General features: G+C 69.3%; 49 protein-coding genes and 1 pseudogene (2 of these 50 cut by a window edge). 25 read left to right on the plus strand and 25 right to left on the minus strand.

The window, feature by feature from the left end:
* On the minus strand, positions 1–417 hold the start of the coding sequence (locus ABN028_RS06500; RefSeq protein ID WP_349695965.1) for a spermidine synthase. It extends 516 nt beyond the left edge of the window; only the first 417 of its 933 coding nucleotides appear in the window; its start codon is at positions 415–417; the stop codon falls past the left edge of the window.
* A gap of 158 nt (positions 418–575) precedes the next feature.
* Here ABN028_RS06500 and ABN028_RS06505 point away from each other — a divergent pair, with 158 nt between their 5' ends.
* Positions 576–1,004 carry a hypothetical protein gene (locus ABN028_RS06505; protein WP_349329128.1) on the plus strand — a complete coding sequence of 143 codons (429 nt, stop codon included), beginning with the start codon at positions 576–578 and terminating at the stop codon, positions 1,002–1,004.
* Between the two features lie 57 nt (positions 1,005–1,061).
* On the opposite strand, the gene arfB is transcribed toward ABN028_RS06505, so the two are convergent.
* The 3 genes from arfB to ABN028_RS06520 form a co-directional block, all read right to left on the minus strand.
* Positions 1,062–1,433, minus strand: coding sequence for an alternative ribosome rescue aminoacyl-tRNA hydrolase ArfB (arfB, locus tag ABN028_RS06510; RefSeq protein WP_349696047.1), 372 nt, complete (start codon positions 1,431–1,433; stop codon positions 1,062–1,064).
* A gap of 298 nt (positions 1,434–1,731) precedes the next feature.
* The gene (locus ABN028_RS06515; protein ID WP_349695966.1) at positions 1,732–3,453 is read right to left on the minus strand and encodes an ABC transporter substrate-binding protein; all 1,722 of its coding nucleotides are present in this window, start codon (positions 3,451–3,453) and stop codon (positions 1,732–1,734) included.
* A 2-nt stretch (positions 3,454–3,455) separates the two neighbouring features.
* Positions 3,456–4,652 (minus strand): LacI family DNA-binding transcriptional regulator, encoded by a 1,197-nt coding sequence (locus tag ABN028_RS06520; RefSeq protein WP_349695967.1) that lies wholly within the window; start codon positions 4,650–4,652, stop codon positions 3,456–3,458.
* Between the two features lie 193 nt (positions 4,653–4,845).
* Here ABN028_RS06520 and ABN028_RS06525 point away from each other — a divergent pair, with 193 nt between their 5' ends.
* From ABN028_RS06525 to ABN028_RS06535, 3 genes are all read left to right on the plus strand, one after another.
* Complete coding sequence (locus ABN028_RS06525) at positions 4,846–5,646, plus strand: ChbG/HpnK family deacetylase (protein ID WP_349695968.1); 801 nt, start codon at positions 4,846–4,848, stop codon at positions 5,644–5,646.
* Between the two features lie 31 nt (positions 5,647–5,677).
* Positions 5,678–8,413 (plus strand): hypothetical protein, encoded by a 2,736-nt coding sequence (locus ABN028_RS06530; RefSeq protein ID WP_349695969.1) that lies wholly within the window; start codon positions 5,678–5,680, stop codon positions 8,411–8,413.
* Positions 8,414–8,657: 244 nt separating this feature from the next.
* Complete coding sequence (locus ABN028_RS06535; RefSeq protein ID WP_349695970.1) at positions 8,658–9,716, plus strand: LacI family DNA-binding transcriptional regulator; 1,059 nt, start codon at positions 8,658–8,660, stop codon at positions 9,714–9,716.
* A 30-nt stretch (positions 9,717–9,746) separates the two neighbouring features.
* On the opposite strand, the gene ABN028_RS06540 is transcribed toward ABN028_RS06535, so the two are convergent.
* Both ABN028_RS06540 and ABN028_RS06545 read right to left on the minus strand, forming a co-directional pair.
* A complete protein-coding gene (locus tag ABN028_RS06540) occupies positions 9,747–10,829 on the minus strand; it encodes a glycoside hydrolase family 172 protein (RefSeq protein ID WP_349695971.1) in 1,083 nt (360 codons plus the stop codon).
* 171 nt (positions 10,830–11,000) lie between these two features.
* Entirely contained in the window at positions 11,001–11,681 is a 681-nt protein-coding gene (locus ABN028_RS06545) for a GOLPH3/VPS74 family protein (RefSeq protein WP_349695972.1), read from the minus strand.
* A 239-nt stretch (positions 11,682–11,920) separates the two neighbouring features.
* On the opposite strand from ABN028_RS06545, the gene mgrA reads away from it, so the two are divergent.
* From mgrA to ABN028_RS06570, 5 genes are all read left to right on the plus strand, one after another.
* On the plus strand, positions 11,921–12,946 hold the full coding sequence (gene mgrA, locus ABN028_RS06550; protein ID WP_349329136.1) for an L-glyceraldehyde 3-phosphate reductase: 1,026 nt from the start codon (positions 11,921–11,923) through the stop codon (positions 12,944–12,946).
* Between the two features lie 172 nt (positions 12,947–13,118).
* On the plus strand, positions 13,119–14,111 hold the full coding sequence (locus ABN028_RS06555; RefSeq protein WP_349329137.1) for a methionine ABC transporter ATP-binding protein: 993 nt from the start codon (positions 13,119–13,121) through the stop codon (positions 14,109–14,111).
* Positions 14,108–14,803 (plus strand): methionine ABC transporter permease, encoded by a 696-nt coding sequence (locus tag ABN028_RS06560; RefSeq protein WP_349695973.1) that lies wholly within the window; start codon positions 14,108–14,110, stop codon positions 14,801–14,803. The genes ABN028_RS06555 and ABN028_RS06560 overlap by 4 nt, the downstream gene beginning before the upstream one ends.
* Positions 14,800–15,684, plus strand: a complete 885-nt coding sequence (locus ABN028_RS06565; RefSeq protein WP_349329139.1) for a MetQ/NlpA family ABC transporter substrate-binding protein — start codon at positions 14,800–14,802, stop codon at positions 15,682–15,684. The genes ABN028_RS06560 and ABN028_RS06565 overlap by 4 nt, the downstream gene beginning before the upstream one ends.
* A gap of 124 nt (positions 15,685–15,808) precedes the next feature.
* Entirely contained in the window at positions 15,809–15,964 is a 156-nt protein-coding gene (locus tag ABN028_RS06570; protein WP_349691911.1) for a hypothetical protein, read from the plus strand.
* Positions 15,965–16,008: 44 nt separating this feature from the next.
* On the opposite strand, the gene ABN028_RS06575 is transcribed toward ABN028_RS06570, so the two are convergent.
* The 3 genes from ABN028_RS06575 to ABN028_RS06585 form a co-directional block, all read right to left on the minus strand.
* Positions 16,009–17,196: a carbohydrate kinase family protein gene (locus ABN028_RS06575; protein ID WP_349329141.1), complete on the minus strand. Its 1,188-nt coding sequence runs from the start codon at positions 17,194–17,196 to the stop codon at positions 16,009–16,011.
* 177 nt (positions 17,197–17,373) lie between these two features.
* A complete protein-coding gene (locus ABN028_RS06580; protein ID WP_349329272.1) occupies positions 17,374–18,327 on the minus strand; it encodes a sigma-70 family RNA polymerase sigma factor in 954 nt (317 codons plus the stop codon).
* A 290-nt stretch (positions 18,328–18,617) separates the two neighbouring features.
* The gene (locus ABN028_RS06585) at positions 18,618–20,411 is read right to left on the minus strand and encodes an ATP-dependent DNA ligase (RefSeq protein ID WP_349695974.1); all 1,794 of its coding nucleotides are present in this window, start codon (positions 20,409–20,411) and stop codon (positions 18,618–18,620) included.
* 79 nt (positions 20,412–20,490) lie between these two features.
* Here ABN028_RS06585 and ABN028_RS06590 point away from each other — a divergent pair, with 79 nt between their 5' ends.
* The gene (locus ABN028_RS06590) at positions 20,491–21,651 is read left to right on the plus strand and encodes a quinone-dependent dihydroorotate dehydrogenase (RefSeq protein ID WP_349695975.1); all 1,161 of its coding nucleotides are present in this window, start codon (positions 20,491–20,493) and stop codon (positions 21,649–21,651) included.
* A 12-nt stretch (positions 21,652–21,663) separates the two neighbouring features.
* Here the strand turns inward: ABN028_RS06590 and ABN028_RS06595 are convergent, their stop codons facing one another.
* From ABN028_RS06595 to ABN028_RS06615, 5 genes are all read right to left on the minus strand, one after another.
* Positions 21,664–23,139 carry a S1C family serine protease gene (locus ABN028_RS06595; RefSeq protein ID WP_349695976.1) on the minus strand — a complete coding sequence of 492 codons (1,476 nt, stop codon included), beginning with the start codon at positions 23,137–23,139 and terminating at the stop codon, positions 21,664–21,666.
* 247 nt (positions 23,140–23,386) lie between these two features.
* Positions 23,387–24,847 carry an ATP-binding protein gene (locus ABN028_RS06600; protein WP_349695977.1) on the minus strand — a complete coding sequence of 487 codons (1,461 nt, stop codon included), beginning with the start codon at positions 24,845–24,847 and terminating at the stop codon, positions 23,387–23,389.
* A 46-nt stretch (positions 24,848–24,893) separates the two neighbouring features.
* Positions 24,894–25,574, minus strand: a complete 681-nt coding sequence (locus tag ABN028_RS06605; protein WP_349329146.1) for a response regulator transcription factor — start codon at positions 25,572–25,574, stop codon at positions 24,894–24,896.
* Between the two features lie 143 nt (positions 25,575–25,717).
* Positions 25,718–25,996, minus strand: a complete 279-nt coding sequence (locus ABN028_RS06610; protein WP_349695978.1) for an acylphosphatase — start codon at positions 25,994–25,996, stop codon at positions 25,718–25,720.
* A 32-nt stretch (positions 25,997–26,028) separates the two neighbouring features.
* Complete coding sequence (locus ABN028_RS06615; protein ID WP_349695979.1) at positions 26,029–26,517, minus strand: hypothetical protein; 489 nt, start codon at positions 26,515–26,517, stop codon at positions 26,029–26,031.
* Between the two features lie 147 nt (positions 26,518–26,664).
* On the opposite strand from ABN028_RS06615, the gene ABN028_RS06620 reads away from it, so the two are divergent.
* Complete coding sequence (locus ABN028_RS06620) at positions 26,665–27,216, plus strand: hypothetical protein (RefSeq protein WP_349695980.1); 552 nt, start codon at positions 26,665–26,667, stop codon at positions 27,214–27,216.
* Here ABN028_RS06620 and ABN028_RS06625 read toward each other — a convergent pair.
* Positions 27,189–28,640 carry a DNA polymerase IV gene (locus ABN028_RS06625; protein WP_349696048.1) on the minus strand — a complete coding sequence of 484 codons (1,452 nt, stop codon included), beginning with the start codon at positions 28,638–28,640 and terminating at the stop codon, positions 27,189–27,191. The genes ABN028_RS06620 and ABN028_RS06625 overlap by 28 nt on opposite strands.
* Positions 28,641–28,836: 196 nt before the next feature.
* Here ABN028_RS06625 and ABN028_RS06630 point away from each other — a divergent pair, with 196 nt between their 5' ends.
* The 3 genes from ABN028_RS06630 (at position 28,837) to ABN028_RS06640 (ending at position 32,203) form a co-directional block, all read left to right on the plus strand.
* Positions 28,837–30,060, plus strand: coding sequence for a DUF4192 domain-containing protein (locus ABN028_RS06630; RefSeq protein WP_349695981.1), 1,224 nt, complete (start codon positions 28,837–28,839; stop codon positions 30,058–30,060).
* 178 nt (positions 30,061–30,238) lie between these two features.
* A complete protein-coding gene (locus ABN028_RS06635) occupies positions 30,239–31,723 on the plus strand; it encodes a glutamate-cysteine ligase family protein (RefSeq protein ID WP_349329151.1) in 1,485 nt (494 codons plus the stop codon).
* 168 nt (positions 31,724–31,891) lie between these two features.
* Positions 31,892–32,203 carry a WhiB family transcriptional regulator gene (locus ABN028_RS06640; protein ID WP_349329152.1) on the plus strand — a complete coding sequence of 104 codons (312 nt, stop codon included), beginning with the start codon at positions 31,892–31,894 and terminating at the stop codon, positions 32,201–32,203.
* A gap of 57 nt (positions 32,204–32,260) precedes the next feature.
* Here the strand turns inward: ABN028_RS06640 and ABN028_RS06645 are convergent, their stop codons facing one another.
* A complete protein-coding gene (locus tag ABN028_RS06645; protein ID WP_349695982.1) occupies positions 32,261–32,779 on the minus strand; it encodes a hypothetical protein in 519 nt (172 codons plus the stop codon).
* A 134-nt stretch (positions 32,780–32,913) separates the two neighbouring features.
* Between ABN028_RS06645 and ABN028_RS06650 the strand changes: the two genes are divergently transcribed.
* From ABN028_RS06650 to ABN028_RS06665, 4 genes and pseudogenes are all read left to right on the plus strand, one after another.
* Positions 32,914–33,306: a universal stress protein gene (locus tag ABN028_RS06650; RefSeq protein WP_349329154.1), complete on the plus strand. Its 393-nt coding sequence runs from the start codon at positions 32,914–32,916 to the stop codon at positions 33,304–33,306.
* A 73-nt stretch (positions 33,307–33,379) separates the two neighbouring features.
* Positions 33,380–33,949: an HhH-GPD-type base excision DNA repair protein gene (locus ABN028_RS06655; protein WP_349695983.1), complete on the plus strand. Its 570-nt coding sequence runs from the start codon at positions 33,380–33,382 to the stop codon at positions 33,947–33,949.
* A 203-nt stretch (positions 33,950–34,152) separates the two neighbouring features.
* Entirely contained in the window at positions 34,153–35,820 is a 1,668-nt protein-coding gene (locus tag ABN028_RS06660) for an RNA polymerase sigma factor (RefSeq protein WP_349329156.1), read from the plus strand.
* A gap of 232 nt (positions 35,821–36,052) precedes the next feature.
* A pseudogene (locus ABN028_RS06665) lies at positions 36,053–37,282 on the plus strand (RNA polymerase sigma factor); the annotation flags it as partial.
* A 10-nt stretch (positions 37,283–37,292) separates the two neighbouring features.
* Here the strand turns inward: ABN028_RS06665 and ABN028_RS06670 are convergent.
* Together ABN028_RS06670 and ABN028_RS06675 are read right to left on the minus strand one after the other, a co-directional pair.
* On the minus strand, positions 37,293–38,906 hold the full coding sequence (locus ABN028_RS06670; protein ID WP_349695984.1) for a hypothetical protein: 1,614 nt from the start codon (positions 38,904–38,906) through the stop codon (positions 37,293–37,295).
* Positions 38,907–39,271: 365 nt separating this feature from the next.
* Complete coding sequence (locus ABN028_RS06675; RefSeq protein WP_349329158.1) at positions 39,272–39,484, minus strand: DUF7455 domain-containing protein; 213 nt, start codon at positions 39,482–39,484, stop codon at positions 39,272–39,274.
* 368 nt (positions 39,485–39,852) lie between these two features.
* Here ABN028_RS06675 and ABN028_RS06680 point away from each other — a divergent pair, with 368 nt between their 5' ends.
* Positions 39,853–41,946, plus strand: coding sequence for a DNA gyrase/topoisomerase IV subunit B (locus ABN028_RS06680; RefSeq protein ID WP_349695985.1), 2,094 nt, complete (start codon positions 39,853–39,855; stop codon positions 41,944–41,946).
* Positions 41,947–42,058: 112 nt separating this feature from the next.
* Positions 42,059–43,429 (plus strand): APC family permease, encoded by a 1,371-nt coding sequence (locus ABN028_RS06685; RefSeq protein ID WP_349695986.1) that lies wholly within the window; start codon positions 42,059–42,061, stop codon positions 43,427–43,429.
* Here ABN028_RS06685 and ABN028_RS06690 read toward each other — a convergent pair.
* The 4 genes from ABN028_RS06690 to ABN028_RS06705 form a co-directional block, all read right to left on the minus strand.
* On the minus strand, positions 43,368–45,116 hold the full coding sequence (locus ABN028_RS06690) for an MFS transporter (protein ID WP_349695987.1): 1,749 nt from the start codon (positions 45,114–45,116) through the stop codon (positions 43,368–43,370). The two genes, ABN028_RS06685 and ABN028_RS06690, sit on opposite strands and share 62 nt — an antisense overlap.
* A 45-nt stretch (positions 45,117–45,161) precedes the next feature.
* Entirely contained in the window at positions 45,162–45,863 is a 702-nt protein-coding gene (locus ABN028_RS06695; RefSeq protein WP_349329162.1) for an LppX_LprAFG lipoprotein, read from the minus strand.
* A 215-nt stretch (positions 45,864–46,078) separates the two neighbouring features.
* Positions 46,079–48,538: a DNA gyrase/topoisomerase IV subunit A gene (locus tag ABN028_RS06700; protein WP_349695988.1), complete on the minus strand. Its 2,460-nt coding sequence runs from the start codon at positions 48,536–48,538 to the stop codon at positions 46,079–46,081.
* Between the two features lie 104 nt (positions 48,539–48,642).
* Positions 48,643–48,909: a hypothetical protein gene (locus tag ABN028_RS06705; protein ID WP_349695989.1), complete on the minus strand. Its 267-nt coding sequence runs from the start codon at positions 48,907–48,909 to the stop codon at positions 48,643–48,645.
* Between the two features lie 123 nt (positions 48,910–49,032).
* Here ABN028_RS06705 and ABN028_RS06710 point away from each other — a divergent pair, with 123 nt between their 5' ends.
* The 4 genes from ABN028_RS06710 to ABN028_RS06725 all read left to right on the plus strand — a co-directional run bounded on the left by ABN028_RS06710 (position 49,033) and on the right by ABN028_RS06725 (position 52,784).
* Positions 49,033–49,578, plus strand: coding sequence for a hypothetical protein (locus ABN028_RS06710; protein ID WP_349695990.1), 546 nt, complete (start codon positions 49,033–49,035; stop codon positions 49,576–49,578).
* Positions 49,575–50,225: a GNAT family N-acetyltransferase gene (locus tag ABN028_RS06715; protein ID WP_349329166.1), complete on the plus strand. Its 651-nt coding sequence runs from the start codon at positions 49,575–49,577 to the stop codon at positions 50,223–50,225. The genes ABN028_RS06710 and ABN028_RS06715 overlap by 4 nt, the downstream gene beginning before the upstream one ends.
* 83 nt (positions 50,226–50,308) lie before the next feature.
* A complete protein-coding gene (locus tag ABN028_RS06720) occupies positions 50,309–50,908 on the plus strand; it encodes a hypothetical protein (protein WP_349695991.1) in 600 nt (199 codons plus the stop codon).
* Between the two features lie 259 nt (positions 50,909–51,167).
* Positions 51,168–52,784, plus strand: a complete 1,617-nt coding sequence (locus tag ABN028_RS06725) for an ABC transporter substrate-binding protein (protein WP_349695992.1) — start codon at positions 51,168–51,170, stop codon at positions 52,782–52,784.
* Positions 52,785–53,192: 408 nt separating this feature from the next.
* Here ABN028_RS06725 and ABN028_RS06730 read toward each other — a convergent pair whose 3' ends face one another.
* Positions 53,193–53,423 carry a hypothetical protein gene (locus ABN028_RS06730; protein WP_349329169.1) on the minus strand — a complete coding sequence of 77 codons (231 nt, stop codon included), beginning with the start codon at positions 53,421–53,423 and terminating at the stop codon, positions 53,193–53,195.
* A gap of 234 nt (positions 53,424–53,657) precedes the next feature.
* Between ABN028_RS06730 and ABN028_RS06735 the strand changes: the two genes are divergently transcribed.
* Entirely contained in the window at positions 53,658–56,336 is a 2,679-nt protein-coding gene (locus ABN028_RS06735; RefSeq protein WP_349695993.1) for a bifunctional acetate--CoA ligase family protein/GNAT family N-acetyltransferase, read from the plus strand.
* 157 nt (positions 56,337–56,493) lie between these two features.
* Here ABN028_RS06735 and ABN028_RS06740 read toward each other — a convergent pair whose 3' ends face one another.
* Together ABN028_RS06740 and ABN028_RS06745 are read right to left on the minus strand one after the other, a co-directional pair.
* Positions 56,494–57,489: a Gfo/Idh/MocA family protein gene (locus tag ABN028_RS06740; protein WP_349329171.1), complete on the minus strand. Its 996-nt coding sequence runs from the start codon at positions 57,487–57,489 to the stop codon at positions 56,494–56,496.
* A 105-nt stretch (positions 57,490–57,594) separates the two neighbouring features.
* A protein-coding gene (locus ABN028_RS06745) for a Gfo/Idh/MocA family protein (RefSeq protein WP_349695994.1) crosses the window boundary here: on the minus strand, positions 57,595–57,671 show its 3' portion. Its footprint extends 925 nt past the window's final position; only the last 77 of its 1,002 coding nucleotides appear in the window; the start codon falls outside the window, past its right edge; it ends in the stop codon at positions 57,595–57,597.

Raw genomic sequence — 57,671 nt, forward strand, 5'->3', positions numbered from 1 at the left:
ACCCTGGTCCCGACGGATCCCGAAGGCCCGGCGGACCAGCTCCACCAGGTCTCCGTCGACCTCGAACACCACCTGCCGTGAACCTGGTCGGGTTGCCGCGACGTACCGCGCGAGGGTGCAGCCGCCGCCTCCGAGATGGGCGACGCGCAGCGGTGCCGGCAGGGCCCGGTCGAGGACGTCGAGCACGTCGCCGATCCACCGGACGTACTCGAACTCCAGCCGGGTCGGATCGTCGAGATGGACATACGAACTGGGTACGCCGTTGACGACCACGAACCACCCGGCGGGGTCATCGCGGTCGACCGTGAGCTCCGCGCTGCCGGTGCTGATCGCGTGCGCGCCGGCGTACGCGGCCGGTCCAGCGTCAGCCCTGCGCGGCTGCCGCCGGGTGCGGGCAGGAGGACGGCGGTCGGGCACGGCGCCAGCGTGGCATGACCGACAGCAGCACTGGTCGGCAGGTGGGTGTGGATGACCAGGTGATCCGGACCCAGGTGATCCGGACCCAGGTCCCGGGCCTTGCCACCTCCGGGCGTGCGAGACTGCAGAGGACGGCATGATCACGGCGGAGGTGACCAGTGGCCGGCAAGGGACGGATCGCCAAGACCGCGGTGACGTACGCGATGAAGTACGGCCCGCTCGTCTACGAAGCCATCAAGCACGGCCGCGAGCCGGCACAGCGCGCGGTCCAGAAGGCGCTGGCACGGCAGGCTGATCGCAAGCGCGCGCTCACCCACGCGACAACCGTGGTCGACGGCTCGGTGCTTCGGGTGTTCCACGAGGCCGAACCGATCTGGGTGGTTTTTTCCAAGGACACGCCGGTGGCGAGCTACCCCGCCGTCGACGTGCCGCTGGCCGACGTCCTTCAACACGCCGACCTGAGTCTGCGGGTCACGCCGCCCCCGCCAGGATCGAGGCGGCTGCCCGAGTTGGACATGTCGAAGCTGCCGAAGGTCCCGGATCTCCCGGCGCTCGCTCGCAAGGCGCTCCGCCGCGGGCACCGCTGACCCCGCGCGACGGGCAAGAAAGCTCCTCGGGCGGTACGCCCGAAACGTCCCCGAGTCTCAGCTCGGAGGTTGGCGGAGTCGCTTGGTGTCGCCGCGCCGCTTCTTCTCCTCGAGGCGGCGCTGGTGCGCGCCCTTGGTACGCCTGGTCGGCCGGCGCGGCTTGGGCGGTGGTGCGGTCGCGTCCTCCACGAGTGCGGTCAGGCGGGCGAGGGCGGCACGGCGGTTGGCGAGCTGCGAGCGATGGTCAGACGCGGTGACGGTGAGGACGCCGTCCACGAGCCGTTCCGCCAGTCGCCGCAGGGCACGCTCGCGCAGGACCGGGCTCAGCGCCTCCGACCGGGCGAGGTCGTACGACACACTCACCCGGGAGTCCGTCGTGTTGACCGACTGGCCGCCCGGCCCGCCCGAGCGGGAGAAGCGCCATGACAGCTCGTGTGCGTAGCCGCTGAGGTCGAACCCGCTTCCCCGCCTGGGCGCGCGGGCGGACCCGCGGTCAGGGTGCTCGTCATCACGCACGGGGGACAGCTCCTCGGTGGTGGACGGCGGGCAGGCCCGGTCGTCCGTCGTCGACCAGGCCCACCTCCACCCTACGCACGGGCACGCGTACCACGCCCAGCCGCCGAGCCGCCTGCTCGGCCGCGAGCCGCCTGCTCGGCTGCGAGATCGCCTCGGTCAGCCGCGAGCCGCCTGGTCGGCTGCGAGATCGCCTCGGTGAGCCGCCGCGTGCTCAGCCGACGGCCGGACGGACCTTCTCGGCGTACCACGGCGCGTAGACCTGTGCGTGGAAGTCGGGCGCCTCCTGCTGCCACACCTTGTCCAGTGCGGCGTAGTACCTCCGGGCGGACTCGACGAACACCTCGTCGTCGATGCTCGACGTGAAGCCGTCGTTGGTCTTGTTCACCGTCTGCTCGAGCTTCGCGAGCTCGGCCCGGATGTCGCTGACCTTCCGTTCGAACGCCCACCGGTTGATTGCGTCGTCGGACGCCGTTCCCGATGGACCGGGGCTCTCCTCCGCCGGGAAGAACTGCTCCTGCGGCGGGGTCGGGTTCAGCTTGGTGCCGGCCGAGTAGGCGTCGACGATCTCCTTGCCCCACGCCTCCTCAGCGCTGCCGGGCAGGTCCTCCAAGCTCTCGGCGAACACCGGGATCATCGTGTTCGTCGGGATCATGGAACCTCCGACATAACCGCCGTAGACGTTGCGCAGGTCCTTCGTCTCCTCGTTGATCACCTTCATCTGCGTGGTGAGGCCCGGACCCATCATGTAGGTGTGCAGGTTGACCGCCTTGTCGAGCACGTCGTCCTCGGCGTCCGGCCGGAACGAGATCATCGCGTTGCCGTAGCGGGCCGTGCCGTCGTAGAAGCCGGTCTCCCCGAACGGCAGGGGGATCCAGCCAACGATCTCTTCGTACGGCTTGCCGGTCGGCGACACGAACTTCGCCGCCTCCGGGTCATTGGGGCTGTGGACCAAAGCCGCCGGGTTGCCCATCCACATCCCGACCTCGGCCCGGGTGAAGGCCGCGTTGGCCTGCCCGTCGTCGAACGTGATGTCCGTACGCACCGACTCGTCGTCGAAGACCATGCCCCGGAACAGCTCGACCGCCCGCACCCACGTGTCCGCGTGGGTCGTGAAGTCGGCGCGCCAGTTCCAGGTCGTGTCGGGGGCGGGTACGTCGGTGAGAAGCCCGTGCGCGTTGGCGGACAGGAACGCCCAGTAGTTCCAGTTGACGAGGGCGATGCCCTTGCGCTTGCCCGACGTGGTGGCCTTCGCGATCTCGCGGACCCGCTGCCACGTCCACGTCCGGTCGAACGGGATGTCGGAGATCCCGGCCTCGGAGAGGAAGTCCCGCCGGTAGTAGAGACCCTGACCGGCGCCGGAGTATTCGTACGGCAGGCCGTAGCGCTTGCCGTCGAGCTGCCAGAAATCCCATGCCGGCTTGACGACCGGGTTGAGCTTCCTGCCGAACAGGTACTTCTCCGCGAGTTCGGTGATGTCGGCCGCGAGCCCCTGGACGAAGGCGTTGCGGATGTTGCCCGATCCCCAGCTGCCCAGGACGTTGCCGATGAACAGGTCCGGCGCCGTGCCACCGCCGACCGACGCCACGAGGGCTTCGGTGTCCTGGATGTCGGCGTTGATGTGGGTGAGCTTGACGCCGGGATTCTGCTTGAACCAGCCCTGGAGCGCCTCGGCGTACCCCTTGGCGTTGGCGTCCTTCTTCCGCTTGTCAGCCGACGGCATGACGGGATAGGGGTCCGCGTTCGGCACCCCACCGATCTTGAGGGTGACGTCAGCCGAACCGCCGCCCGCTCCGGAGTCCTTCTGGCAGCCCGACAGCGTAAGGCCGCCGGTGGTCAGTACGGCGCCCGCGGCGAAGGCACGCAGCATGCTCCGCCGGGTGAGTGTGCCTCCCATCTCCTGCAGTGGCGAGTACGTCGACTGTGGATCGCCCATGGCTACGGCTCCCTTGACGGCGGTTCCGGACGTCCATCGGGCGGCCGGGGGTGGGTGTGGGGGTGGGGGTGGTTGCGGGAGTGGTGACGGGGAGGTGCGGTGGAGTCGCGGACGACCAGCGTGACCTCGAGCAGGGTCTCCCGGCCGGACATCGCCGGGCGCTGGATGCGTTGGACGAGGTGCCAGACGCCCTGGGCGCCCATGAGTCCCTTGTCCACGCGCACGGTGGTGAGTGGCGGGGCGGCCTGGCCGGCGAGTTCGATGTCGTCGTAGCCCACGACGGAGATGTCTTCCGGGACGGAGATGCCGCGTTCGCGCAGGGTGGCGAGCGCGCCGAGTGCGGTGGCGTCGTTGCAGCAGAAGACCGCGGTCGGCGGAGTCGGGAGGTCAAGCAGTTCGGCCATCTGCGCGCGACCGCCTGCCGGGCTCAGCGTGGTCGTGCGGATGAGTGCCGGATCGACGGCGTACCCGGCGTCGGCGATCGCCCGGCGATACCCGCGGAGCCGGTCGCTGATGGACGGGAACTCCGCAGGTCCGGCGATCATCGCCGGGACCGGGTCGGTGTGGCCGAGGTCGAGCAGGTGCCGGGCGGCGAGGTAGCCGCCGCGTTCGTCGTCGTTGCGTACGGCGTCGAGCGTCGCCGCCCGCGCGGCACGGACACCGCCGAGCGAGCGTGTGCCCCCGGGCGAGTGTGTACCTCCGAGGGAGACGCCGTTGTCGACGAGGACGCAGGGCACACCGGTCGCCGTGATCTGGTCGATCGTGTGGTCCGGCAGGTAACCGACGAGCAGCAGGCCGTGCGCCTCGCGGCGTTGGACGGACAGCGGAAGGGGATCGTGGCGGTCGATGCCCACGACGAGTTCGTACGACAGACTCAGCCCGAGCGTGGCGCACACACCCTGCGCACCCTCCAGGACCGACGAGTAGAACGGGTTGGTCCGCAGGGAGTGCTCCATCAACCGGATGACGAGGCCGATCGACCGCACACCTGGGACGGCAGTGTCGTCTGTGGGCCGGACCGTCGTCCGGCGAAGAGTTGGCCGGTAACCGAGTGCGGACGCGGCGCGTTCGACGGCGTGCCGGGACGTCGTGGAGACTGCCGCCTTGCCGGTGAACACCGCCGAGGCTGTCCCCAGCGAGACGCCCGCGTGTTCGGCGACCTGCCGCAACGTCGCTCGCCTCCCCGGTGGTCCGGCCACTGACATCCCCGACTCGACGCGTCGTTTCAGATCAACATTTCAGTAGGTGTTTCAGACGTTTCAGTGAACGTAGACGTCCTGATTCGGCTGGGTCAAGGCATGGAACTGGCCAATATCCGGTCGTACTCTTCTGGAGTTCAACTGAACGATCTGGTGAACGCCAGACCGGGATCCCCTCGACGACGGGAACGGTATGAGACTGCTCGTCCGCGCCGACGACGCCGGACTGTGTGACGCGGTGAATCGCGCGATCGCCGAGGTGGTCACCGGCGGCATCGCCGGCAACGTCTCGGTGATGGCACCCACGCCCGCGTTCGACCAGGCCGCGGCGATGCTCCTCGCGCTCGGCGCCGACCGCACCCACGTCACGGCGGGCCTGCACGTGACCCTGAGCAGCGAGTGGCAGTCACCGCGATGGGGACCCATCCTCCCGGCCACCGACGTACCCTCCCTGCTCGACGCCAGCGGATGCTTCTTCCCGTCACCGGCCGACCTCCGGGCGACCGGCCGGTTCGACCTCGACGAGGCGGAGGCCGAGGTGGCTGCCCAGCTCGGCAAGGCGCGGACCACCGGCCTCGAGATCCGCTACCTCGACGAGCACATGGGAGTGGGCAGGGTGCTGCCCGGCCTGGGGGAGCGGCTGCGAGACCTGGCCCGGAGGGAGGCGCTCGTGTACGCGCCGGACCTCGCCCGGCTGCCGCCGCTCACGTCCGCGTCGGCTGGCCCCGGCCCCGACACCGACCTCGCCGACCGGATCCGTGCGGCTGAGGACGGCACCTACCTGATGGTGACCCATCCCGGCATCGACACACCCGAGTTGCGCGCGATCCGCGGGGTCGGTTACCCGGACGTGGGTGCCGTCGCGGCGGAGCGGGACGGCGACCGGCGGGCTCTGCTGAGTGCGGACGTGCGCAAGGCCTGCCAGGACCGCGGCGTCACCCTGATCAGCTACACCGACCTCGACGCGGTCGAGGTCCCGGCCCCACCGAGTTGACCGGAGTCCCACGCCCCGAGGAGATTCTGCCGTGACGCGAACCCGATCCACGAGCGATCCAGAGGAGAACCCGGGCGGCCGGATGGGCCGGCGCACATTCGTCCACGGTGCGCTCGGCCTGGGCATCGCGGGAGCGGCCCTCCCGCTGCCCGTGCTCGGATCCGTGCGCCCGCCGCTCGCGGCCCCGCCCGAGGTGGATCCGCTGAGCTTCCTTGTCGGCACGGTCCGCAACAGGTTTACCGCGGACACGAGCCGGGTCTGGGCGGCGGACCTGTCGGAGTACCTCGACCGGGAGCAGCAGACGATCCGCAGCGCGACCCGCGAACTCACCTGGGACTACGGCACCGGCGTCCTGACGATCGCCACCGCGCGGAGCCAGGGTGCGGTCGGCTTCCTCGGAGCGGCGGGCCGGCTCGACCTGGGGGACGTCGTGCTGTCCTGCGGCAACGACTACGCCTCCGTCCTGGTGACCGCTCTCGACGACCGCCCACTGCGTACATCGGAGCTCGTCCTCGTCCAGGCCGTGACCGAGGAGGAGGCTTACGGCTGGAGGGTCGACGGCGACACGATCGCGGGGGTGGGCGACCACCCGGTCGGCGTACGCGAGATCGACGCGAGTGTGGAGTTCGCGCACCTGCCGGGGACGCATGCGTACGTCCTCGATGGCAACGGCTATGTCAACCGCGCCCTGCCGGTGGAGCGCAGCGGAGAAGGAGGCCGGCTGGCGTTGCCCGCGGACGCCCTCTACACCGTGATCGCGCGCACGCCGCGCGACGACGATGCTCCCGACGGCGAGGACATCTCGTACGTCTGGTGGGAGGGCGAGGCGCCGGCGGAGACCAACTTCCCCGCCCAGACGGAGTTCTCGCCGACCGAGGAGGAGAAGCACCTGCTGTCCGGCGGGGACTGGCTCAGCAACGCCGGCACACGCGGGGCCGACGACCCGGAGGCCTACGCCCGTTACGACGTCGACGTGCCAGACGACGCCGACTATCACCTGTGGGTACGGAAGTTCTGGCACCACGGGCCGTTCCGCTGGCGGTTCGACGACGACGGGTGGCGGGTCGTCGACGACTCGTTCGGGCTCGCCGACTCCACCTACATCCGGCGGTTCCTGGGTGCGGACTGGGTGCACGCCGGGAAGGTCCGGCTCGCCGCGGGCAGCAGGTCGTTCGAGCTACGCCTGCTTGCCGGGCCGGGTGAGGCGCTGACGTCGTCCTTCGATGCATTCCTGCTGACGCCGGGGTTGTTCGTCCCGCGGGGGAAGTTCAGGCCGGGGGAGTACGGCCGCGTGGCCAACCCGGGTTTCACGGCGTTCGAGCCGGGAGCCGACGCGTTCGCCACGTCCCCGATCGATCTGCGCCACCTGAACGAACGCACTGCAGGCGAGCGCGGCTTCGTGACCAGCCACGGCGGTCGTTTCATCCTGGGCAGTGGTAGGCCGGTCCGATTCTGGGCGGTCAACGTCGGACCGGAGATCATCCGGCAGGACCAGGGTTCGGTCGACTACCTCGCACGGTTCCTCGCCAAGCGGGGCGTCAACCTGGTGCGGATCCACGGCCCGATCTTCGACGAGGGATCGGGCGACCTCGCCGCCGTGGACATGGCCTACCTCGACCAGTTGCACTACTTCGCGGCCGCGATGAAGCGGGAGGGCATCTACACCCACCTCAGCTTCTACTTCCCGCTGTGGGTCCAGCTGGGGTCCGACGTCGGCTTCCCGGCGTACGACTCGATCGAGAGCAAGAACCCCTTCGCCCTGCTGATGTTCGACCCGGACTTCCAGGAGGTGCACCGGGCGTGGGCACGCACACTGTTCACGACCCGCAATCCCTACACCGGTCGGCCGCTCGGCGCCGACCCGGGCGTCGCGATCGTCGAGATCCAGAACGAGGACAGCTTCTTCTTCTGGACATTCAGCCGCGGCAACATCCCGGCGGAGCACCTGGCGATCCTCGACACGGCGTTCGGGTCCTGGCTCGCCGACCGCTACGGCTCGGCGGCGGACGCACTCGCCGTCTGGGGAGAGGGCAGCGAGGTCGACGGGGACACGCCGGGCGATGGCGTGATGGTGGTGCAGGAGGCATGGATGATGACCTCGGACGCGCATCCGGCCGACGGACCGATGAGGCGGCGGATGCGGGACCAGCGGGAGTTCATCGTCGCGCAGCAGCGTGGGTTCTACGCCGACACGGTGCGGTACTGGCGCGAGGACCTCGGAGTCCGCAGCCTCATCACGGCGAGCAACTGGATCACCGCACAGCCGTCGACGATGGACGCCCTGGAGCGCTACACCTACACCGCAACGGATGTGGTCGACCGCCATGACGCGTACTTCGGCGGCCGTCACGAGGGATTCGGGTCGAGCTACATGATCGACGTCGGGCAGACCTTCGACGACCGGTCCACGCTGACCGAGCCCGACGCGGCCATGGTGAAGTTCCACCGGATCGCGGGGTTCCCGCAGACCGTGTCGGAGACGGGTTGGCCCAACCCCAACCGGTTCAAGGCCGAGTCCGTGGCGCTCTGGGCGGCGTACGGATCCCTGCAGGGCATGGGCGGCGTGGAGTTCTTCGCGCTGGACCGGATCGGCTGGCGGGGGAGCCCCGGCAAGTTCACCACGATGGTGCCGAGCATCGCGGGCCAGTTTCCGGCGTACGCCCTGGCCTATCGGCGGGGTGACATCACCGAAGCCAAGCCGGTGGTCGACCTCACCCACTCGCTGGCGGAGCTCTACGACTTCGGCGAGACGCCCGTGGTCGACTGACTTGCTGGCCGACGGGCAGAGGAGACGGGCAGAGGAGACGGGCAGAGGAGACGGGCAGAGGAGACGGGCAGAGGAGACGGGCAGAGGAGACGGGCAGAGGAGACGGGCAGAGGAGGCGGGCAGAGGAGGCGGGCAGAGGAGGCGGGCAGAGGGGGCGGGCGACAGCTGCCTGGATAACATGCCGGCAGTTACGCGGAGTGGCCAGGTCACCAGGCCGGCCGTCACAGGGAGTGGGTGCGAGCGGATGTCGTCGGAGCGGCGGCCGACCCTGCGGGAAGTGGCCGAGCGCGCGGGAGTCTCCATCGGCACCGCGTCCGGCGTTCTGTCCGACAAGGGTTCGGCTTCCCGGGAGACCAAGGCCGCGGTGGTCGCCGCCGCGGAGGAACTCGGCTACACCCGACGTCCCCGCCAGTCGACCCGGGCCGCCGGTTCCGCGCTCACCACCGCCGGGATCCTTGCCCGCCGCCTGCACTTCCCCTCGCCGGGAAATCCGTTCTACATGGAGGTGCTCAACGGCGCCCAGCGCGCCTGCGCCGACCTCGGGATCGCCCTCACCCTGGAGACGGTGGAGGACGCCGACGACAGACAGCTTCCGCTCATCGTCGCGCGGCGCCAGGCGCAGGGCCTGCTGATCCTCGGCTCGCTCGACGACCGGTTCATCCGCCGCCTGCTGGACGCGGGAACGCCTTGTGTCACGGTGGACCACACTGTCGAGGACCTTCCGGTCGACTGCGTACGCAGTGAGGACGAGCACGGCGGGTATCTCGCCACCCGGGCGCTTCTCGATCTCGGACACACCGACCCGCCGCCGGCGATGATCGTCGGGCTGCCCGAGCTGCGGCCGCTCGCGGACCGGGTGGCGGGATATCGCCGGGCACTCGCCGAGCGAGGGCTTCGGGTGCCGCCGCGCTACGTGCAGCGGTCGGCCGACCTCAGCTTCCCCGCCGGTCGCGTGGCCATGGACCAGTTGCTCGACCTGCCGACGCCGCCTACGGCGGTCTTCGCCAGCAACGACTCGACCGCGTTGGGAGCGCTCGAGGCGCTGCGCACGCGGGGGATCGCGGTGCCTGAACAGTGCTCGGTGATCGGGTACGACGACATGGAGATGGCATCCCACAGTCCGCCGCCGCTGACGACCGTCCACGTCGACATCGACCTGCTGGGCGCGCAGGGGATCTGGCACCTCGTGCAGCGGGTCGCCGCGCCGGCGATGACACGGCGGGTGACCTGTCTGGGCGTACGCCTCGTGACACGAGACTCGACCGCGCCACCGCCGCAGCAGCGCAGCCGTTCCGCTGGATGAGGGCGCCCCTCATCCAGAAGGCAGGCCCGCTCAGATGATCTCGAGGTAGTCCCGGTCGGGCAGCTCCGGGAATGCCGCCGTCGGCAGTGCCTGGTACCAGTACGCCACCGACGCGATGTCGTCCTGCAGCGGGAGATAACGGGTTCCTGTGCGCCAGCCGAGTGCCTGCATGGTGACGCGGAGTCCGTCGCGGAACCGGATCGGATCGGTGATGTGCCAGCGGTAGAGGCTGAACCGGCTCTGCGCGGCGTTCGGGTCCTTGCCGTCGGGCATCACGACGAGCGGCATTCCGGCGTACGGCGTCGTGAAGGTCTGGTAGTTGCCGTCGACGTGGAATGCCCACGCACCACAGAAGTAGTCCTCGGTTCCGGTACCACAGATCGTGGGTGCATCCTCACCGTCGATGAACCATTTCAGCTCACCCTCGCCCCACCAGCCGTTGTTGTTGACGCCCCACGCGACGTAGGTGCCGACGAAGTGGCCGGACCCCGAAATCCCGTCGACGATCGTGTAGTCCTGTTTGTATGGCAGCGGGTTCGTACGCCGGAACTGGGCGTGGAAATAGGCCGCGTCCTCGGGCACCTGGGTGAGTTGGTAATTCACCTGATAGAAGAGGACGGAATCCTTTTCGGAAAGGTTCTCCACCGTGATCCGGCAGCGGCGCCGGAATGGCATCTGCCAGTAGCAGTTGAACCCGTTGCGTGGATTGACGCAGACCGGGAGTGAGGAGATCTGTGCGAAGGGTCCCCAGCCCGAGGCGAAGAAGTCGCCGAGTGGGGTCTCCACCGACGGCTGCTCCTGGTCGTCCCAGTAGATCCGCAGGATGAGAAAGCGGATCTCGCCCGCAGGGGTCATCCAGATCTGCTGGATCGAACCCGGCCCTTCGATGTCGGCGACCTCGAAGGTCGTTCCCGCCTTGATACTCACGGCCGGGCTGACCTTCCAGCCGGTACCGAGGTCGCGTGCCGCGTCAGCGCCGAGGCCCTCGGTCGCCAGCGCTCCCTTGCCTGGCTCACCTGTCGGGTTCTCCGCCGAGATCGATCGCGACTGCGCATCGGAGAGGCGGTAGAGGTTGCCGAGGTTGAGACCAAGGCCGTCGAAATTCGAGGTCACGAGATCAACTCCGTCAGGTCGCTGTGTGGTGCGGATGTCAACGTTTGTCGGGGGCCACGTCGCGTGGTGAAGAAAGAAGGACACATCGACCTGAAAGGCTAGTATGTTAGATTGTGAATGGCATCCCCGTCGGTGGGCAAGTTGCGGGGGGCGCGACCGTTATCGGCGCTCTCAACCGCCCGAGTCTGATGTCGCTGCCGCCGTCGCCGCGATCGTCGCGACAGTGGCCGCGTTGACCGCCTCGACCGCCCGTCGTACGGCGTCCGCGGCCCAGGCCCCCTCTGCTATCTCCTTCGCGCGTCGCTTGAGTGCGCGCCTGTCCAACGACTCGACGACCTTCGGTACCACGTCGATGGCCGAGAGCAGCGAAACCAGCGCCCCGATCCGGTCGTCCGGCGTCAGGCCGACCACGAGGACGTCGTGCAGGCGTTCACGCAAGGCGTTCTCGTGACGGGAATCCTCGGCCGGCCACCTGGTCGTCGGGAAGATGCCCAGAATCCTGCCCTCCTCGCGGCGGAGGATGCCTCGGTCCGCGAGGCCACTCAGGAGCCGGGCGCGCAGTCCCTTGCCGAGCGGCCCTATCACGCTGTCGGGCTTCTTTCCGTTCTTGCCCGCGATGAACGTCAGAGCGTCGTCGAGGACCGGTTCGCCAGCGGGTGCGTGGTCGCGGACGACGAGCCGCCCCTTCCTGACGTTCTCCTCCCGGGTTTCCGCGACGTCAACCTTGCCTTGCAGGGCCAGTTCGAGAAGGAGTGCACCAGCGATCGCGTGGTCCAGTTTCGTCCCGTCAGTCACGGGTTTTCCGGTGGCGTCGTCGACCAGGAGGAGGAGAAGGTCTTCAGCGAGGAGCATGTGGGAGCACCTCTTCCGTCTGCCGGGTGCCGACGAGCAGCCCCGGTCGTCGGTCGTCGGTCATCGGTCGCATCTGGTCATCGGTCAACACATGGGGGCATCGGACATCGACCGAAGTCCCAGGATAGGCACCGCGTCCACCGGCGGACACCTGAGCGGACTCCGCCGCTTCCCGGTCGTTGTCCGGCTCCGGAAGCCGGCAGAGGGCCTGTCCCACCCGCGTGGGAGACTCCTGGGCCATGGGATATGACGCTGCAGCAGATCGCTATGACCGGATGACATACCGCCGCTCCGGCCGCAACGGGCTCCACCTGCCCGCCGTGTCGCTCGGGCTCTGGCACAACTTCGGCGACGACATGCCGCTCGAGCGGCAGCGCGCGATCCTGCGCCGGGCGTTCGATCTCGGCGTGACCCACTTCGACCTGGCCAACAACTACGGGCCTCCCGCCGGGTCGGCCGAGCTCAACTTCGGCAAGCTGTTCCGCCAGGACTTCGCGCCCTACCGCGACGAGCTCGTCATCTCCACCAAGGCCGGTTACTACATGTGGCCCGGGCCGTACGGCGAGTGGGGATCGCGCAAATACCTGCTGTCCAGCCTCGACCAGAGCCTTTCCCGGATGGGACTGGACTACGTCGACATCTTCTACTCCCACCGGTTCGACCCCGACACTCCGCTCGAGGAGACGATGGGAGCGCTCGACTCCGCCGTCCGGCAGGGAAAGGCGTTGTACGCCGGCATCTCGTCGTACTCACCCGAGCACACCAGGCAGGCCGCCGCGATCCTCGCCGATCTCGGCACGCCCCTGCTCATCCACCAGCCGTCGTACTCGATGCTCAACCGCTGGATCGAGGAAGCGCTCGTCGACACGCTCGGCGAGCTGGGAGTCGGTTGCATCGCCTTCTCGCCCCTGGCCCAGGGCATGCTCACGGACAAGTACCTCGGCGGCATCCCCGAGGGATCGCGGGCGTCGCAGGGGAAGTCACTTTCGCCCGACCAACTGTCGGAGAAGAACCTCGCGCACGTCCGTGCGCTCAACGCGATCGCGGCCCGACGGGGTCAGTCGCTGGCGCAGATGGCACTGGCGTGGGCCTTGCGGCATCCGCAGATGACGTCCGTCCTCATCGGTGCCAGCAGCGTCGAGCAGTTGGAGGACAACGTCCGCGCACTCGACACGTTGGACTTCAGCGCTGACGAACTCGCCGAGATCGACGGCCACGCGGTCGAGGCCGGCATCAACCTCTGGAAGCGTTCCAGCACCAGCTGAGTGCCTCCGGCAAGGGGCGCCGCGCCCCTGGTGTCGACAGAAGTTGATCACGCTGGTTGACTACGCGCGTGCTTGTGCCCGACGATCTCCTCTCGTCGGTCGCCGAACCCGCGACGAGTCACCTCCTTCGAGCGGACGTCCTCACGACGTACCCCCTTCGAAAGCCCTGCCCGTGATCGAACTGGACGACATCCAGAAGAACCGTCGGCTCTCCGGCCGCGAGAACGTGGAACTCGACGGCGTGGACCTGCATGTCGAGGCCGGCGAGATCTGCGGCGTCATAGGCGAGTCGGTGTCCGCGCTGCGGACCCTGGTGCGCTGCGTCAACCTGCTCGACCGCCCCGACGGCGGCAGTGTGGTCGTCGCCGGGCAGGATCTGACCGCGGCGAGCCGGTCCGCGCTCAGATCCGCTCGCCACGGCATCGGGATGCTTACCGGCGATGCCGGATTGCTCGACCAGCGGACCATCGCGCGGAACGTCGGCCTGCCGCTGGAGTTCGCGGGCGTACGCCAACGGAAGCGTGACCTGTTCGTCGACGAGATGCTCGACCTGGTGGGCCTGGCGGAGTACGCGGGCGCCTACCCGGCCGAGTTGGGCGTCCTGGACCGCTCGCGCGCTAGGATCGCCCGGGCGCTGGTGGCCGGTCCGCGGGTGATGCTCTGCCACGAGCCGACCAGGGACCTCGACCCGGCGACCGGTTCCCACGTCCTCGACCTGGTACGAAACCTCGCGCGACGGTTCGGTGTCACCGTCCTCCTGGCCACCCAGCACCACGTTGTGGTCAAGGCCGTCTGCGACTCCGTGGCCCTGCTGCGTGACGGGCGAGTGGCCGAGCACGCCATGGTGACCGACGTGTTACGCAGGCCCGACTCCGACCTCGCCGGAGCACTCCTGCCCACCCTTCCCGACCCTGTGACAGGCGCCGACCGTGACCGGCTGCTCGCCGACCTCACCTTCACTGGCGATGCCGAGCACGAGATCGCGCTGACCGAGACAGCAAGGGCCTGCGGTATCGACGTGTCAGTCGTTGCCGGCGGCGTCGAGACGATCTGTGGGCTGTCCGTCGGTCGGCTGCGTGTCGAACTGATCGGACCGGGGGAGGACTGCCAGAGGGCCCTGCTCAGGTTCGCCGATCTTCACCTCACACCGAAAGTGCACATATGAGTCAGGCCATACAGCTGAGTCAGGGACGGTTCAGTAACTGGAACGCGGTGGGGCCGGAACTCGCCGACGCGACACTCGCGACGCTGTCGATGGTGTCCCTCGCGACGCTGCTCACTGTCGCCATCGGCCTTCCACTCGGCGTACTCCTCATGTCGACCGGGCAGGGCGGGCCGCTGCACATGAGCCGGCTCCACCGGATCCTCGGTGTGGTCCTCGATACGGGCGGAAGCCTGCCCTTCCTCGTCCTCCTGATCGCCGCGATTCCCCTCACGCGCAGGCTGGCGGGTGAATCGGTCGGTGTCCTCGCGGCCATCGTCCCGCTGACGCTCGCAGCCGTCCCCTTCTTCGCCCGCCGGGTCGAACGGAGTCTCGGCAAGGTCGACCGAGGCCTCGTCGACGCGGCGTACGCGATGGGCGGGCGCACCCGCCATATCCTCGTGACTGTGCTGCTCCGCGAAGGCCTCTCCCGTATCGTCACCGCGCTCGCGTTGACGATCGTGGTTCTGCTGGGCTACAGCGCCATCGCCGGCTTCGTCTACCCCGAAGGTCTCGGCCGGTTGGCGATCACCTACGGCTACTCGACGTTCCGGGCAGACGTCATCGCCGCGATCGTCGTCGTGTTCGTCGTCCTCACCCAGCTCGTGAAAGTGGGCGGGGACCTCGTGGCCCGGCGGCTGGAGCACCGGCGATGACGGCGCCGGCGCGAGCGGCTGCAACACGCCGGGGCACCGGGCGGATACCGTCGACACCCGCCCGGTGGGTCCGCGGGCTCTGTGCGTTCCTTCTCCTGCTGACTCCTACGGCCTGCAGCTCCGAGGCGATCGGGCTGTCGTTCAGCACCCCGCGAGTCCTCAAGGTCGGCGTCACGCCGCGCCCGGACGGCGAGATCCTGGCCCATGTCGACAAGGCCGTCGCCCCGGCCCTCGGATTCGAGCTGGATCCGGTGCGCTTCACCGACGCGGCCGCGGCGAAGGAGGCGCTCCGCGACAAGCTCATCGACGTGGCGTTCGTACGCAACGACCCGGAGGCGGCGGCCCTTGGACAGGTGACGCCGGGTCGAGGTCTTGCCTTCGTGGCACCGGTCTTCGTCGAACCGCTCGCGGTCTACTCCTCGACCATCGCGCGCGTGTCCGATCTGGAGGAAGGCGGCGAGGTCCTGATCCCGAGCGAATCGGCAAAGGCCGGTCGCGCCCTGCGGCTCCTCGCGGCGCACGGCGTGGTTCGCCTCCGCGAAGGTGCGGGAACGCAGGCGACGGTCCGTGACGTCACCGCAAACCCGAAACACGTACGGATCACCGAGGTGCCGGCGGAGGAGATGCCGCGCGGCTACGACGACGCCGTCGCCGCGGTGGTCGACGTGTCAACCGCCCAGCGGACCGGCCTGACGGCAGCAGGGGGCAAGGTGCTGGTGCTGGAGCCCGCCGACGGTAACGCCTACGTCAACGGGCTCTTCGTCCGTGCCGGCGACGAGGACGATCCGCAGGTCAGCAAGCTCGCCGAACTGCTGCGGTCGCCGAGCGTGAAGGCGTTCATCGAAGACACCTACGACCACACGATCATGCCGGCGTCCTGAGACATGTGCCGCCGCCGTCGCGGGACGTCTCCAGATCCGAGTAACCCCTAGGGGGAGGTTCCGGGTTCTTGGGCGAGGTGGATGATCGTCCTACGCCGTAGAGTGGGGCACCAGGAGGTGGACGATGCTGAAGATCCTGCTGGTGATTGCCGCCGTCTGGTTGGCGATCGCCGTGATCAGCTTCCTTTTCAAGTCACTGCTGTGGCTCGGGATCATCGCTCTGGTGCTGTTCCTCGCCACGAGCGCCTGGGGCTGGGTCAAGCGCAACTCCGGCGGCTGACCTTCTTTCCGCGCCGCCGCGGACGCACTCCGCGCGCGGCGCGCTCAGGGCTCGATGCCCCCGGTCTGGAAGCCGATGGTCGCCGACGCCCTGCGCACGGCACCGACGGGAGCCTGCGGTACGACGTCGTCGAGGAACGCGTAGTCCTTCGCCACGTCGCCGAGTCCGGGCACCCGCTTGGCCACCTGCCACCAGCCGGCGATGTCCGCCCACCCGGGCGCGGACAGTGACCCACCGAAATGCTGCACCGACAGGGCGGCACACAGGTTCGCGAACCGCAGCCGGTGCAGCAGCGGCCAGCCGGCGAGCGTGGACGTGACGAATCCGGCGGCGAACACGTCACCCGCACCGGTCGTATCCAACGCCTCCACTGGCAGCGCCGGGACGTCGGCGCGTTCACCCGTCTCGTTGTCGACCGCGAGCGCGCCCCGGCTGCCGCGGGTCACAACGGCCACCGGTACCAGGTCACCGAGCTTCGAGAGCGCATCCTCAGGTGTCGTCGTCCGGGTGTACGCGAGCGCTTCGGGGGTGTTCGGCAGGAACGCGTAACAGTCGCTGAGCCGATCCAACAGGGCCGGCGACCACTGCTCGGTCGGGTCCCAGCCGACGTCGGCGAAGACCCTGGCGCCGTCCGCGGCGGCCCTGCGCGTCCAGTCCTCGGCCTCCGGTCCCAGATCGACGAAGCATGCCCGGGTGTGTGCGACGCCCTGGCAGCTGATCATCTCGTCCGCGCTGAGCGGCGGGTCGTGGGCATGTGTGATGAGACTCCGGTCGGACTGGTAGGCCAGCGAGACGGTGACCGGTGAGTGCCAGTGCGGGAACCTCCGCGATGCCGAGAGGTCGACGTCCTCCTGCTCGGCAAGGGTTCGCCAGCAGAAGTCGCCGTAGACGTCGTGCCCGAACGCCGCCGCCAAGGACGTACGCAGACCCAGCCGGGAGAGCGCGATCGCGAGGTTGGCGACGCCACCGGGCGAACACCCCATGCCCTCGGTGAAGATCTCCGTACCGCTCTCCGGTGGTGCACCCAGGCCGGTGAAGATGATGTCGAGGAAGACCGTCCCGGAGACGAAGACGTCGAACGGCGGATCGTCAGCGGTACGAAGAACGGCCAAGGGGTCATGCGACGGCCCTCGACCGACCACCCGGCCGAGCTCCCAGGGGGTCGAGCCGAGCTGACCGCCTGCGGCGGCGTCGCCCAGGTCCGGACCCGGCTGCTCTTCCGCCGTGTCCATCGACTCTCCCTTGCTGATCGTGCTCTCCCCGATGTGGGGACCCACCGTAGCGTGGCGGTACCACCGATGTCGGGCGGATAGCAGACGTCGCATTGCGCCCGACCCGAACCCAAGGCGTCCCGGCCGGAAGCACCGGCCGGGACGCCACGGGGGTTGGGAACGTAGGAAAACGTCAGGTCAGGCCGCGTTGGGCCCCACAAGATCTGGCTCGGCAAGCTTGCGGAGGCGGTGGAGGGCGTCGCGTTCGAGCTGGCGGACCCGCTCGCGGGACAGTCCGAAGCGCTCGGCGATCTCGGCGAGCTTCCACGGCCGGCCGTCGTCGAGGCCGTAGCGCAGCCGGACGATCTCCGCAGACCGGGCGTCGAGGGTCTCGATCAGCGCGGCGAGACGGGAGCTGGACTCCGCCGCGACGACGGTCTCGTCCGGGCCAGGCATCACGTCCCGCGCCACCAGGTCGCCGAGCGAGGTCTCGCCGTCGTCGTCGACGGTGACGTCGAGCGACACGTGGTCGCGGCCCCAGCTCACGAGTTCCTCGACGCGGCTCTCGCCGACGCCGAGTTGGGCGGCGAGCTCTGCGTTGTCAGGCTCGCGGCCGAGCTCACGCTCGAGCGCGCGCCGGGCGGCACCGAGCGCGTTGAGGTCTTCGACCACGTGGACCGGCAGCCGGACGACCCTTGCCTGCTGTGCGATGCCGCGGGTGATCGCCTGGCGGATCCACCAGGTGGCGTAGGTGGAGAACTTGTAGCCCTTGGTGTAGTCGAACTTCTCGATTGCCCGGATGAGCCCGGTGTTGCCCTCTTGCACCAGGTCGAGCAGGGGTAGGCCCGATCGGCCATACCGGCGGGCGATGGAGACCACCAACCGCAGGTTGGCCTCCAGGAAGTGCCGCTTGGCGCGGCGGCCCTCATCGCTGATCCACACCAGCTCGTCGGGGGTCGGTTGCGCCGGAACCCGCCCGCGGTCGCCGAGGCGGTTGTCCAGCAGTTGCTCAGCTAGTTGACCGGCTTCGATCGCCTTGGCAAGCTCGACTTCCTGGGCCGCGTCGAGCAGCGGCGTACGCGAGATCTCGTCGAGATAGCGACCCACAAGATCGCGATCTTCGACGTAGTCCTCGGCATGACGACGGCGCAGTGGCAAAGTGTGTCCTCCCAGCTCCGACACGCGGATCACCGAACCGCTCGGGTGATCCGTCACCAGCTCAACGTCTCAGGTGTCCGACCGAATTCCCGGTGCGGGCCTGTTCATGCGTACCGGCCTGCCCCGATAGTCCCGAAGCTTGATCGTCTGGGCGTCGTGACGAGGCGTGGATCCGTCCCTTGTCGGGCATACCGCGGTCTTGCCGCTGGGCATTGTCCGGGCGTGGCCAATCACCCACATCGGTCTCCGGACGGATTTGCAGTGCCGTGGGACGCCTCGGGCAGCTACGGACCGCTGCCGGCGTGGATCGCCCGGACTGTCTCGACCGTGTCGGCTTCGGTGGCCGTCTTGTCGTCGCGGTAGCGGAGCACGCGGGCGAAGCGCAGTGCCATCCCACCGGCGTACCGGCTCGACGTCTGCACGCCATCGAACGCGATCTCGACCACCAGCTCCGGCCGGACGTAGACGGTCCAGCGGTCGCGGTGCGACTCGAGCGCGAGCAGGCGCTCGGTCTGCCAGCGCAGCAGCTCGTCGGTCAGTCCCTTGAACGTCTTGCCGAGCATGACGAACTCGCCGGTCCGCGGATCGCGGGCGCCGAGGTGGAGGTTGGACAGCAGTCCGGTACGCCGGCCGTGACCCCACTCGACGGCGAGGACCACCAGGTCGAGGGTGTGGCGCGGCTTGACCTTGATCCAGGCAGCGCCGCGCCGGCCTGCGTCGTACGGCGCGGTGAGGGCCTTGACCACGACCCCTTCGTGGCCACGTTCGCAGGTGTCGGAGAAGAAGGTGGTGGCCGCATCCAGGTGAGATGTGACGATGCGGGGGACCCGCAGGTGGGAGGGGAGCACGCGTTCGAGCACCGCCCACCTCTCCGTTCCGGGCTCGCCCAGGAGGTCGCGGCCGTCATGGTGGAGGACGTCGAAGAAGAATGCCCGGACCGGCACCGCCTCCCTCAGCTTCGCGACGTCGGTGCGGCTGCCCACCCGGCTGGCAGTCACCTGGAAGGGGCGCGGCCGATCGGCGTCGTCGAGGGCGATGACCTCGCCATCGAGCACGATGGCACCGCTCGGCAGCGCACGTACCGCCTCGACGATCTCGGGGAGTCGGCCGGTCACCTCGTCGAGTGTGCGGGTGAAGATCCGGACACTGTCGCCCTCGCGGTGCACCTGGACCCGGACGCCGTCGAGCTTCCACTCCAGCGCGGCCGGCCCGTCGATCTTCGCCAGCGCGGCGGCCATGTCGGGCGCGGGTGAGGCGAGCATGGGCCGCAGCGGCCGGCCCACCGCCAGCCGGAACTGGTCCAGCACGCTTGCCCCGACCCGCGCGGTGGCCCGGACAGTTGCGCCGGTCTTCGCGTCGGAAGCCCCATCCGCGGTGCCACTGTCGGAGCCAGTGCCGCTGTCGGAGCCAGTGCCGCTGTCGGTGCCAGTGCCGCTGTCGGTGCCGGTGCCGCTGTCGGTGGGAGTGGCGTCGTTCGCCGCGGCGACGGCCGCGCTCGCGACCGGAGCGATCGCTCCCGCGACCATGATCGCTCGACGGACGTCGGCGGCGGGAAGGGCGCTCGCCTTGATCACGGCGTCGACCATGACGCCGTCGAGCGCGCCCTGGCGGAGCTCGCCACCGATCAGCCCGGCGAGGAACCGCTGCTCCGGTGCGGTCGCCCTGGCCCAGATGTCGGAGAGCAGCTGCCGGCGACGCGCCTGTGAGCCCGGACCCGCGACCCTCGAGATCTCCTCGAACGCCTGGTCGACCTCGCTCACCCCGAGGCTGGCCGTCTCACTCGGCGCGGGCAGATCCCGCAGGGCGGCGTAGCCCACTCCCGTGCGCCGCTGCCGGAGCTCGCCGGCGAGATAGAACACCACGAGCGCGACCTCGTCGGGATCGGCGGCCCGGAGGCAGTCGGCGATCTCGCGGACCTTCGCGAGCCGCGAGGACGTGCCGGACACGGTGGCGGAGGCCTGCGCCAGGTCGACGAACAGCATGACACCATTCTCGCGGAGCCCGCCGACACCAGGCCTGACCAGCCCGATCGCCGCTGCCCCACCGACCGACTGTCCCGACCGAGAGCCCTGCCCCACCGACCGACTGTCCCGACCGAGAGCCCTGTCCCGACCGAGAGGCCCACCGAGCCCACCGCCGCCGACCTGCCGGAGCGAGATGTACAACCTGCTGTTCGCGTGGGTGCTGAAGCGCCTGCCGGCCGAGACCGCGCACCGGCTGGCGTTCGGACTGATCCGCCTGGTCGGCGCGACACCGGGAGCCGCTCGTATGCTCCGCCGGTGGCTCGGACCCGTTGATCCGGTGCTCCGCGTGCACACACTCGGGCTCGATTTCGCTGGCCCTCTCGGTCTCGCTGCCGGTTTCGACAAGGACGCGGTCGGAGTCGAGGCGATGACCGCGCTCGGGTTCGCGTACGTCGAGGTCGGCACGGTGACCGCACGGTCCCAGCCGGGCAATCCGGCTCCGCGCATGTTCCGGCTTCCGGACGATCGCGCCCTCGTCAACCGGATGGGGTTCAACAACCACGGCGCCGCCGTCGCGGCGCAGCGGCTCCGGAAGTGCCAGGACCGTCGGCGGGGCGGGGGCGAGCCTGGCAGAGGCCCGCTGGGTGCCGTCGGGGTCAACATCGGCAAGAGCAAGGTGGTTCCGGAGTCCGAGGCTCTCGCCGACTACGCGAGCAGTACGCGGCTGCTCGCCGACGTCGCCGACTACCTCGTCGTCAACGTCAGCTCGCCGAACACGCCCGGGCTGCGGAACCTGCAGGCCATCGAACACCTGCGGCCGCTTCTCCTCGGCGTACGCGAGGCACTGGACGAGGCGGCGAGCCGGCGGGTACCGCTGCTGGTCAAGATCGCCCCCGACCTCGCCGACGCCGACATCGACGCTGTGGCCGACCTCGCGCTCGAACTCGGCCTGGACGGCATCATCGCCACCAACACGACGACCGCGCGCCAGGGACTGCAGACGGCGCCAGCCGCGGTCGAGGAGATCGGAGCGGGCGGGCTGTCGGGAGCTCCGCTGAAGAGGCGTGCGCTCGAGGTGCTCCGCCGCCTGCGCGCGCGGACCGGTTCCCGGGTGGTCCTCGTCGCGGTCGGCGGCATCGAGAACGCCGAGGACGCCTGGGAACGCATCAGGGCCGGGGCGACCCTGGTCCAGGCGTACACCGGATTCATCTACGGCGGGCCGCTGTGGCCGCGCCGACTGCACCGCGACCTCGCGCGGCTGGTGCGGGAGGCGGGTTACTCGTCCATCGGCGACGCCGTGGGCACGGCCGGTCCTCCCGAACCGTCCGTGCCCACCAGGTCCCCTCGGCGGTAGTCGCTCGTCAGCTCAGCGCGGCAGGGGGAACGGGAGCCCGCCCTCGTCGTCCTGCTCCTGCTCCGGCGCCTGCTGTGGCGCCCGGCCGCCGTCGCTGCCCAGGGTTGCGGAGGCGGACTGCGTGCGGCCGTCGCGGACGAATGTGAGAGTCACCTTCTCGCCCGGGCGATGCGAGCGTACGGCGGCGATCAGCGCGTCGGCGTCGGCGATCCGGCGGTCACCCAGTTTCGTGATGACATCACCGTCGCGAAGCTTGGCGTCCGCGGCCGCACCTCCCGGCGTGATCGAACGGATGGCGGCACCTTCGGTCGTACCGTTCTCGGACGTGGCAGGTGAGACGGTCACGCCGAGCTGGGCGTGTTCGGCCCGTCCCTTGTCGATCAGCTCCTTGGCGATCGGGCGGGCCTGGTCGATCGGGATCGCGAACCCGACGCCGATCGAACCCGACTGTCCGCCCATCGAGCCGCCGACCGTCGCGATGACGCTGTTGATGCCGACGACCTGTCCACCCATGTTGACGAGAGCGCCACCGGAGTTGCCGGGGTTGATGGCGGCGTCGGTCTGGATCGCGTCGATGACGGTGTTGGACGAGGCCGAGTCACCCGCGCGTACCGGCCGGTCGAGGGCGCTGACGATGCCCGACGTCACCGTGCCGGACAGGCCGAGCGGCGAACCGATGGCCACGACGTTCTGTCCGACCGAGAGGGCCGAGGAGCTCCCCAGCTTGGCGGGGGTCAGGTCGGTGACGCCGCTGGCGCGGATGACGGCGAGGTCGGTCGTGGGGTCGAGCCCGACCACCTCCGCCTTGGCGCTCCGGCCGTTGCTGAACGTGACGCTCATCTCGCCGCCCTGCTCGGCCGGAGCGGCGACGTGGTTGTTGGTGAGGATCAGCCCGTCGGCGCTGAGCACGATCCCACTTCCGCCTGTCGCACCCTGCGACGAGGCGACCGCTATGGAGACCACGCTCGGCAGGAGCTTGTCCGCGACCTGTTGCACGCTTCCGGGCGGTGCGTTCGAGGCGTTCTGCCCTCTGGGTACCTCGTCGAGAGCGGTCGCCGTCGGTGTGGCCTGCTGGTCCCGGGTGAGCAGATACGTGGCGGCCGTCCCGGTGCCGCCGCCGACCAGGCCGGCCGCGACGGCCACGGCCACGACGGTGGCGGCGGCCATGCGCCTGGGGGCGGGCTTGTCGGGATGACCACCGGAGATGCCCGGCGGGTACGGCGGCTGGTTGGGTGACGGCCCGCCGTAGGGCTGCCCGTACGACGGTCCGCCGGCAGGTCCTCCTCCTGGCGAGTCATGGCCGTACGCATGGTGGGCGGGGGGTCCGTACGCCGGCATCTGCCTGGTGTCCTCGCGCCCGCCGGAACCTCCAGGTGGCTGTCCCGGGCCGGTTTGACGCTGGGCCGTCTCGTCGTTGCTGCCCTGGGGCGCCGGGTCCGGCGTTCCCTCAGGGCGGCGCGGCTGGCCCGAAGGTGTTGTCTCGCTCATGTCCTCAAGGTTCGGCCTGGTAGCTGAGATCACACTGAGAGGGTGCCCAGAGGTCCCGAAGAAACCCCCATGTCCGGTCAGTCCGGCTTCGGGCTCCCTGGCCCCGGCTCCTGACGCCGGCGACGCCGGGAGCGAAACGCCCACCGTACGACATGACCGCGACCACCGGGCGCGCGTCCCCTGGTGGCACGCTTCCGGATCCGGCGGCGATGGGTGGAGACCAGAGCCGCCGGAAGCCCGTCCTTGCTCAGCGGTCCGGTGCGGTGGGTGGGGGTCCGGGCTCGCCCGCACGCGCGTGGCCCGGCGTACCGGGAAGCTGCAGTGTCAGCAAGGCGCCGCCACCTGATGCTCGGCCCGCGCTGACGCTGCCCCCGTGGCGCTCGGCGACCTGCTTGACGATCGACAGGCCGAGCCCTGATCCGGGCATCGTCCGGGCCTCCTCCGAACGGTAGAACCGCTCGAACACGTGCGGCAGATCGGCGTCGGCGATGCCGGGACCCTGGTCCGCGACGTCGAGCACGCCTCCGCGCAACGTGACCGTCACGGCGGCCTGCGGCGGGCTCCACTTCGCGCCGTTGTCGAGCAGGTTAGTCACCGCCCGTTCGAGCGCCTGTGCGTCGCCGAACACCGTCCACGGTTCCGCGCTCACGTCGAAACGCAACCCGGGTGCGCGCCGGCGTACACGTTCCACGGCGTGCCCCACGATGTCGGCGAGGTCGACGGGAGCGTGAGTCGCGGCCGGCGGGTCCTCCCGCGACAGTTCGACCAGGTCACCCACCAGCGACGAGAGCTCCGCAACCTGGGCGCGGACGTCGCGCAGCAGTGCCTCCCGGTCGGCGGGCGACAGCCCCGGTCGGCCCTCGCTCTGCGCGAGCAGGTCGAGATTGGTCCGCAAGCTGGTGAGGGGTGTACGCAGTTCGTGGCCGGCGTCGGCGATGAGGCGGCGTTCGCGCCCGCGGGAGTCGGCCAGTGCTGACAACATCGCGTTGAACGCATGGGCGAGCCGGGCCAGCTCGTCTGTGCCCTGCACAGGAATCGGTCGCAGGTCACCGGTCCGGGCGACGTGCTCGGCGGCGGCGGTGAGACGGCGTACGGGGCGGAGACCGGTCCGGGCGATGCCCATCCCCGCCCATGCCGCGACGGCGACTCCCGTGCCTCCGACGAACAGCAGCACCAGCCCGAGCCGCTTCAGCAGCGCTTCGGTCCGTTCGGTCGACTGGCCGAGGACGAGCGCGAATCCGCGGACCCTGGAGGCCGGCACCGCGACGACGCGGTAGGTCTTGCCGTCATCGCCTTCGGCCGTACGCACGCTCGAGGGGAGGAAGCCGCGCGCGACGTTCAGCTCGGGCCTGCCGAGCGGGGGATTGCGGAACCTGCCCTCCTCGGTCTTGGACGCGATGACGCCGGTGTCGGCGCGGAGGAGGGCGATCCGGATGTCGGCCGCACCGAGCGCCTCGGAGGGGATCTGGGCAAGCACCTGCTGGTCACCCAGCGGGCTGGACGCCGCCGCCTGAGCGCGTTCGAAGAGGCTGGCGTCGATCTGGCGGAGAAGTGACACGCGGACGGTGACGTAGGCCGCGATGGAGACGAGGACCACGATGAGTCCCACCCCGAGCGCGGCGAGGAGCCCGACCCGCGCGCGCAGACTGAGACTGCGCTCGCGAGGCCCGGACGGGCGGGGAACGGACGGGCGGGGGCCGGAACTCACGGGAGGACTCTCGGCTGGAGGTTCGCGGCGCGTCTCATGGCGCGACTCACGGTGGGGTGTCACGAAGGACGTAGCCGACGCCTCGCACAGTGTGCAGCAGCCGAGGTTCCCCGCCAGCCTCGGTCTTGCGGCGGAGGTAGCCGACATAGACCTCCAGGGAGTTCGCCGAGGTCGGGAAGTCGAAGCCCCACACCTCCTCGAGGATCTGCGTACGCTCCAGGACCTGCCTGGGGTGGCGGAGGAAGAGCTCGAGGAGCGCGAACTCGGTACGTGTCAGGCTGATCGCCCGTTCACCGCGGAGGACTTCCCTCGTGCTCGGCTCGAGCGTGAGGTCGGCGTAGGCCAGCGTCGTGCCGTCAGAGCCCGGCGTCGCGCGCCGGAGCAGGGCTCGCAGCCGGGCCAGCAACTCCTCGAGCGCGAACGGCTTGCTCAGGTAGTCGTCCGCCCCGGCGTCGAGGCCGGTGACCCGGTCCGCCACCGCGTCGCGCGCGGTGAGGACGAGGATGGGCACATCGTTGCCGGTGGCCCGCAGCGCCCGACAGGTGGCGATTCCGTCGAGGCGCGGCATCATGACGTCGAGGATCACCGCGTCGGGATTCTTCGCGGCGACGCTTCGCAGCGCCTGCTCACCACTCTCGGCAAGCTCGACCTCGAAGCCGTTGAAGACGAGCGACCGGCGCAGGGAGTCCCTGACCCCCTGATCGTCGTCCACGACAAGGATCCGCACGAGACGCAGTCTGCCCCCTCGACCTGAACGCACGCTGAGCGCAATGCGGTGCTGACCTGCGTGGTCTCGGGTGTGCGTTGCAGGCCCGCCCGCACCGGGGTGGTTTGCGACGTACGTCCGCGTCATCGTGGTCTCCGGGCCGCTCAGCGGCGGATCTCGAACGACGTGAGGCCCTCCACCCGCTCGTCGTGCGACTCGAGGTGCAGGACTTGGGCGGTGGGTGGACCGGTCCGGCACCAGTCGAGCATCGTGGCGACCTGGACCTCGGTGCTTTCGAAGACGGCCTCGACGGCGCCGTCGTGGCGATTGCGTACCCATCCGGCCACTCCGGCGGCGTTGGCCGCGCGCCGGCAGCTGTCCCGGAAGAACACTCCCTGGACCCTTCCACGGGCGACGACGCGGGTACGAATGATCGCGGACATGCCACCAGCATGCCCAAGGCCGCACGGACAGGTCAGGCTGCGAGGGCGGGGAGCTGGCCGGCGGTCGTCCCGGACCGGCAGCGCCAGCCGTGCTCGGTCACCAGGAAGACGTCCGCCACCGGCAGGCCGTACAGACCTGACTCGTCGGTGAGAGCGTGCAGCCAGGCGTCGTCGGTCGGAAGCCAGACGACCCGACCACGCCGGCAACGGACCATGACGACCGCATGGGTCGGTGGGCTGGGCCGTTCCTTCGGCGCCATCGTGGCGAGCATGCCGCGGAGGGAGGTGCGTGCCTCCGCAGCACCGATTGTCCCGCCGGACGAGCCGGCGGGCGACCTGCCGGACGAGGCGGCGGGCGACGGTGGCGGCAGGTCGATCCAGCCGGCATGGTCGACGTAGGAGCGGGACAGTCGGATGATCGCCAGGACGACGCGATCGCGGCCGAACGGCACGTGTCGGCCGATCCGGCGCAGGAGCGTCCCGGGATCACGCTGGGCAACGGAACGACTTGTTCTGGTCACACAGCCAAGCCTGCCCGATTTGCGTCAGATGCCCCGGTAGTTATCCACAAGTAGCACGCTGTGGATGATCGACACCGGACAGTGCCGCCGATCGGGCATGCTTCCGTCCACCGTTTCACCGGGAGGAAGCCGCAACGGGGAGGAAGCGTGGAGAGATTCCATCTGGTCGGTTGCATCCGAGTAGAGCCGCCGCTGCGGCGGGTTGAGTTCGAGTACCTCATGGCGTTCGCCGAGTCGCGCCGGTGGAGCCGGCCGGATGGCCCTTACGCGGTACCCGGCAACCCGCTCGCGGAGTGCCTGGACTCGTCGCTCGACCTGGCGAGCTACGGCGTACCAGCGGAAGGGCAGCCGGGCCTGTTGTGTCCGTGGATCCCGAGCCGGGCCGGGGAGATCCTCGTGCCGGTGGACGGCCTGCCCGGTGGCAACGGGCTGCCACCCGGCGAAGTGGCCGGGTGGCTGGACTATCTGAGCGAGCACTTCCTCCGTCCGGGCGCGCTGACCGAGAAGGTCGACGAGGGCCCGTCGGCGGAGACGTTCGTCGACTTCGGTTTCGATCACGTGCTGAACGGTGCGGCGGCGGTGTCCAGTGACCGCACCGGGCTCTTGACCCTTGTCCGGGTCGCGGCCAACCAGATCAGGGTCGAGGCCGTTTCCGAGAGCGTGCCGTCCGGTCAGTCGGACCAGGTCAATGGTGTGTAGGGCGCGAGGTCGGGGTCGTCAGCGGCAAGGGTGCGCACGACGCCCGGGGTGGTTGTCGCGGTCTCGAACCGGACCGTCACCCGACCGAGGCCCGCTCCCCAGACCCAGCCTCGGCCGTACGACGCGTGAACGGCGTCCGCGCCGGGCATCCAGCGCCGCGCGCCAGGCTCCTGTGTCGCGTCACCCGCGTGAGGTCCGCCGGCATCTGTGCTGACGTCGGTCTTCCGCCCGCTGGCCTGACCCGCTTCGCTGGCCTGACCAGCGCCGGCGGGCGGCTCGGTCATGTCCGCCTGCCCCCACTCCGCACCGGCAGTGCCCGCGGAGGTCGCGTCCTGGGGGAGGGCGTCGTCGCGGGAGGAGAACAGATCCTGCTGGGCCCAGTCCGCGAGTCCTGACACACCCACGCCGAGCAACCGCACCCCGGCCGACGTGTCGACCTCCTGGAGCAGGCGGCGGGCGAGGGCCGTCACCGTCCGGCGATCGTCGGTGGGGCCGGCGACCGTGGCCGAACGGGTATGAGTGGTGAAGTCGAAGAGCCGGATCTTCACCGTGACAGTCCGGCCGGACAGTCCCTCGCCGACCAGACGTTCGCAGACCCGGGTGGCGAGCCGGTCCACTATCACGGCGAGCAGGGCCAGGTCGGCGATGTCGCGGTCGAAGGTGTCCTCGACGCTGATCGACTTCGACTCGCGTTCGGCGACGACCGGCCGGTCGTCCTGCGCCCGGGCGAGTCGGCTCAGCGACTGCCCGTGAGCCTTGCCGAGCAAGGAGACGAGTTCGTTCTCCGGGACCCGTGCGAGCTCACCCACCGTGTGCACTCCGATCCGGCGCAGGCGTTCGTTGGTGGCCGGTCCCACGCCGGGGATTCGCGACACTGGCATCGGCCGCAGGAGCGCGCTCTCGGTGCCGGGTGGGACGACCACGAGTCCGTCCGGTTTGTCGAGGTCACTCGCGATCTTGGCGATGAGCTTGGAGGACCCGGCGCCGATCGATGCGGTGACGCCACCGCTGGTTTCGCTCACGCGTGCCTTGAGCTCACGGCCCAGGTCCTCGACGTCCGCGGCGCTCAGGTCGGTCTGACCGGCGGCCGCCAGATCGACGTACGCCTCGTCGAACGACACCGGTTCGACCAGCGGGGAAACTTCGCGCAGAACGGCCAGGACCGCGCGACTGGTCAACCGGTACGCGGCGAAACGCCCGCTGAGGAACGCCGCATGTGGGCAGCGCGACCGCGCCTCCGCCATCCGCATGGCCGAACGGACACCGAACGCGCGCGCTTCGTACGACGCCGTGGCGACGACTCCGCGCGGCCCCAAGCCACCGACGATCACGGGCTTTCCGCGCAGCGACGGCTTGTCGCGTTGCTCGACCGCGGCGAAGAACGCATCCAGGTCGAGGTGGAGGACGCTCGGCTCGGTGCGCACAGGCGTCATCCTCGCAACCTCGGGAGGCCGGTGACGTGAGTGGACGACCGGTTCGGCCGCCGCGGTACTCAGGTGGGCGTGGGACCCGGCGGCGCTTGGCCGGCCACATTTCATCCACAGGTACGTGATCGGCGGGTTCGTCCACAGGCCGGCGAACATGCCGGCTGCCCGACTCCCGCGCTGCCACGCTCGACCCATGAACACACCCACCCGTACCCACCGTCCCGGCCTCACCCTGCGCACCCCCGAGGACGTCCTCGCCAAGGTGCCCTACCTCGTGGGCTTCCACCCACACGAGAGCCTCGTCGTCCTGGCCATCCGACCGGACCAGGAGGTGCACTGCACGCTGCGGGCCGACTTGCCACCCGACGTCAGCTGGCCCGACCCGGAGAGGCGAGATGATGCCGGTGACGCCGCGGTCGCTGACCTTGTGGACCTCGATGTCGCCTACCCCGGCGTTGACCGCGGCGTTCACCCGGGCACGGAGACAGGCGTTGAGCAAAGCACACAGGCAGGCGTTGACCCGGGCACGGAGACAGGCACGGAGACAGGCACGGAGACAGGCATCGGCGGGCGGATCGACGAGAGCGAGATCCTCGACCTCGCCGTGCACCTCGCGGACGTTCTCTTCGGCCAGGAGACGACCCATGCCCTGCTGATCGCCTACACGTCGAACTCGTTCCGCGCGGGCCCGGTGCTGCGGATCGTCCACGCCGTTCTCGAGGCCGCCGGTATCACAGTGCTCGACCGGCTGATCGCAGATGGGCAGCGCTGGTGGTCTGACGCCTGCCTGGACGCGGGATGTTGTCCGCGGTCCGGCACTCCGTACGATCTCGCGCACCATCCGGTGACGGCCAGGTCGGTGTTCGCAGGCGAGGTCGCGCTCGCCGACGAGGAGGCCTTGCGCCGTTCGATCGCGCCCACCGACGGGGAGTCGGCGTCTGTCATGCGTGCACTCATCGCACGGGTGGGGGAGGAGGTCGCGGGCCGGTCGAGTGCCTGTGCCACCGGAGACGCCGTACGCACGACGGGCCAACGCATGGACGATGCATGCCACTATGTCGCCACCCTCGTCGAGACAGGTGCGGGTGTCTCCTCACCCCTGACCGACGAGCAGGTGGCAAGGGCCTGCGTCCTGGTCGCTGACCACAAGACGATGGCAGCGGTCGCAAAGCTCGTCACGCCGGAGACAGCGGGCGTCCACCAGGACCTGTGGACACGCGTGCTCCGCCGGACCGTGGCACCTCACGATGCGGGTCCCGCGACGTTGTTGGCGTTCGCGGCGTGGTCGGGCGGGCATGGGGCCCTTTCCCGCTGTGCGCTCGAACGCGCCCTCGCGAGTGATCCGGACTGTCCGATGGCCTACTTCGTTGCGGAGCTGTTGACCCACGGCGTTTCTCCGGGGCACGAGAGGGTGTGAGATGCCTTAAGCAGGGGTGGTCCGCCGTCCTCACCGATGCCGGATTCTGTTGTCCAGCTTCTTCGTTTTCTGATGAGATCTGAGGAATTCTGGTCAAGACAGTGCCTCGCGGCCCCTTGGCGAGAAGTGCATTCGATGCGACTCTCGCGGTGAGGGGTTCCTGGGGGAGGAGCGGCGGATGGGGCAGGAGATCGAGGCCCGGGCCTTCACCCGTGAGGACCGTGCCAGGTTCCGCAGCAAGCTACGTCGCTGCACCGAGGCGTGCACGCAGATGCTCGACGAGTCGTGGTTCGAGGGCGACTCGAGGTCGACCGGATTCGAGATCGAGCTGAACCTCGTCGACGAGCGCGGCGATCCCGCTCTCCGGAACGCCGAGATCCTCGAGGCGATCGACGATCCCGCCTTCCAGACCGAGCTGGCGCAGTACAACATCGAGGTCAACATGGCACCGCGCCGGCTGTACGGCAGTGCCCTGAAGGACTTCGAGGACGACCTGTGGGCGCGCCTCAACGCCGCTGACGCGAAGGCCCGTGAGCGCGGTGCACGGATCGCCATGGTCGGGATCCTGCCGACGGTGACGGCCGGCCACATGTCGGTCGACGTACTCTCTCCCAACACCAGGTACAAGCTCCTCAACGACCAGATCATCCTCGCCCGTGGCGAAGACATCCGGATCGTCATCGATGGGGTCGACGAGCTCGTGATGACGACCGACACCGTGGCGCCCGAGTCTGCGTGCACGAGTACCCAGCTCCACCTGCAGGTGAGCCCGGACGCCTTTGCTGCCTACTGGAACGCCGCCCAGGCCATCGCCGGCCCGCAGGTCGCCGTCTGCGCCAACTCCCCGTTCCTGTTCGGCAAGGAGCTGTGGAGAGAGACCCGGATCAAACTGTTCGAGCAGGCGATCGACACCCGCAGCGACGAACTCGTGGAGCAGGGCGTCCGGCCCCGGGTGTGGTTCGGCGAACGCTGGCTCGGTTCGGTGAGCGAACTGTTCGACGAGAACGTCCGGTACTTCTCTCCGTTGTTGCCGGTATGTGACGACGAGGATCCGCTGGAGTCGCTGGGCAGTGGGCGCACCCCTGACCTGTCGGAGCTTCGCCTGCACAACGGCACGATCTACCGCTGGAACCGACCGGTCTACGACGTCGTCGACAACCAGCCCCACCTGCGGATCGAGAACCGTGTCCTGCCGGCCGGGCCGACCGTCGTCGACGTCCTCGCCAACGCCGCGTTCTACTTCGGTCTGGTTCGCCAGCTCGCAGAAGCCGACCGTCCGCTCTGGTCGCAGATGTCCTTCGACGCGGCGGCGGAGAACTTCGTACGCGGTGCGCGCCACGGCATCGGTGCCGAGCAGTACTGGCCAGGTTCCGGATGGCTGCAGGCCGCCGAACTCGTGCTCCGCAAGCTCCTGCCGCTCGCCCACGAAGGGCTCGCCAGCTGGGGCGTCGACCGTGCCCAGCGCGAGCGCCTGCTCGGCGTGATCGAGCAGCGCTGCCTGTCCGGGCAGAACGGCGCCGCTTGGCAGGTGGCCACGTTCCACCGCATCTACGACCGGGGTCGTATCTCGCGCCTCGACGCGTTGCGCGAGATGGTGCGCCGCTATCTCGAGTACATGTCGACCAACGCGCCGGTGCACACCTGGCCTGTCGACCAGTCCTAGCCGGACCTGCGAACCCCGGGTCCCGGCTGGAGCGATCCCCGGGTCCCGGCCGGACCAGTTGACCCGGCGCGCACACCCCAGCCTCCGGACATACCTCGCTGGGAACTCGGACCGGGAGGCAACCGTCATCCGGGGAAAAGCGTCTGAAGGCCCGAGAGGAGGTCGATCATGCCCAACCAGCGTCGTGTCGGCCGGGGTGGCCGCCATCCCGTCCTGCGCGGGTCGTCCTGGACCTGGCAGGAGCATGCAGCCTGCCGGAGCGAACCTGCCGACATCTTCTTCGGCCCGGAGGGCGAGAAGCCGGCAGAACGCAATGAGCGCGAGCAGCGTGCGGTCGAGATCTGTGCGGGATGTCCGGTCCGCCAGCAATGCCAGGGACACGCGGTTCGGCTGCCCGAGACCTACGGCGTCTGGGGTGGGACGACCGAGGCCGGGCGGCAGACGTCCCGACGCGGCCGACTGGCCTCTCCCGCCGCGTAGGGCCGGCCGTCTCCTCCTCTGATCGGGCATCAACCACCCGAGCCCCGAGCGCTGCGGCTAGCGACTGCCCACCGTCCGGCGCACGCGAGGCACGACCACAGGTTCGGTGCCGGTGACGTCCAGCCAGCCCAGCCGGGTCGCGGCATAGATCGGCGCCGGTTCCACGCCCACGATGTCGCAGGCGACGAGCCAGGAACGCCACCAGTCACGATCGTGTTCGAGGAACTCGAGCGGCCCCGGGCGAACGACGATCATGGTGGCGCGCACAGGTGAGGCCGCTCCGCCGGTCACTGGCTCGCCGGCGGCGTCTCCTGGTGACACCAGGCTTTCCAGTGTCCTGACGGCCAGGTCGACCCGCAATGCATGGTCGAGCGGGGCATGAACCGCGCCGGCAAGGAGGTCGCCAGACGGGTCTCCGGCAGGTGCACCGTCGCGGGCGAGCAGGTGGACCTCGGCGCTTGAGGTGAAGATCCGGCGGCGCGTCCGGCAGCGGAGCCTCCACACGGCGCCGGTCAGGAGGCTCACCAATGCCGGGTGTGGACTGCAGGGACCGTCCGGTCCCGATGTCACGGGCATGCCCGCACTCTGCCGCAACCCTCCGACCGTCGGCGGAGGTCATCCACAGGCAGCGTGCCCGTGTAGTAGCGTCCGGGCGCAGGCCCCCTGGGCCTCTCGTCCGTACGACGTGCAGTCTGTGGGAGGTGCGCCCGATGGCGGCGATCGTCGTGGGCTATGTCGACAAGCCCGAGGGGCGCGCCGCCCTGCAGCGTGCCGCCGCCGAGGCGAAGCTCCGCCGGGCGCGGCTCGTGGTGGTCAATTCCCAGAGCGTCGCTGATCCGACCACGGACGAGGCCCTGGCGGCCGTGCGGGCAGAGCTCACCGAGGACGGTCTCGCCCACGAGGTCCGTGAACCCGCCCCCGGGCTCGAACCGGCGGAGGACCTCATCGCGGTGGCAGGGGAAGTGGCCGCCGACTTCATCGTGATAGGGCTCCGCCGCAGGTCACCGGTCGGCAAGCTGATCCTCGGCAGCAACGCCCAGCGGGTTCTGCTCGACGCTTCGTGCCCGGTCCTTGCGGTGAAGGCGGATTCGGGCCACGGCTAGTCCGGGCGGTGTCGGGACCGACGATCACGCACCTGCCCCTGGAGACAACGACAACGATGTGAGGAACGCGTTCATGGCCATCTCGATCACCGGCGATCCCGCGGCTGACGCCGAGCTCGACAACCCGTTCTCGCTACTCTCCGGCATGCTCCTGGACCAGCAGGTCACCATGGAGAAGGCGTTCTCCGGCCCGCGGGTGCTGGTGGAACGACTCGGTGGTTCGCTGGACCCGCAGGTCGTCGCCACCTACGACCCGGAGGCCTTCGTCGAGGTCTGCGCCCGCCCGCCGGCAGTCCACCGTTACCCCCGGTCGATGGCAGCGCGGCTCCAGACGCTGGCCCGCCTCGTTGTCGAGACGTACGACGGAAAGGAGGAACGGATCTGGACCGACGTCGCGACCGCGAAGGAGCTCCACGCCCGGCTGAAGAGCCTGCCCGGCTTCGGACCGGCCAAGGCGACGATCTTCGTCGCGCTCCTGGGCAAACAGGTCGGTGTCCGCCCGGAAGGCTGGCGGGAGGTCACCGGGAACCTGGGCGAGGAAGGCACTTTCCGCTCGGTCGCGGATGTGGTCGATGCGGATTCGCGGGCCAAGGTGCGGGCATACAAGCAGGAGCAGAAGCGTGCTGCCAAGGCTGGGCGCTGAGACCGGGCGTCACTTGGTGGCCGACGTATGCTGGAACATCGAGCATCCGGGCCGACCGCGTGAGGGATCGTGCCGCGAAGTCATCGTGATCTGCCTCTAGCGGGTGCCGCGCGGGTAGCCCCGTCGGCACGTGCCAGAATGCTCCCTTGCACTTGGCCCGGTGTCCCGGTCACTCTCACCACGAGTACGACGAGAGGAAGTTCGTGTCGTCCCGCACGTCCCGGTTTGCACCACTCCTTGAAAGCCCCGAAGTCCAGCAACTGGTCGCGCATGGCCGGGAACGCGGGCATGTCACCGCTGAGGAGGTGCGCGGCGCGTGCGAAGAAGTCGGGATCGACAAGACTCAGTGGGCGAACCTGCTGCGATACCTCGGCGAGGAAGGAGTGACCGTGTCGGTTGACTCCACCACCCAGACCACCCGCAAACGGGTCGCGGCGGCCGCTTCGCGGCGCGCGGCCGCGGTAACGCAGAACGCCGCGACACCGGCGAAGCGGGCGAATTCGGCACCGAAGTCCCGCGACGCGAAGGGGTCCGGCCCGTCCGCGCCCGGCCGCCCGGGCGGCCGCTCCACAGACGCCCCCAGGCTCGCCACGGACGCCGCGGTGGAGCTCCGGGCCGGCGAGGAGGCCCCGGCCGCCGAGCAGGCCAGAGCGCTCACGAGCGTCCCTGACGAGCCGGTCCGGGCAAGTGCCGACCCCGCCGACCCGGCACCGTCCGGGAAGGAGGGCGCGGGAGCCACCAAGTCGGCGGAGGCCAAGACGGGCCCGAAGTCGCGGGCGAAGGCGGCTGGCACCAAGTCCAAGAAGGGTGCGTCTGCTCCCGCGAAGCAGAAGAAGGCCGGCGACGCCGACAGCGAGGTCGCTCTCGAGATCGAAGGTGCGCTCGAGGAAGAGGGCTTCGTTCTGTCCGAGGACGATGACACCGACGAGCCGGAGCAGCAGGTGGTGGTCGCCGGTGCGACCGCCGACCCGGTGAAGGACTACCTCAAGCAGATCGGCAAGGTTCCCCTGCTGAACGCCGAGCAGGAGGTGGAGCTGGCCAAGCGGATCGAGGCGGGGCTGTTCGCCGAGGAGAAGCTCGCGCCCGAGGAAGGCACGCCGCCGCCCGCAGAGGCCACCACCGAGCTCGAGTGGATCGCCGAAGACGGTCACCGTGCCAAGAACCATCTGCTGGAGGCGAACCTCCGCCTCGTGGTGTCGTTGGCGAAGCGCTACACCGGCCGGGGCATGCTCTTCCTCGACCTGATCCAGGAGGGGAACCTCGGGCTGATCAGGGCGGTGGAGAAGTTCGACTACACCAAGGGCTACAAGTTCTCGACGTACGCCACGTGGTGGATCCGCCAGGCGATCACCCGGGCGATGGCCGACCAGGCGCGCACGATCCGGATCCCCGTCCACATGGTCGAGGTGATCAACAAGCTCGCCCGCGTCCAGCGGCAGATGCTGCAGGACCTGGGCCGGGAACCTACTCCGGAGGAGCTGGCCAAGGAGCTGGACATGACTCCGGAGAAGGTCATCGAAGTCCAGAAGTACGGCCGCGAGCCGATCTCCCTGCACACGCCTCTGGGTGAGGAGGGCGACTCCGAGTTCGGGGACCTGATCGAGGACTCCGAGGCCATCGTCCCCGCGGACGCCGTGTCGTTCACCTTGTTGCAGGAGCAGTTGCATGCGGTGCTCGACACCCTGTCCGAGCGCGAGGCCGGCGTCGTGTCGATGCGGTTCGGGCTGACCGACGGCCAGCCGAAGACGTTGGACGAGATCGGCAAGGTCTACGGTGTGACCCGCGAGCGGATCCGCCAGATCGAGTCCAAGACGATGAGCAAGCTCCGCCATCCCAGCCGGTCCCAGGTGCTCCGCGACTACCTCGACTGACCAGGGTTCGGCGGTGGCGGCGAGCCGCGCCACCACCGCCGAGTTGGCGGTCGACCGCGAGGTGAGATAGTGATAGTTCCGTGACACACGCCACCATGCCCCGTACTCCCGTCCTGGCGTACGGGGCTCTTTGGTTTGTCCAAGAAGCACCGAGGGTTGTCCAAGCACCGTGGGTTGCCGAAGCACATGCTGCTCGTTGGTGTCAGCACGGGGCGGCTCATGATCCGGCGCATCGACCTGTCCGTTTGCTGCTGTCCCGCCCCCGGGACGACGGCAGGAGTTGAAAGGGAAGCGCGTGAGCATCGAAGGCATCGAGCAGACGCCGGCGCAGAAAAGCCGAAAGCGGGTCCGCAAGACGGCGCGCAAGTCGGCCAAGGCGCCTGCGGCAGCGGCGGTGACCGCGGTCGCGGATCCGAAGAGCGACTCGGCCGAGCCGCCTGCCAACGGCGAGGTCGTCGGCGACGTCGACCTCGAGGCCGACGGTGAAGGTTTCGTTCTGTCCGAGGGTGATGACACCGACGAGCCGGAGCAGCAGGTGGTGGTCGCCGGTGCGACCGCCGACCCGGTGAAGGACTACCTCAAGCAGATCGGCAAGGTTCCCCTGCTGAACGCCGAGCAGGAGGTGGAACTGGCCAAGCGGATCGAGGCGGGGCTGTTCGCGGAGGAGAAGCTCGCGATGGCCGCTGACCCCTCGGTCGTGGAGGCGGGCAGTGAGCTGGACTGGATCGCAGAGGACGGCCACAAGGCGAAGAACCATCTGCTGGAGGCGAACCTGCGGTTGGTGGTGTCGTTGGCGAAGCGTTACACCGGCCGGGGCATGGGTTTCCTGGATCTGATCCAGGAGGGCAACCTGGGTCTGATTCGGGCGGTGGAGAAGTTCGACTACACCAAGGGCTACAAGTTCTCGACGTACGCCACGTGGTGGATCCGGCAGGCGATCACCCGGGCGATGGCCGACCAGGCGCGCACGATCCGGATCCCCGTGCACATGGTCGAGGTGATCAACAAGCTGGCTCGGCTGCAGCGGCAGATGCTGCAGGACCTGGGTCGGGAACCTACTCCGGAGGAGCTGGCCAAGGAGCTGGACATGACTCCGGAGAAGGTCATCGAGGTACGCAAGTACGGCCGCGAGCCGATCTCCCTGCACACGCCTCTGGGTGAGGACGGCGACTCCGAGTTCGGTGATTTGATCGAGGACTCCGAGGCCATCGTGCCCACCGACGTGGTGACCTTCGCGCTGTTCCGCGAGCAGCTGCTCTCGGTCCTCGACACGCTGAGCGAGCGCGAGGCCGGCGTGATCTCCCTCCGCTTCGGGCTGACCGACGGCCAGCCGAAGACGTTGGACGAGATCGGCAAGGTCTACGGTGTGACCCGCGAGCGGATCCGCCAGATCGAGTCCAAGACGATGAGCAAGCTCCGCCATCCCAGCCGGTCCCAGGTGCTCCGCGACTTCCTCGACTGACCGGGTTGGTTCACCTGTGCCGGTCGGCCAGTTGGGCTTCGTACAGTGAGGCCGGCACGAGACCGGGTTGGTTCGCACCCTCGATGTGGCCCGTCGGCTGCTCGAACGGTCCGTCGCCGGTGACCTCGCCCGCACATCCGATCGCGTAGTTCTGCGCGGTGGGTGGTCTCTGGACGACGAGTCGACGCCCGGCCATGTCGGCGTTCCACGCCACCGAGTGCGCCGACGCCCAGCCGTGGCCGGTGCCGTAGTCGCCGCGGTTGTAGATACCGAGGGTGATGCCGGTGGCTGGCGCGACCTCGCGGTGGTTGTCCCAGAGCAGCGCCTGGCTCCACCGCCGGTGACCCTCGCTGGAGGCGAGGCTGCCTTCGGAGACTCCACGCAGGAAGACCACGCCTGAGGCGGTGGAGGTGCCATTGGAGATGTACGCATGGCGGGCCCTGCTGGCGTAACAGTCGGCGAAGAGGACCTGCTGGGAGTACTTCTCGGTGTTGAAGTTGTAGCGCAGCCCACCGGTGACCACAGAAGCCGGATCAAGTGCGCGGCTTTTCACGATCGTGGCCCGGGTGCACTCGTCGGTTTCCACGCCCGCCTTCGCGAAATGCAGCATCGTGCAGCCACTGACCCACACGTCCTCGACCTGGCGGAGCTTGATGGCGACCCAGGCGTGATCCTCGTCCTGGTCGGGATCCCCGGCGAACTCGATGTCGATCCGGAGATCCTCCACGCCGACCTCTGCCACCACGCCGGTCCGGTCCCACGCATAGACGTACGACGGCGACAGGTCACGGCGTAGGTGGTTGAAGAGGGGTACGTCGACGGTGACCCGGTTTCCGCGGATCTCGGTGATCCGCCGGTTGTAGACGATCGGCTGACTGTCCACGGTCCACGGTTCGTCCCTTCCCGTGGCGCCGTGGTCGATCGCTGCGAGCCACTCGGCCGTGCAGGGATGGACGAGGATCAGGCCGTCGCCAGGGGAGAGCGCCGAGGCGTCGGCGACGTTGAACGAGCGCGCACCCACCTCGACGACGTCGGAGGTGACGGTGGTCCGGGTGCCGGGGACCTCACCACGCCACTGCGTACTCGCACCGCCGCCGACAACGAGGACGTCGCGGTGCTCGGGCACGTTTCCGACCGCACGGATGACCGTGTTGGACGCCGGATCCACCTCGTCGCCGACACCACGCAGGACCACGCCGTCGTGGTTCAGGCGTACGGTCCCGGCGACGGGATAGATGCCGGCCTCCAGCAGGACAGCGCCGCGCAGACCGTCCGGGTCCTTCGGGAGCTGGCCCACTGCGTCGATGGCGGCCTGGATGTGGCCGGTGTTGTCACCCTCGACGGGTCCGATCCGGCGGACGGTAGGCACCTCGGGGATCGGCTGGTCGGCGTTCCGGTAGCCCGCGTGGCTGAAATCGGGGATCCGGTTCTGTTCGGCGTCCTGGTGGTAGCGGAGGCGGCCGTCGGCGTCGTAGTGGACGAGCCGCGACTGCCAGCCGGTCTCGGTCGCACCAGCCCCAGATCCCGTCGCCCCGGCCGGGAGCCGCCCCGCAAGCTGACCGAGCACCAGGCCTCCACTCATCGTGAGAAGCGACCGCCGGTTCACCGCGTCGAACGACGCCATGGTGACACCCACCTTCGACATCTGCGACGAGAGCCACGGACCGGCCTCATCAGACGGTGAGTACGTGATCGACGCTGAGTATGGTCGGCCGGGCGGATCGGTGGAACCGGGCGGCCGGGACAGCCGTGGCGATAACCGGACGAGGTCTCCCGAGGACGCTCAGTACGGTCGGTTCCGGCGGTTGCGGCTCAGGGTCCGCCGGCTCGGTGGAGTAGCGCCCAGGTCCGCACGCCTGGCCGGGGCCGGGTGACCGCGCCTGGGGCGCCTGCGTGGGGTCCTGGACGCGAACGTGCCGGCCACCACGTGGATGGCCGGCACGGACGTGCGTGGCGTCGAGGGCGGCACCGCGGGGGCGCCGCCGTAGGTCAGTTGGGGGTGTCCGTTTCCACACCGAGTCGGTTGGTCTCGTCCTGGATGTCGGTCGCGACCTCGCGCAGCTTCGCAGAGTGCTCGCGACCGTGATGTGCGCAGAACAACAGCTCGCCGCCAGACCCCAGGGACACCCGGACGTACGCCTGGGCGCCGCAGCGGTCGCAGCGGTCCGCGGCCGAAAGTGGCGTGGCAACTGCAGCAGTCACGTGATCTTCTCTCCGTTGTCGAGGACTCCAACTCCGTCAACATCCAACCAGGTGCCAGCTCTTCCCGCCCAGCTGCCGGAACCTGTGGTGCCGTTAGGGCAAGCTTGACCCCGCCAGGCGGACCGCGCCACTCCGAAGGGCCCGAATACGTTCCGCGCTCCGCGCAAAAAGGGACCCTTGGCGGCCGGATGTGGTCGTATGGCGCTTGCCGATGTGGCCAACGTCACTCCCTCCTTCCGGCTCGGCGTGGGAGTCCTGGCCTGTCCCCGCAGGTCGGTAGCCTGAGAGCGCTCAACAGCCCAGGAACGGTCTCCCAGACGACAAATATCTACGAAACGTAGTGATGAGACCACGGAGAGGAGCGGTCCTTGTCCACTCGGCCGGCGGACCTCGATCACTCTGGCTACACCGCGCGCCACCTCACGGTGCTCGAGGGCCTGGAGGCCGTACGCAAACGGCCAGGCATGTACATCGGTTCCACCGACACCCGGGGGCTCATGCAGTGCCTGTGGGAGCCGATCGACAACGCGGTGGATGAGGCGCTCGCGGGCGCGTGCAGTCGGATCGAGGTCATCCTGCACCCCGACGGCTCGGCAGAGGTTCGTGACAACGGGCGCGGCATCCCCGTCGACATCGAGCCGCGGACAAAGCTCTCCGGCGTCGAGGTGGTCTTCACCCGGTTGCACGCCGGCGGCAAGTTCGGCGGCATCTCCTACACCGCCTCCGGCGGCCTGCACGGTGTCGGCGCCTCGGTGATCAACGCCCTGTCCGAACGCCTCGACGTCGAGGTCGACCGGGCGCCCGCGACCTGGGCGATGAGCTTCCGCCGCGGCGTGCCGGGGTCCTTCTCCGCCGAGGGACCCAAGACGTCGTTCAGCAAGGGATCGGGACTCTCCAAGGTCGGCAGGGTCAAGAAGGGCACGACCGGAACCCGGGTGCGGTTCTGGCCGGACCGGCAGATCTTCACCAAGGATGCGGTGTTCGCCTTCGACGAGTTGGTGACCCGCGCGCGTCAGACCTCGTTCCTGGTTCCCGGGCTCGAGGTGGTCGTCCGCGACGAGCGGGTCGGCGCTGACGACGGCGGTCCGCGGGAAGAGAGCTTCCGCCATGACGGCGGCATCGCCGAGTACACGGAGTTCCTCGCCCCTGACGAGGCCGTCACCGGTGTCATCCGGCTACAGGGCGAAGGCCACTTCACCGAGACGGTGCAGGTGCTCGACGACAAGGGCCACCTCAGCCCTCAGGAGGTGGAGCGCGACCTCGGGGTCGACGTGGCCGTCCGCTGGGGGGCCGGCTACGAGACCGAGATCCGTTCGTTCGTCAACGTCATCGCCACCACCAAGGGCGGTACGCACCTGCAGGGCTTCGAGCGGGCGCTGACCCGCACCGTCAACGACGTGTTGCGCGGTTCGCGGCTCCTGCGTACCAACGAACCCGACGTCACCAAGGACGACATACTCGAAGGCCTCACGGCCGTCGTGGCCGTACGTCTGGCCGAGCCGCAGTTCGAGGGCCAGACCAAGGAGATCCTCGGCACCCCGGCGGCCACGCGGATCGTGTCCAATGTCGTCAAGAAGGAACTCGACGCGTTCCTGACCTCCAGCAAGCGGGGCCAGAAGGCACAGGCCCGCGCCGCACTGGAGAAGGTCGTCGCGGCGGCCCGTGCGCGCGTCGCGGCGCGCCAGCACCGTGACGCACAACGGCGCAAGAACGCCCTGGAGTCCTCTGCCCTGCCGGCGAAGCTCGCCGACTGTCGGTCCTCCGACGTCGACCGCAGCGAGCTGTTCATCGTCGAGGGAGACTCTGCGCTCGGCACAGCCAAGCTCGCCCGCAACTCCGAGTTCCAGGCGTTGCTGCCGATCCGCGGCAAGATCCTCAATGTCCAGAAGGCTTCGGTCTCCGACATGCTGAAGAACGTCGAGTGCGCGGCGATCATCCAGGTGGTCGGAGCAGGTTCGGGTCGTACGTTCGACATCGACAGCGCGCGCTACGGCAAGATCGTCTTCATGGCCGACGCGGACTCCGACGGCGCCCACATCCGCTGCCTGCTGGCGACATTGTTCTGGCGCTACATGCGGCCGCTCGTCGAGGCCGGGCGCGTCTTCACCGCCGTACCGCCCCTGCACCGGATCGAGCTGGTCAATCCCAAGAAGGGCCAGGACAAGTACCTCTACACCTACTCCGACGCGGAGTACCACCGCACCCGGGTCCAGCTCGACAAGCGTGGTGTCAGGCACAAGGAGCCGCCGCAGCGTTACAAGGGCCTCGGTGAGATGGATGCCGGCCAGCTGGCCGAGACCACGATGGATCCGCGCCGGCGCACACTCAGGCGACTCACGGCCGCGGGGGCGGAGGAGGCCGAGCGGGTCTTCGAACTCCTCATGGGTAACGACGTGGCGCCCCGCCGGGAGTTCCTCGTTGCCAGTGCGCGCGACCTCGACGAGGCGCGGATCGACACCTGATCCTTCCCCGACGCAATCCCTCCGCGTCGTTGAGCGACCACACCTGAGCCGGTACGGTGCTTGAGCGGATGATCTCGATCACGATTCACCGGCGCTAAGGGGGAAATGGCGGGTGTCTGAGTCCACCGGGACGGCGGCGACCGAACCAAACGCGCAGCCTGAGCTTCGCCGGGTCATCGGTCCCAAACTGCTGCTCTTCTTCGTCATCGGCGACATTCTCGGCACCGGCATCTACGCGCTGACGGGCACTGTCGCCGGCGAGGTCGGCGGCGCCGCGTGGATGTCGTTCGGGCTGTCGTTCATCGTCGCGATGTTCACCGCGACGTCCTATGTCGAGCTGGTCGGCAAATACCCCAAGGCTGCCGGCGCCGCGCTCTACACCCAACGTGCGTTCGGGATCCACTTCCTCACCTTCATGGTGGCATTTGCCGTCATGTGCTCGGGGCTCACCTCGGCGGGTGCGGCGTCACGGGCGTTCGGTGGCGACTACCTGCAGGAGTTCTGGTCGGTGCCGACGCTTCCCGTGGCGATCGGGTTCCTCATCGTCCTTGCGCTGATCAACTTCCGCGGTGTCTCGGAGTCGGTGAAGTTCAACGTCTTCCTCACCTGCGTCGAGCTGTCCGGGCTCATCCTCATCATCGTGATCGGTACGCTCGCGCTGACTCGCGGCGTCGGTGATGCCGGTAACGCGCTGGAGTTCAACTCCGAGGGCACGGCGTTCGGGCTCGTGGTCAGTGGTGCCGCGCTGGCATTCTTCGCCTTGGTGGGTTTCGAGGACTCGGTCAACATGGCCGAGGAGACCACCGACCCACAGCGGACCTTCCCTCGCGCGCTGTTCCTGGGCATCACCTTCACGGGGATCGTCTACATGCTGGTCGCGTTCTTCGCCACCGCGCTGGTCCCGCTCGGCGTGCTGGGCGAGTCGACCGGCCCACTGCTCGAAGTCGTCCGGGCGGGTGCAACCTGGTTCCCGCTGTGGCTGTTCTCGCTGATCGCACTCTTCGCCGTGACCAACTCCGCACTGATCAACATGATGATGGCGTCGCGACTGGTCTACGGGATGTCCCGGGAGCAGATCGTGCCGTCGGTCTTGGGCACTGTGCACCCGTTCCGGCGTACTCCGTGGGTCGCGATCTTCTTCACGTCGGTGCTCGCCATCGGCCTGGCCAGCTGGGGTGGCGTCAGCGACCTCGGCGGTACGACGGCGCTGCTGTTGCTGTGCGTCTTCACCCTCGTCAACGCCGCCGTGCTCGTCCTGCGCAAGGACCGGGTGGAGCACGAGCACTACCGCGCCCCGACCGTCTTTCCGGTTCTGGGCATCATCAGTTGCTTCTATCTGGCCACGCCATGGTCCGGTCGCGACCCTCAGCAGTACCTGATCGCCGGCGTCCTGCTCGTCATCGGACTCGTGTTGTGGGTGGTCAACTGGCTGGTGCAGCGGGCCATGGCTTCGCGGGCGAGTGGTGAGGAGCCCCGCGCCTGAGGCCGGTGCGCCGCAGGGTGAGGATCGCGACCACGCCCGCGATCGCCGCACAGGAGGCGGCTCCGGCGAAGATCGTGTGGAGCTGGACGAGTGCCGCTTCGCGGAGCGCGTCGGCGTACGCGGGACACTGAGCGGGAGTGTCCGGGCACAGCGCTTCTGGCGAAGGGATCCGCGTCTGCTCGGCGAAGAACCGCCGCAAGCCCACGGCCGTGAGCGCGGACAGCCCCACCAGCATGCCGACCATCCGCGCGACGACCAGCAGGGCGCTCGCGACCCCGTGGGTCTCGGCTCGGGTCGCGGCGAGCAAGGCGGCGTTGACGGGCGCGATCGCGAGTCCGAAACCGAGCCCGCCCACGACAAGGGCGACGTCGCTCCATGCGCTGTCGAGAGCGTCCTGCCGCCACATGGCCATCGCGACGAACGCGCCTGCGCTCATCGCCATGCCGGCGGCGGTGAGCAGGGCCGGCGGGAGCCGGCTCGTGAGCCAGCCACCGACGAGGGCCCCGACCGGCAGGGCGACGAGGAAGCGCAGCAGCACGAGCGCGGCACCGAACTGCGAGTCCGGATAGTGGGTGGCCCGGGCGAAGATCGGCACGTCGACGAGTGCGGCGATGAGCGCCGCGCCAGTGAAGAAGCTGACGACCAGTGCACCCCACGCGGCAGGTGCGGCGAGAGTGTCGCGAGGCACGATCGGGTTCGTGGCGCGACGCTGACGCCAGGTGAACGCCAGCGCACACAGCGCCGCCGCTCCGAGCAACCACGGTCCGGCCGGGGAGAGGACCTCCGTCGCCGGATCCGCGACCGCGAACGCGAGGACCACCCCACCCAGCGCAAGGCCCAGCAGGAGCGCCCCCGGGAAGTCGGCGGCCGCGACGACCGCGGGAAGCCGCCGAAGGCTCAGCAGCGGACGGTCGGCCGTGGCCTGACGGGCGAGGAAGAGGCCGGACAGCACGAGGGTCGCGATCCCGATGGGCGTGGCGAGTCTTGACTCGCCGGCGAGCGGGAGGAACGCCAGCCCGAGCGTCACGTCCGTGACCAGGCGCCCTGGTGCGGTGAGGGTGAGCGTGAGCGCGCTCAGTGCGAGCAGCCCGAGCAGGATGCCCGGCAGGTCACGAGGCGGGCGCGCCGGCGCCGTGGTGGTCGTGCGCCGGAATCCCAGCGCCAGGAACAGCCCGCAGCCGAGGTTGATCCAGAAGATCATCCGCCAGTCGGCGACGAGCAGGATCACGGCGCCGTAGAGCGGGCCGATGACGCTTCCGAGCTCCTGCACCGCCCCGACGACACCGAGAGGGAGGCCGCGGCGTTCGGGAGGCCAGAGGTCGGCGACCAGGGCGAGTGTCGCAGGCACGAGCCCGCCGCCGCCCACCCCTTGCAGGAACCGCCCGGTGACGACGATGCCGAGGTCGTACGACGCCGCGGTGAGCAGTGACCCCATGGCGAAGAGCAGCACCGCCGCGACCAGCACAGGCGTACGGCCGAACAGGTCGGAGAGTCGGCCGATCAGCGGCAGCATCGCCACATAACCGAGGAGGAAGCCGGAGATGACGGGTGTGGCCCGTTGCAGCTCGTCGACGTCGAGGCCGACCCCTACCATGATGTCCGGCAACGCGAGGACGACGACGTAGGTGTCGGCGGCGGCAAGGAGGACCGCGACGCAGCCGAGGGCCAGGTGCGAGCGGGACCCCATGCGGCCCGGAACCCTCCCGTGGGTGTCAGGTGTGCCAGGCACTCGTCAGGCGCCCTTGTGGGGCTTGGTGATGGTCGCCGGCTCGCCGTAGCGGTCGAGTACGACGGTGTAGGTGGTCGTGCTCTTCTTGTCGTAGAACGGCCCGCGGAACGTCGCCTTGCGCAGCTGCCCGGTGTCCTCGGCGACGAAGAAGTTCGTCTCGAACGTCGCCCGCGGATCGGCCACGACCAGCAACCGGCCGACGACCTTCGCGGGGAGGCGGGCGCTGACCTGGGTGACGACCTCGCGCCCGGAACGGGCTCGTCCGACATGCCTGACTCGTTGCGCATCGGTCAGGAACGACGACAAACCCTGTCCCGGATCGAGCATCAGCGCAGGGTCGGCGATGCCGAGGCGGTCCGGGTCGGTGGCGGCGAAGCGTTCGGTGAACGGGATCTGGGTGTACAGCGTGCCGTCGAGCGAGACGACCTTGAGGGTGAGCGCGACACCGCCCGTGGCCACTCGGAAGCGACCGGAGAACGCGGCCGGTCGCTTGGCGATGCCGTCGCCGCCGACGAGCACGGCGCCAGCCTCGGGGAGGCCGGCACTTGTCACCCGGAAATGCACCGTCCTGGTCGCGTCGAGTTCGCGCTTCGCCTCGACGAGAGTGGACCGCGGGTTCGCCGGGGGATCCTCGGCGCAGCCGACCAGGACGGTGGACGCCGTCCACGCAACGAGGGCGAGGAGGATGCCGACACGTCGACGCACCCGCATAGCCTGCCATGGCCGCGGGTCGGCTCCGCAAATGACCACGCTGCCTTTGTCTGTGGCATCCGGTCCAGGCGCCGGTACCTGTTTTGGTTGCAGACACCTGCTCAGCGTGGTCATTTGCGGCGTAGGCCAAGAGCAGAGCACTTCACCCGCAGGGCATGGGCAGTGACCGTTCCCGCAGGACATTGGGGCGGTACGCCGCCCCGACACGTCTAGCTGAGAGGGCCGGCGACGGCGGCGATCGGCTGGCTGGCCGCGACCCCCGAACCGTCCCGCTTGCCTGTCGCCTCCGGCAGGTCGATGACCGCACCACTCGCCGCCGCCGCCCGGGCCGGGCCGACGCCTGCCCACGCGAGCAACAGCGCGTCTTCGCCCTTGAGTAGTCGGTGGCAGCGGACGCCACCGGTGGCTCGGCCCTTCGCGGGATACTCGGAGTACGGCGTGACCTTCACCGTGCCCGCATCCGTGCCGGGCAGGGCCGACAGCGAGCCGGCGACGGTGACCACCACCGCATCCCGGACCGCGGCCTTGCCGGACGGTAGGGCGCCGAAGAAGACCACCCGCGCCTTCGCTCCGAGCCGGATCCCTGCCATCCCGCCGGCCGTCCGTCCCTGCGGGCGTACGACGGATGCAGAGAACCGCAGCAGCTGCGTATCGCTGGTGACGAAGACCAGGTCCTCGTCGCCGGTACCGAGCTCAGTCGCCCCGACGATCTCGTCGCCGTCCTTGAGCGCGATGATCTCCCAACTGTCCCGGTTGGTGAGGTGGTCGGGCTGGACGCGTTTGACCACACCGTCCTTCGTTCCCAGGGCGAGGCCGGCAGAGTCGGGATCGAACGTCGTCAGGCACAGTGGCCGTTCGCCGGACTCCAGGGAGACGAACTCACTGAGCGGCGCACCCCCCTGGAGGTTGGGCGAGTTGGCCGTCGGCGGGAGCGCCGGCATGTCGAGGACGCCGAGCCGGATCAGCCGGCCGCGACTGGTGACGAGCCCGACCTGGCCGCGCGCGGTGGCGCGTACGGCCGAGATCACCACGTCGTGCTTTGCCCGTGGGCCGTCGGTCGGCAGCGGGTCGGGACCCGCCGCCCGGGCCAGCAGCCCGGTGGACGAGAGCAGTGCCCAGCACGGGTCGTCGGCCACCTCGAGTGGGACCGTGCTGGTGACCGTCTGGCCGGACGACTCGAGCAGGACGGTACGCCGCTCCGTTCCATACGCCTTCGCCACGTCGGCCAGCTCGCCGGACACGAGCCGCTTGAGCAGGCGTTCGTCTTCGAGGATCGCGGTGAGCTCGCCGATCTCCTTCTCCAGATCCGACTTCTCCTTCTCCAACTCGATCCGGGAGAACTTCGTGAGCCGCCGCAACTGCATGTCGAGGATGTACTGCGCCTGCGCGTCGGACAGGTCGAACACCGCGATCAGGCGTTCCTTCGCGGCCGCCGCGTCGTCACTGCCCCGAACGATCTGGATGACCTCGTCGATGTCGATGATCGCGATCAACAGACCCTCGACGAGGTGCAGGCGGTCCGAGGCCTTCGTGAGCCGGAACTGCGTGCGTCGGCGGGTCACGTCGTAGCGGTGGTGGAGGTAGACCTCCAGCAGCTCCTTCAACCCCAGCGTGCGTGGCTGCCCCTCGACCAGCGCGACGTTGTTGATGTTGAACGAATCCTCCATCGGCGTGAGCTTGTAGAGCTGCTCGAGGATCGCCTCGGGATGGAAGCCGTTCTTGATCTCGATGACGAGTTGCAGGCCGTGCTGGCGGTCGGTGAGGTCCTTGAGGTCGGCGATGCCCTGGAGCTTCTTGCTCTGCACGAGGGCCTTGATGCGTTCCATGATGCGTTCGACGCCGACGTTGTAGGGGAGTTCGGTGACGACGATTCCCTTACGCCGTGGAGTGACGCTCTCGACCCGGGCGGTGGCGCGCATCTTGAACGCACCGCGTCCGGTTTCGTACGCGTCCCGGATCCCGGCCAGGCCGACGATCTTGCCGCCGGTCGGCAGGTCGGGTCCGGGGATGAACCGCATCAGATCGTCGAGGCTGGCGTTCGGCTTCTTGATGAGGTGCCGAAGCGCCTGGACGACCTCGATGAGGTTGTGCGGCGCCATGTTGGTGGCCATACCGACGGCGATCCCGGTGGCGCCGTTGACGAGCAGGTTGGGCAGCGCAGCCGGCAACACGCCGGGTTGGGTCTCGCGGCTGTCGTAGTTGGGCACCCAGTCGACGACGTCCTCGTCGAGGGACTCCGTCATGGCAAGAGCCGGCCGCGCCATCCGACACTCCGTGTAGCGCATCGCTGCCGGACCGTCGTCCAAAGATCCAAAATTGCCGTGCCCATCGACCAGCGGGACCCGGAACGCCCAGCTCTGGGCCATCCGGACGAGTGCGTCGTATATGGCCAGGTCACCATGCGGGTGCAGTTTTCCCATGACCTCGCCGACGACGCGGGCGCTCTTCACGTGCGCGCGGTCAGGACGCAGCCCCATGTCGGACATGGTGTAGAGAATCCGGCGCTGTACGGGCTTGAGTCCGTCGCGGGCGTCGGGCAACGCCCGGAGGTAGATCACCGAGTAGGCGTACTCGAGGAAGCTCTTGCGCATCTCGTCGCCGACGTCGATGTCGGCGATCTGCTCCTCGAAGTCGTCCGGCTGCACCATCGAACTCTTGCGGCGGGCCATAGCGGTTGTGCACTCCTCGGGTCCGGGTGAGAAGAACCAGTAGGGCTCCTACGAATAGTGGCATCCTCCGCCCACAGCCCGGCTGAGCGACGCGCGGTGGTGCCTCAGCTGGATGCCGGCCGGACAGGGCGAGCAGCGAAGGCCGTCCGCGCCAGCGTGCTCCACGCGGTGCTGACCAGCAGGTAGACGCCGGCCGCGAGTGGGACGAAGGCGGCGACGACCAGCGTGGCGTACGGCAGCAGGGGAGCGAGCCTGGCCGCCAGCGCCGGAGTCTCATCGGGGAGGGTACGCCGAGTGAGCCGGGACGACCACCACGCGACCCCCGCGAGCAACGCGAAGGAGCGCGCAGTAGACGAGCACAGTCGGGTCATCGAGGGCGGGAGCGAGGACGGACGTGAGAAAGGTGACGATCTGGCGGTACGCCTGAGCCGGCGCGACCCGATCACCAGGGCACCGGCAGGAGCGCCAGGGCCGCCGGGCCGAGGCCGACGTCGGTGAAAGTTGCCGTAGGCAAGGATGAGCCGGACGAACTCGCCGTGCCTGCCGGGCCCTTCCGAGGCGCCCCGAGGAGAGCCGGCGGCTGGTGGAAGGCGGACGCGATGCTGGTGACGTCTCGATCGGCGGCGGAGTACGCCGCGATGTTCGACCTGGCCTCGGAAGAGCTCGCACACGCGACGATCCTCGGCTGTTGCGCGGGTGGATCGAGCTTCGTCGCGGAGACCGGGACCTTCGTGGTCGCCGCCGATCCCGCCTACGCCCAGGACCGCCACGTGTTGGTGGCCGACGCGACGGCAGGACGACTCGACGGCGACCGGATCATCGAGGCGCATGCCGACCGCTTCGAGTGGGGTTGGTACGGCGATCGCGCACATCGTGAACCGGTGGCGTTCCTCCCGGTCCTCCGCGAGCAGTTGCACGCTGGTGGTCACCGGACCGAACTGCGACGGGTGCCCTACCAGTTCCAACGGGGCGCGGACCAGATGCTGGTCATCAGCGTCACGGGAACTGCGGACGACGCGCGCACAGAGGCTGGGCGATGAGCGGACACAGGGTCCGCACGCTGGCGCGGGTCTTCGCCGACGTGGAGGCGGGGAGGCTGCCGCCCGCGGATGGGTCCCTCCACGTCGTTCCTCCGCCGTCGTCACATACCAGCGCGGTCGTGGGGTTCACCGCGCACATCGTCGTGGCCGCCGACGTCGACCCCGACTGGGTGGACTCATTGGTCCCTGCCGGTGACCTGTCGGCGCCGCTCAACCCGCCGTTCCTCTCCGCTCTGTGCGCACGGCTCGACCGCAGGATCAACGCGATCGACATGGTGACCCTGGCGACCCCGCTCGGCGGTGAACCGCCGCTGCCGTTGGAGAGGCTCGATGACGCCGACCATCCGCGCGTACGAAGGGCCCACCGGTACCGCGACGACGTACGCGTGTGGAGCGTCGAGGGCGGTGTCCTCATCCTGGGGCGTGGCCTGGCCGGTCGCTGGGAGGCGGCGTTCGAGGTCGATCCGGCACACCGGGGCCGTGGACTCGGCCGCGCCCTGGCCATGTCGGCACGGCACCTGGTCGGAAGCGACGCCGTAGCCGTGTGGGCGCAGGTGACGCCCGGCAACGCCGCGTCCGTCCGTGCCCTACTGGCCGCGGGCTACCGACCGGTCGGCTCGGAGGCACTGCTGACTCCTGCGCGGTGACCGGGGGATTGGTGACCGGGGGATTGGTGACCGGGACTGGTGACCGGGGGATTGGTGACCGGGACTGGTGACCGGGGATTACGGTGAGTGCCGTGCTGGTCCAGGCCCGGCTCCGGGAGCCGATCGAACGCAGTGAGGTGACGCTGCTGTTCCGCCGCTGGCGGAGGTGCCAGGCAGTGGCCGGGCACCATTACCGTACGGCGGCCGGACGGCTTGCGGTGGACGCCGTCGACGAGGTGGCGGGGTCCGCGATCACCGACGGCGATGCCCGCCAGGCGGGCTATTCCGACGCCGCCGCGCTGGTCGCCGACCTGCGGGGCAGTGCCGACCTCCCGATCTACCGGCTTGCGGTGAGGGCGCTCGCCGGGCCCGATCCGCGAGACGTCCTGGCCGGCAAGTCCACCTTGACGGCGCAGGAACGCCGCGACCTCGACCAGCGACTGGCGAGGCTGGACCGGTTGTCGTCGCACGGACCCTGGACAGCCGCGACCCTGCGGCTGATCGCCGAACGGCCCGGCGTGCGGGCGCCAGACCTCGCGGTCGAGCTGGGTCGGGAGACCCTTCCGTTCAAGACAGACGTACGCAAGCTGAAGAGTCTCGGGCTGACACTCAGCCTGCCCGTCGGTTACCGCCTTTCACCGCGCGGCGAGGCCTACCGCGCTGACGAGTCGGCCTGGCGCTGACGAGTCGGCCTGGCGCTGACGAGTCGGGCTGGCGCTGACGAGTCCGGCAGCCGTGACCCGCTGCCGACGCGGCCGGCGGAGGGGCGCCATGATAGGTCCGACATCATGGAGCTCCGAACCCGGCAATCCGGGCGGCGGCGCGCCTCTCGGGCGCTTTCGTGACAGCGGGGTTGCGTGATGAGCTGTCTTGCGTTTCCCGCCGCTGGCTCCTCGCCGGCCCGGGTACTGTGGTCGCGAACTCCCAGGGAGGCTTGTGTCGATGTCTGGCTCGAGCAGGCGGACTTTCCTCGCGCGCTCGCTGGCGCTGGGGATAGGAGCGTCCTCGCTCGGCTCGTTGGCCGCCTCGTGTACCGATGCCGACGGCACCGGTTCGGAGCAGAAGCCCATCGTGCCCAAGTCGGCCGCCTCGACGAAGCGGTTCAAGGGCCGGATCGTCGTCGCCACCAAGCAGAACCCTTCCGCACAAGCGAGACAGGCGCTGACACGCGCCTATCGACGTCAGCAACCCGGTGTCGAGATCGTGTGGGATACCCGTGACTACACCGATTCCGCTGCCTACACCGCGTGGCTCGACTCGCAGCTGAGCAGCGGTCCGATCCGCCCCGACATCGTCTCCGGGTCGTACGCGCCGGCTTTTCGTCGCTATGTCAACCTCGACGAGTACCGCGCTCAGGTCAATCCGTACACCGGCCATCGCTGGGACGACGACTACGACTTCGAGACCTACCGCGACCTGAACGACCGTGGTGAGCGCACCGAGATCGGCACGGAGACGGCCCATCTGTACTGGTTCTACAACAAGGACCTTCTTGCCGGTGTGGATGCCGAGCCGCCGACCACGTGGGACGAGCTCGTCAGCGTCTGCGCCAAACTCCGAATGGCGGGGCAGCTCCCGATATCGACGAACTTCGCCTCGATCATGCCGGACTGGGTGTCCTCGACCTACTTCGACCAGTTCCACGACGAATGGATCAGTACCGTGCAAGCCCAACCGGGCGACTGGAACTGGGATCCGGAGCTCGACGCGAAGTTCCGCTACCGCAAAGACAACCCGCGCATCCACGCCACCTACACCTACAGCCCACAGCGGTTCTACCGCGGGCTCAAGGACAGGACGCTGCGGTTCGACACGCCTGCGATGGTGGATCTGGTCACGGGCCTCTCACGCGTCTTTCCGCGCTTCGCCTCGGCGGACTTCTTCACCGGCACCGACCACTACCGGCCTTTCCTGCAAGGGCAGGCGGCGATGATGGTGGACGGTTCGTGGTCGCTTCCCACGCTGCAGCGCGACCTCGAGGAACTCACGCCTGAGCGGCTCTCCGAACTCGGCATCGAGCAGGCGTCGGTGCAGCCGTTCGGGTGGGACGTCTTCGAGTTCCCGCCGATGGTGAGTCCGTTGGCACGTCGGAACGTACGACCGACCGAAGGTACCGGCGGCGCTTCGATCTGCGCGGTGGACAAGGATCCTGCGCACACCGAGATGGTGATGGACTTCCTGATGTTCTGGTTGTCCAAGCCGGGCTTCACCGCCTATACGCAGGCGCAGGTCGAGACCGAGGACTTTCGGCCCTCCGGGCCGACCCTGGTCGCTGGTGTGCCGTATCCGAAGGAGATCGAGGACCTGTTCGCCAGGGTGGAGCAGCGGGGGACCGTGGCTCCCGCCTACGGCGGGTTCTGGCTCAACGGTGCGGGGGGAAAGTCCGCCGAGGATCTCCGGAGCCTCTTCCTCGCCCTGCTCCAGGGCGACGTCGAAGGTGAGGCCTACGCCAAACGGGTGCAGCAGTACGTCCAGCGCAACTACTCGGCGCTGTTGCGGCTGGCGCATCTCACGGACGACGACGTGGCCAACCCGTCGCGCCGGCCCGTCGCCGTGTGACGCCGCTGACGCAGGGCCCTTGCTCAGCTCGAGCCTTGCCCCGGACCCGGCCGGCGGCCGCTGGTGACATCGACGAACTCGTCGCGTGGCTCCGGTGCGCACGCAGCGGCCGACCCGGCGTCGGGGCGGGGATTACTCGGTTCCCGCACGCCGCCCTCGGGCGGGCCTCCGGCATCCGGCGGGCCACCACCGTCGCCAGGGCGTGGACGTGAGGGTCGGCCTCGCCTGAGCCGGGACAGGAAGCCGAACCGGCCTCGGCGGGTGGCGCCTGAGTGACCTGAGCGGGGCGACCGCGGCCGCTGCGGCCCGCGGGCTGGGGACATGGACGGAAACTCCCTCCGGTGGCAGGACGCCGGAGAGGCGGTGCTCCTCGACGGTGGGAATCCCGCGGAGGCCGGTGTGCCACAGCTAGCGACGTCCCCGGCGGAGGAGGCCCTTTCGTCCGGCGTACTTCTTGTGTGCGGCCTGGCGGCTGACTCCGAGCGCAGCCGCGATGATCTCCCACGAGCAGCCCTGGTTGCGGGCCCGGCGCACCTGGATCGCCGTCTCGGCCTCGAGCGTCGCGTGTGTGGCGGCGATCTCGGCCAGGGCTTGGAGTGGATCCTGGGCCCTCAGGGTGGCGACGAGTGTCTCGGTCATGACGGAAAGGTAGGGCGGTCGGATCCCGGCTGTCAACTTGCATTGACAGCCGGGTCGGTTGTCAACCTACGTTGACGTGCCCGGACTTGTCAACCTATGTTGCTGCGGCTGTGCTCGGCCGTGTGCGTGCGGCCGCCGTCGCGGGCGTGTGTGCGCCCGCCGCCGTGCTCGGCCCGTGCTGAGGTGCCTTTCCCGGTACGCCGGGATGCCGTGGCCCGGGCTACATTCGTACGCGTGGATGCCACGGGCGGGTTGCCCTACCCGGCGAGCTGGGAGGCCGACGTCGTGCTCCGCGACGGGGGTACGGCGGCACTCCGCCCGATCCGGCCCGACGATGCCGAACGTCTGGTCGCGTTCTACGGGAGGGTCTCGGCCGAGTCGAAGTACTTCCGCTTCTTCGCGCCGTACCCCCGCCTGTCCAAGGCCGACGTCGACCGCTTCACCCACGTCGACCACCGCGACCGGGTGGCGCTCATCCTCACCGTTGCCGACGAGATGATCGCCGTCGCACGTTACGACCGGACCGGGGCCACGACGGCGGAGGCCGCCTTCCTGGTGCAGGACGCCGACCAGGGCCGCGGCGCCGGGAGCGTCCTGCTCGAGCACCTCGCCCAGGCGGCGCGGGAGAACGGCATCGAGAAGTTCACCGCCGAGGTGCTTCCCGACAATCGCCGCATGGCCGTGGTCTTCCGCGAGGCGGGGTATGAGACGGCGGGCGAGATCGAGGACGGCATCGCCGTGTTCGCACTCGAGATCGAGCCGACCGCGATGAGCCTGGAGGTGATGGCCGCGCGGGAACACCGGGCCGAGGCGCGGTCGGTCGAACGCCTGCTCACCCCACGCTCGGTGGCCGTCGTCGGTGCGAGCCGCTCGCGGGACAAGGTGGGCCAGACGTTGGTGCGCAACCTGGTCGTCGGCGGATTCACCGGCCCGGTGTACGCCGTCAACCCGGCGGCCCGCGCGGTGGCCGGTGTTCCGGCGTACGGCAGCGTCCTCGACATCCCGGGTGAGGTCGACCTCGCCGTGGTCGCCGTGCCCGCCGACGCCGTGCGCGACGTCGTGACGGACTGCGCGGCGAAGGGGATCCACGGCCTCATCGTGGTGTCCAGCGGCTTCGCCGAGACCGGACCGGAAGGACGCGACCGCCAGCGGGAGCTGACCCGGTTGGCCCGGGCGCACGGACTCCGGGTGATCGGGCCGAGCGCGCTCGGCATCATCAACTCCGACCCTGACCTCTCGCTCAACGCCACCCTCGCCGGCGTGGTCCCTGGCCGGGGTGGCATCGGGTTCTTCTGCCAGTCCGGCGAGCTGGGCACGGTGATCCTGCAGACTCTCGCCGAGCGTGGACTCGGGTTGTCGACGTTCGTGTCCGCGGGCAACCGCGCCGACGTGTCGGCCAACGACCTGTTGCAGTACTGGATCGACGACCCGTCGACCGACGTCGTACTCCTGTACCTCGAGTCGATCGGCAACCCGCGCAAGTTCGGCAGGATCGCTCGGCAGATGTCGCGAGCCAAGCCGGTCGTCGCCGTACGCTCGGGGCGCTTCACCCAGGGCGTCCCCGTCGGCCACCTCGTACCGCAGACGTCGGTACCCCAGGCCGCCGTCGACGCGATGTTCCGGCAGGCGGGTGTGGTGCTGGTCGACACGTTCGACGAGTTGCTCGACGTCGCACAGCTGCTGGCGTACCAACCGCTGCCCACGGGGCCCGACATCGCGGTGGTGGGCAACTCCGACGCGCTGGGCATGCTCGCGACCGACGCGGCCGCCGGGGCCGGCATGCATGTCGTCCGTCGACTGCCGGCCCTGCGCCCCGACGCGACCGCGGAGGACTTCGAGCAGGCGTTGACCGACGCGGTGGCAGACGACTCCGTCCACTCGGTTGTCGCCGTCTACGTGTCACCCATCGACGTGACCGGTGCCGACGTGGCCGCCGCGATCGGTCGCGTCGCGAGCGGGTGTACGAAGCCGATCGTCGTCACCTTCCTCGGCAGTCAGGGCGTGCCGGAGCCGCTGCGCCGGTACGACGAGCGAGGGAGGGCCGGGCGAGGTTCGGTGCCGTCGTACGCGACCCCGGAAGCCGCGGTGCGTGCGCTCGCCAAGGCCGCCGAGTACGCACGGTGGCGGGCGCGGCCCCAGGGCCGGATCCCGAGGCTCGACGGCATCGACGAGGACGGTGCTCGGCGTGTCGTCGAGAGGGTCCTCGCCGAGTACTCCACGGGTACCGACATCGAGGGAGCGACGCTCGGGGAGCTTCTGCGCTGCTACGGCATCGACCTTTGGCCGGCGTACGACGTAGACTCGGTGGACGCGGCCGTGACAGCCGCCGAGCGCCTCGGCTGGGACGTCGCCCTGAAGGCGACCGCACCGCACCTGCGCCAGCGTCCCGACCTCGCCGACGTGTGGCGCAACATCGACGTCGAGGCCGAGATGCGCGATGCCTGGGAGACGATGGTGGCGAGCTTCGGCGCCCCCGACTCCGCCGGCTTCGTGGTGCAGAAGATGGCGCCGCCCGGGGTGCCGGTGCTCGTCAAGTGTGTCGAGGACCGGCTCTTCGGGCCGATCGTGTCCTTCGGCCTGGCGGGAGTCGCGACCGACCTGCTCGACGACCTGGCGTACCGGATGCCGCCGCTCACCGACGTCGACGCCGCCGAGATGATCCGGGAGGTGCGGGCGGCGCCCCTGCTCTTCGGCCACCGCGGCGGTGAGCACGCCGACGTCGATGCGCTCGCCGACCTGATGCATCGCCTGGCGCGGCTGGCGTACGACATCCCCGAGGTGCTGGCTGCCGAGCTCGGACCGGTGATGGCGGGGGCGTCCGGCGTGGCCGTGCTCGGCGCACGGGTTCAGCTCGTGCCGGTGGAGCCGCAGGCCCGTAGCGACTGGTACGCCCGCCGCCTCACCCGCCCGTGAGGAGTTGACGGTCGTCGTGGACGGGCACGGTGATGGTTCTTGGCGGTGTTGCCTGGTCGGCCAGGCGTGTGGAACCCGGGCAGGCGTCGACGCCTTGCCCGGGTTCCACGAACCTGCCTGGCGTGGTCATATGCGCCAGGATGGTCCGTTCGGGGGCCTACAGGTCGGCGAGGGTGATGATCCGCTTCTCCCGCACGGAGGCGTACGCACCGAGGATCACCTTGAGGACGTGCACGCCCTCCACCTCGGTGTTGATGGGCCTCCGCCCCTCGGTGATGCAGCCGATGAAGTCGGCGATCTCCGCCGAGAACGCCGCGACATCGGGGAACTCGGTCGTCGTCTCCACTCCCTCGACCGTCCGGTGGTGCAGCGTCTTGCCGTCGCTCCAGAGGGTGCCCTTCTCCGCGACGACGGAGAACCGTTCGGTGTTGGACGACGGGATGTACGCCCAACTCGTCACGATCTCACCCACGCTGCCGTCGGCGAAGCGGACGAGTACCCGCGCGGAGTCCTCACCGTCCATCTCCAGCCGGTGCTTGCTCGTCATCGCGACGACCTCGGAGGGCTCCGACGTCGCGAGGTGGAGCAGCAGGTAGGTCGGGTGGTAGCCGGTGTCGATGAGTTCGCCACCGCCCGCCATCTCGAGGTGCCCGCGCCACCCCATGTCGGAGTTCAGGCCGCGGTTGAAGAAGCTGTCGGTGGTCCGCAGTTCGTAGACCTTGCCGAGCGCACCGCTCTGGATCAGCTCCCGCGCCTTGGCGACCGGCGGCATGAAGAGCTGGTTGTGCGCGCACATCAGCGTGATGCCGGTGTCCTGGACGACCTTGGTGATCTTGTCGGCTTCCTCGGTCGTGATACAGAGCGGCTTCTCGCAGAGGACGTGCTTGCCCGCCTCGGCCGCGGCGATGATCGCGTCGGCGTGCAGGTGGTGGGGGAGACAGATGTCGACCGCGTCGACACCGCCGTTCGCGATCAGGTCCTTGTAGTCGGAGAAGATCTTCGCGCCACCGACCTGCTCGGCGCGGGTGCGGGCGTTGTCCTCGGAGACGTCGGCGACCGCGGTCACCTTCGCCTGGTCGGGGATCTCCAGGTAGCCCCGGACATGCGGGTTGGAGATACCGCCGCAGCCGATGAGCCCGACGTTCACGGTCATATGGATGTTCCTCCTTGATGCGTACTGCAGGTGTGAACCAGCACAGGCGGGCGGCGCTGCTCGTGACTCCCGTGACGTGGAACGTGGTGGCGTCGGTGACTTCGTTCAGTCGCCGATGCTGTCGATGCGTACCGGTGCGTCGATGGCGACCGAGTGGTTGGCGGCTTCCATCAGGCGAGTGA

The organism is Actinopolymorpha sp. B17G11 (assembly GCF_040196095.1).
Classification (GTDB): Bacteria; Actinomycetota; Actinomycetes; order Propionibacteriales; family Actinopolymorphaceae; genus Thermasporomyces.

Coding starts and splice junctions, on each gene's coding strand:
- ABN028_RS06515 (WP_349695966.1), bottom strand. CDS start 3,453: ATGGGCGATCCACAGTCGACGTACTCGCCACTGCAGGAGATGGGAGGC.
- ABN028_RS06525 (WP_349695968.1), top strand. CDS start 4,846: ATGAGACTGCTCGTCCGCGCCGACGACGCCGGACTGTGTGACGCGGTG.
- ABN028_RS06535 (WP_349695970.1), top strand. CDS start 8,658: ATGTCGTCGGAGCGGCGGCCGACCCTGCGGGAAGTGGCCGAGCGCGCG.
- ABN028_RS06545 (WP_349695972.1), bottom strand. CDS start 11,681: ATGCTCCTCGCTGAAGACCTTCTCCTCCTCCTGGTCGACGACGCCACC.
- mgrA (WP_349329136.1), top strand. CDS start 11,921: ATGGGATATGACGCTGCAGCAGATCGCTATGACCGGATGACATACCGC.
- ABN028_RS06560 (WP_349695973.1), top strand. CDS start 14,108: ATGAGTCAGGCCATACAGCTGAGTCAGGGACGGTTCAGTAACTGGAAC.
- ABN028_RS06565 (WP_349329139.1), top strand. CDS start 14,800: ATGACGGCGCCGGCGCGAGCGGCTGCAACACGCCGGGGCACCGGGCGG.
- ABN028_RS06570 (WP_349691911.1), top strand. CDS start 15,809: ATGCTGAAGATCCTGCTGGTGATTGCCGCCGTCTGGTTGGCGATCGCC.
- ABN028_RS06575 (WP_349329141.1), bottom strand. CDS start 17,196: ATGGACACGGCGGAAGAGCAGCCGGGTCCGGACCTGGGCGACGCCGCC.
- ABN028_RS06590 (WP_349695975.1), top strand. CDS start 20,491: ATGTACAACCTGCTGTTCGCGTGGGTGCTGAAGCGCCTGCCGGCCGAG.
- ABN028_RS06595 (WP_349695976.1), bottom strand. CDS start 23,139: ATGAGCGAGACAACACCTTCGGGCCAGCCGCGCCGCCCTGAGGGAACG.
- ABN028_RS06610 (WP_349695978.1), bottom strand. CDS start 25,996: ATGTCCGCGATCATTCGTACCCGCGTCGTCGCCCGTGGAAGGGTCCAG.
- ABN028_RS06630 (WP_349695981.1), top strand. CDS start 28,837: ATGAACACACCCACCCGTACCCACCGTCCCGGCCTCACCCTGCGCACC.
- ABN028_RS06635 (WP_349329151.1), top strand. CDS start 30,239: ATGGGGCAGGAGATCGAGGCCCGGGCCTTCACCCGTGAGGACCGTGCC.
- ABN028_RS06640 (WP_349329152.1), top strand. CDS start 31,892: ATGCCCAACCAGCGTCGTGTCGGCCGGGGTGGCCGCCATCCCGTCCTG.
- ABN028_RS06645 (WP_349695982.1), bottom strand. CDS start 32,779: ATGCCCGTGACATCGGGACCGGACGGTCCCTGCAGTCCACACCCGGCA.
- ABN028_RS06650 (WP_349329154.1), top strand. CDS start 32,914: ATGGCGGCGATCGTCGTGGGCTATGTCGACAAGCCCGAGGGGCGCGCC.
- ABN028_RS06655 (WP_349695983.1), top strand. CDS start 33,380: ATGGCCATCTCGATCACCGGCGATCCCGCGGCTGACGCCGAGCTCGAC.
- ABN028_RS06670 (WP_349695984.1), bottom strand. CDS start 38,906: ATGGCGTCGTTCGACGCGGTGAACCGGCGGTCGCTTCTCACGATGAGT.
- ABN028_RS06690 (WP_349695987.1), bottom strand. CDS start 45,116: ATGGGGTCCCGCTCGCACCTGGCCCTCGGCTGCGTCGCGGTCCTCCTT.
- ABN028_RS06700 (WP_349695988.1), bottom strand. CDS start 48,538: ATGGCCCGCCGCAAGAGTTCGATGGTGCAGCCGGACGACTTCGAGGAG.
- ABN028_RS06705 (WP_349695989.1), bottom strand. CDS start 48,909: ATGACCCGACTGTGCTCGTCTACTGCGCGCTCCTTCGCGTTGCTCGCG.
- ABN028_RS06715 (WP_349329166.1), top strand. CDS start 49,575: ATGAGCGGACACAGGGTCCGCACGCTGGCGCGGGTCTTCGCCGACGTG.
- ABN028_RS06725 (WP_349695992.1), top strand. CDS start 51,168: ATGTCTGGCTCGAGCAGGCGGACTTTCCTCGCGCGCTCGCTGGCGCTG.
- ABN028_RS06730 (WP_349329169.1), bottom strand. CDS start 53,423: ATGACCGAGACACTCGTCGCCACCCTGAGGGCCCAGGATCCACTCCAA.
- ABN028_RS06740 (WP_349329171.1), bottom strand. CDS start 57,489: ATGACCGTGAACGTCGGGCTCATCGGCTGCGGCGGTATCTCCAACCCG.